The following is a 57,671-nucleotide window of genomic DNA, read 5'->3' on the forward strand; positions in this document are numbered from 1 at the left end:
GTGAACGGTCCGGCACGGAGGCGCGGCCCGGGATTCCCGGCCGCCGCTCCCCGGGCCTGTGCGGCCCGGGATTCCCGGCCGCCGGTCCTCGGGCCTGTGCGGCCCGGCGGTCGGGACCGGTCACCCGTCCCAGGCGGCGGCGCACAGCAGGCGGTCGACCTCGTCCGTGTAGCGCGCCGCGGTCAGCCAGGCCCGGGCGAACCGGCCGGTGTCCGCCGGAAGGAGACGTCCGAAGGCGTCACGCGACCGGTCCGCCGCCGCGGCGAGCAACTCGTCGAGGACATCGCCGGCCGTGCCCAGACCGTGCCGGCGCAGACGGCGGGCGTCGGCCGCGGAGTCCCCCGGGAAGGCCAGCACCCGCCGCCCGCCCGACGCCGCCTGCCCGACCCGGCGGCGCAGCAGGTGCAGGGTTGCCTCCTCGGGTGCGAGCACGTCGTCGACGGGCCCGGACACGGGGGCCGGAGCCGGCAGGTCCGCCAGCCGGAGCCGGTCCAGGCCCAGGTCGACATGGCTCCCGGCGATCGTGGGATGCCCGGCCGCGAGGAGCTGGGCACGGGCGTGCGGGGCCGCGGTGAGCCGCGCGATCACCCGTAGCCGGCTGCCTCGGGCGGCGGCCAGCAGCCGCAGGTTGTCGCGGTACGGGAAGGCCGGATGGTCGTGCGCCGCCGTCAGCCGCAACGGCACCCCGCCGCAGTCGGCCAGCAGACAGTCACCGGCCGCCTCGCGTACCGCGCCGACCGGGGTCACCTCAAGGAAGAGGAGGTCCCGGCCGCCGGCCAGCGCGCGCCCGACCTGCTCGGCCGCCGGCACCGCCCACAGCCGGTCCAGCGGTTCGTCCCGCCAGTCCACGCCCGAGGCGCGCACCGCCCGCACCCCCGCGCCCGCGCCGAGCCGCCCGGCCGGCGACACCGTCGCACCCGACACGGCGAGGCCCGCCCGCGCCAACTCGCGGTGCGTCAGCGCCGTGTCCCCGACGCGTACGGCACGGTCGGCGGCGCCCACCGCACGGCCCGCGCCGCCCGGCGCCACGTCCGAGACCGAGTACAGCCGGCCCTCGGCGTCCGCGGTCCAGGTGACCGCACCGGCATAGCCGCTCGCGGTGAGCACCGGCTCCGAGAACAGGCCGTACAGCCGCAGCGAACCGTCCGGTGTGTAGGGCTGCCGCGCGGTGCCGCGCAGCCCCACCAGCTCGGCACCCGTGGCGAACGGGACGCGGTACGCCACGAACAGGGCCTCCGAGACGGCGCCGACGAGCTCGGTGAGCCGGAACGCCGGGTCGGCCGCACGGGCCGCGCGCAACGCGGTGACCACGGAGACCGCCGCCCCGGCCGCTCGGGGCAGGCCCGCGAGGCGTGCGGTGTGCGCGGCACGCAGCAGCTCCGCCTGCAGCACGGCTCCGGAACCGTCCGTCCCGGCGTCCAGCACGGCGGCCACGGCGCCGAAGACGGCCTGGGCCGCGCTTGCTTGGGGCGGCGTCGCGGACTCGCCGGGGGCGGGTACCGTCCGGCCGACCGGGACCGGCGACGGCTGTGCAGAGAGCTGCTGCGAGGGATGATCCGAGGACCGGGAGAGCTGGGAGGGTCCGGCCTCCGTGGGCGCGGTGGGTGCGGGAGTCGCGGAGGGGGCGACGGGCGGGGTGCTCTCGGCGGGTTCGGCGGCTGTGGGGGTGACGGCCGTGGTGGGTTCGGCGGCCGTGCTGGTGGTGACCGCCGTGGTGGGTTCGACGGTCGGCGAGGGCGCGGTCGTGTGGGCCGGCGCGGTGTGCCCGGCGCCCTCCGTCGTACCTGCCCCTGCGGTGGTCACCGCGGCTTCGGCGCCCTCCGGGCCCACCGTCACGTCGGCCACCGGGGCCGCCGAGGCAGCCGCCGCGCGGTGCAGGCAGTCCGGGGCCAGCAGGCAGCCGCAGCGGATGGCCGCCGCGTCCGCCACCACGCCCCCGCGGGCGTCGAGTTCGAGCACGGAGCCCTCGTCGTCGACGGTGATCCGCACGGCGTTGCCGTCCCGGACGACCGGCCGGTCCGCCAGCTTGGCGATGCCCGCGTCCAGCCGCTTGCGCAACCGGGGCGAGAGGGCCGCGACCAGTTCGGCGGTCACGGCCGGAGCGACCGCGGGCAGTTCCCGTTCCGTGCTCATGCGATCTTCTCCCCTACCCAGCGGGCGAGTTCGAGCGGGCTGAGGGCGGCGACCGGCATGCCGGCGGCGACCAGCTGCCCCGCGACACCGGTGGAGTAGCGGGGGCGCCCCGCGTCGTCGAGACTCGCGCACCCCAGGACCTGACAGCCCGCCCCGACCAGCGCCCGGACCTCGGCGAGCAGACCGCCGACCGGACGGCCCTCCTCGAAGTCGCTGACCACGACCACGAGCGTCCGGGACGGCACGGTCACCAGCTCGCGCGCGTGCCGCAGCCCCGCCGCGATATGGGTGCCACCGCCGACGCTCACCTCCAGCAGCAGCGACAGCGGGTCGTCGACGTGCCCGGTGAGGTCGATCACCTCCGTCGAGAACGCGAGGAAATGCGTGGCGAGTGTCGGCACCCCGGCCAGCACCGAGGCGGTGAGCGCCGCCCAGATCGTCGAGGCCTCCATGGACCCGGACACGTCCGTGACCAGGATCAGCCGCCAGTCGGCGGCGCGCCGGGCCCGGCTCCGGAAGACCGGGCGCTCCGGGATCACCCGGACCGTGCCGTCGGCCGCCCGGCGGGCGGTGGCCAGGTTGGCCCGCAGCGTACGCGGCAGGTCCAGACCGCCGCCCGGGCGCCGGCTGGGCCGTGGCAGGGCGGTGCCGTGCAGCGCGGGGCGCAGCCGGGTCGCCAGCTCCCGGGTCAGCGCGTCCACCAGGCGCCGCACCAGGGGCCGCAGCGCGGCCAGCCGGGCCTCGGGCAGGCCGCCCGCATGCCGCAGCACCGACCGCAGCAAGTCCACGGAGGGCCGCACGCTGTCCGGATCCAGCTCGGCCAGCACGTCCGCACGTCCCGTCGCGGCGGCCGCGGCCAGCACCTCCTCCCGGATGCCCGGCCCGAACAGCGCCGCAAGCTCCTGTGACCACTCCCGCACCCCCGGATACGACGCCTCGCGCCCACCGCCGCGGTCGCCGCCGAGGTCGCCCCGGCTGCCCTCGCCGCGCCCGCGCCCGTACAGCTCGTCCAGCGCGGTGGCCAACGAGCGTGCCGAGGAGGGAAGTCGATCGGAGCGGCGGCCGAGCAGCAGGCGCCAGCGGTCGGCGGCGGCCAGCCGGTGACCCGGCACGCTCACGGCGGTGCCGACCGGCTCGTCCTCCTGGCGGGCCCGCGGCGGGGGCAGCAGGCCGAGGGTGCGCAGGTTCTCGCGGGCGGCGAGGTCCGCGCTCGTCCAGGTGGCCAGCGCGGCCGGGTCCACCGTCCCGGTGTCGGCCACGCGGTCGACGCCGAGTCGTTCCTCGACGCCGGTCAGCAGCCGCTCGCGGTCGGCCGGGCTCAGCGTGTCGAAACCTCCGCGCAGCGACGGCAGCCGGTCCAGGAAGTCCCGGTCGGACAGGCCCGACACCCGGTCGACCAGGGGCTCCAACGCCGGTGCGGCGGCCTCCAGCAGCCGTCCGGCGGCCGTCAGCAGCCCCGTCAGCCGGGCGGTGAGCGCGGCCCGGGAGCCGGCGTCGACCGCCCCGTCCACCCAGGAGGCGACCCGGCCGCCGAACGCCGCCGGCTCCTCCTGGCCCAGCAGCACGCGCACCGCTCCGGCGGCGCCCCGCATCAACGGGGAGCCGTCCGCGGCCAGCCGGGCCAGCGCGTCGGCGAGCCGGATCCCGCCCGCCAGGTCGGCCCGGTGGGCGAGTTCGAGCAGGGCACGGGCGTCGGCCGGGTCCTCGGCACCGGTCAGGCCGTCCACCTGGCGTACCGCGGCCGCGGTCAGCAGCTCGGCCACGGCGACGGCGGTGGCCGTACGGTCGCCGGACGGAGCGGCACCGGCGATGTGACCGGTCCGCAGCCGGTCCAACAGGGCCAGCCCGGCGAGGAGTTCCGGAAGGGTTCCGGTGTGCGGGAGCACCTCGGCGGTGTCGTCCAGCCGCTCCGCCACGAGGGCGTCCAGGCCGCACTGCGCCGCCTGCTCCAGGCCGTCGAGCACCTGCGCCGCCGTCGGGCCGCCGGCGTCCCGCTCCGCCCGGCTCCGCTCGCGCAGCAGGCCCTCGGCCGCCTGCACGAGGGTGACCCCACGGATCCCGGCCGCCGTCAGCATCGCGGCGGTGGCCGGGGTCCAGCGGACCTCCCAGCGTGAGGTGAGGGCGTCGGCACCGCCCGTCCCGGTCACCGGCCGGGGCTCGGCGTACGGCACGGAGCACAGCGTCAGGCGGCGCAGCAGCAGTTCGCGGCGCCGGTCGAGGTCCGAGCGGAGGGGATCGAGCCGTAGGTCGCGGGCGGTGCCGGGGCCGCTCTGTACGGGGCCGGGCAGTCCGAGCGCCGCGAGCTCTGCCTCGACGGCGGGGGCGAGGCCGCTGCGGGGCGCCTTCGGCGCGGGACGGCCGACGCGGGTGCCGACCAGGACGTTCTCCATCGCCCTGGCGACGGCCCTGCCGCGGCCGTACGGCTCGCCCTGTGCCAGCACGGTCTGCGTCGCCTCGACCAGTTCGCCGCGGCCCGCGGCGGGGAGGCCGCGGAGGCGGGCGAGGTCACCGGCCAGGCGGGTGATCTCGCGGGCGTCCGCGGGGCCGGAGGGGTGGCCGAGACCGCGGAGTTCGGCGCAGATGCGGACGGCCGCGCTGGTCAGCGCATGCTCCAGAGCGTGGGGGTCTCCCGCTGCCGCCAGGACCATGTGCTGCCACTCGGGGTCGCGGATGCCGGCCGGGTAGCCGGAGCGTTCGTCCAGGAGGGCGTATGTGTAGGGGATGAGGGAGGTTGTCCATGCGGGTGCGGGTACGGGCGCCGGTTCGGATGCGGGCGCCGGTGCCGGTTCGGATGCGGGCGGGTGGGCGCTGGACGCGCCCACGGGACGGTGGCCGCACTGCTCGTGCGGTGCCGCGCCCCTCAGACCGGCCGTCAGAGCCGGTGTGTGAAAGGCGCCCACCACCATGGCTGCCCGCTCACCGTTCCTCGTGGCCTCGGCCAGCCGGGACCGCATCCACTCCTCCCGCCGCAGGTCCGGCTCCGGCACGGCCGACTCCTGCCGCAGCGCCCATCCCGTCAGCAGGGCGGCCCGCCGCAGCGCCTCCGGTGCCGAACCGGGCGCGGCGGCCTCGACCAGCCGGTCCCAGAGGTCGTCGCCCGGCCGGCCGGTGAGCCGGGACCGCAGGGCGTCCGACAGTCGGCCCGGCCCCTGCGCGGCACGCTCCCCTTCCCGCCACCCCCGGTCCGCCAGCGGCAGGTCGCAGGCGACCACCGGCACCCCGCCGCGCGCGGCCCACCGCACCGCCGCCAGTTCCGGGGAGAAGTCGGCGAACGGGTAGAAGGCCGGGCCTGCGCTGCCGTCGGCCGGTGCCGCCGCCAGGGCCACGGGAGCCAGGGTCTCCTCGTGGGCCAGCCACGGCAGCCACTCCTGCAGCTCCGCCGGCAGCTCGACCAGCAGCACGTCCGGCTCCGCCGCGTCCAGCAGCGCCGGCACCGCGGCGGCGAGCGAGGGCGCGTGGTGTCGTACGCCGATCAGGTAGGGCCCCGCCGGGTCGGTGAGCGCGGCGAGGGCCGCCTCGGGGGAGTCGGACACGACCTCACGCCTCCAGGACCGTGCGCAGGTCCCACAGCGTGCGCCAGGTCGCCGACCCCTGTTCCGCGCGCCGCCGCACCGGACCGTCCCAGTAGCCGCGCAGCCGGGCCGCGTCGGCGGGATCGTCCTTGCGCACGACGCCGAGCAGATGGCCCGGGAGCAGGCCGAGGACGTCGCGGTCCCCGGGGAAGTAGGCCGCCGCCAGGGCCAGCGCGCCCGCCACCGACACCGCCTCCGCCGTGCTCATCACCGTGGACGGACGCTCCACCTCCCAGCCCTCCGCCGACCGTCCCTCGCGCAGATCCCGGAACGCGGTGACCAGGGCCTCCAGGACCGCGTCGTCGACCTGGAAGGGCGCCCCGGCCCGCTCCACCGACGCGCGGGCCTGGTCGCGCACCAGCGCGGTCTCGGCGTCGAGGTCCGGAATCGGGCCCACCGTCTCGAAGTTGAAGCGCCGCTTGAGCGCGGCGGACATCTCCGAGACGCCCCTGTCCCGCAGGTTGGCCGTGGCTATGAGGGTGAAGCCGGGCGCGGCGTGCGCCAACGCGTCCTCGGTGCCCGCCAGTTCGGGGATCGCGATGCGCCGCTCGGACAGGAGCGAGACCAGCGAGTCCTGCACCTCGGGGAGGCAGCGGGTGACCTCCTCCACGCGTGCCACGGCCCCCCGGGACATCGCGGTGAGGACCGGGGAGGGCACGAGCGCCTGGCGGCTCGGGCCCTGGGCGAGCAGCAGGGCGTAGTTCCAGCCGTACTTGAGCTGGTCCTCGGTGGTGCCCGCCGTGCCCTGCACGACCAGGCCGCTGGTGCCGCACACCGCGGCCGACAGCAGCTCGGACAGCATCGACTTGGCGGTGCCGGGCTCGCCGACCAGCAGCAGCCCCCGCTCACCCGCGAGGGTCACCACACAGCGCTCGACGAGCGCCCGGTCGCCGACGAACTTGCCCGTCACGGCCAGCCGCCGCGGCACTTCCCGCGGCGCCTCCGCGTCGTCGGGCAGGCGCAGCGCCCGGCCGCCGCTGCCCATGACGAAGGTGACGACGGCCCGGGGCGTGAGCCGCCAGGCGGGCGGCCGCGGACCGCGGTCGTAGGCGGCGAGGAAGGCCAGTTCGGCGGCGTACCGGTCCTCGGGCGGGACGATCTGGCGGGGCGGAGCGGCGGTCATCGGTGCGGGTCCTTCGGTGGTACGGACGGTGGTCATCGGCGGCGGCCGCCGCGGGTCGCCCGGGTGGTCAGCTGCTCGTACGCCGGGGCGTCCCCGGCGCGTACGCGGTCCCAGGCACGGGCGAACAACTCCCGTACGGGGACCAGCGGAAGGGTCCGGTCGCCGTCGGAGACCGGGTAGAGGGCCTCCTTCCACGTCTCCGACGGCAGCGCCGGTGCCCTCAGGTCGCGCCAGCCGCCGGGCAGGAAGAGGGTGCGGCCGGCGCGCGGCCGCTTCGCCTCGACGACCAGCGAGGTCGCGGCCAGTTCGGCGCGCGCCTTCTTGATCCGCGCCGGTTTCCAGCCCGTCCAGCGCGCGCAGTTGCGGTCGGTCGGATCGGGCAGCGCCAGCACCTGCAGGTAGAGCACCGCCGCGTCCGGGCCGAGCCCGTGCGTCTCGGCGGCCTCCGCGACCAGTTCGGGCACGCTGACCGACGGGTCCTGGGCGTACCCCGCGGGCCCCTCGGCCGTGAGGGCACGGGCGAGGTCGTCGCCCAGCACTGTCCGGACGGCCCGCAGCCCTGCCGTGCGTCCCGCGCCGAGCAGGCCTTCCAGGAGCCCGAAGACGGGGTCGTCGGCCCCGCTCAGCGCTCCCGGCCGCAGCAGCACATGCTCCGTGTCCTGGTACCAGGGGCGCAGCACCAGCGCGTCACCGGCCCGCGTCAGCCCGTGCGCGTCACCGCCGCCGGCCGCGGGCAGACCGAAGATCCGGCGCAGTTGCACGCTGGTCGGACCGCCCTTCTCCGTCCACTCCAGGTCCAGGTCGAGCAGCAGCTCGGGGTCGGCCAGCCGTCGGCGCAGCGCGCCGAGCCCGTCCGCCAGCCCGGTCCGCAGCGGATGCCCGTACGGCAGCACGTACGCCAGCGCCGCCAGGCTCTTCACTGCCCCGGCGAGCGTGTGCGCACTGGGCACCGCCGCCGGGTCGGCGGGTTCGACGTCGCCGTCCTTGCCGGGCCGGAAGACCGTGGTGCGTGCCAGCCAGGGCGTGCGCGCGGGGTTGAGCACGGCCTCCGCGTGGTCGACGCCCAGGCCGGCGAGGTCGGTGCTCAGCTCCTCCGGCAGCCGCACCATGGTGCCGAGCCGCTCGGCCCACAGCCGGCCCGCGGTCGCCGTGTCCGGGCCGGTCGTCCACAGCTCGGCCGGGTCCTCGGGCAGCAGCGCGCCGAGCAGCGCCCGCTGCTCGTCCTGGCCCAGGGAGTCCAGCAGCCGCGCGCCGAAGGTCTGTTGGCGGGGCTTGAGGCCGACCACCGCGAGACCTTCGGCACGGGCGGCGTGCGGGTGCCCGGCCAGCAGCACGGTGGCCTGGAGCGGGCCGAGCGCGCCGTTCGTTGCGGTCGCCAGGGCCTCGGGGGCGTCGGGCCGCCAGGGGGCGGCGCCCTTCTCCCGTAGCAGCCGGGTCAGTTCGGCCAGCCGGTCCGCCGCGATCCCGGCGGGGTACCGGGTCTCCCGGACCAGCGTGAAGTGCCCGACGGCGCCGAACGCCCCGGACGGGTCGTGGTCCAGCGCCAGCCACCTGACGGTTCCCACCGGGTCGTCGACGCTCTGGCAGCCGAGCACCACCACCGTACGGCCGCCCCGGCGCAGCACCTGACCGGCCCGCTGCTGCTTGTCGTGCGGCTCGCCGAGCACCATCACGCGCAGCGTGCCGCCGAGCCCGGGGAGCGGCCCCTCGGTGAGTGCCTCGAACAGCAGGAGCAGCGGTTCGCGCTGGACGTCGGTGAGCGCCGGTGAGCAGGCGCGGTAGGCGAGCGGCCGCAGCGCGCCCAGGACGGGCGTCCACTCCGCACCGATGCGGGGGACGGTGTACTCGTCGCTCCGCCAGCCGTCGCCGACGGGGGCGAGCCGCTCGGACTCCGGCAGCGGCTTGCCGTCGGCGGGCCTGCCGGAGAGCACGTGGTTCACCGCGCGGATCTGGCGCAGCGTGGCCCAGCCGCCGTACCAGGCGTTCTGCAGGGCCACGACCCCGGCCGCCGCGTCGTACAGCGCCCGGTCCCCGCCGTGGGGCGGGGAGTAGTCGGCGAACATGCCCTCGGTCCGCTCCCTGGGCTCGCGCGGACGCTCCTGCGCGGGGGCGGCCAGGGACCCGGCCCGCTCGGCGATCCGCAGCGCCGCCTGGACGAGCGCGGCGACACCGGCCAGCAGCCGCCGGTCGGTCACTGCGGGCAGCGCCCTCGCCACCGCTGCCGCGGCCACCGCGTCGGCGGTCGGTACCGCGGCCCTGGCCCGGTCGTCCCTCCCGGCTCGGGCCAGCGCCTCCTGCCGTTCGTCCAGGGCCGCCGCCGTCACCCGCATCAGCTCACCGGCCGACGCGTCGGTCAGGGCGCGCAGCACGGCCGAGCCGCGCTCGTCGCGGGGGCGCAGCGCGTGCCAGAACGCGAGCGGCGGGACCAGCCGGGTGCCGGCCGCGTACGTCCCGCCGGGCTGGCCGAAGGACACCCGCCCGAGTTCGGTGCCGTCGGCCGCGTGCAGGGAGACGCTCCGGTGCGTCTGCGCGGCGATCGGCTCGGCCCCGCCCGGCAGCCGCAGCGCGCCGAGCGGGACCCGGCCGTCGTGGGCTGCCCGCAGGGTCGCCGTCCGCCCGTCCGGCGTACCCGCGGTCGCCCTCGCCTGCGCGTCCTCGCCCTCCGTGCGCACCCACCGCCCCAGGACCGTGCCGTCGGTGCCGAACGGGGTGTGCTCAAGGCCGCGTTGCAGCGGCAGCACCTCGCAGGAGTCGAGCAGCAGCGAGGTGTCGTCGCGGACGGCCGACGCCAGCAGCGCGGGCAGCGAGGCCCGCCCGTGCTCGCCGGTCGCCGGGTCGTACTCCAGCCACAGCGACCGCCGGCCCTGCCTGCCCTGGCGCCAGTACGTGGTGCCGTCGCCCAGCACCGGGCGGCCCGGCGGCAGGACGGTGTCGCCGGCGTGCAGGGTGCGGCCGCCCGTGGCCCGGCCGCCGGCGGGCAGCGGGATCGAGGCGTGGGCCGCGTCCATGCCGGACCACCAGCCGGTGATCTGCTCACCGCCGACCGTGATCACCTCGGACGGGCGGTTCGACCAGTAGCCCTGCTGCTTGGTGCCGTCCCGCCACATCACCAGCAACTCGCCGTCGGCGTACCGGAACCGGGGCCGCTGCCAGCGGTCCAGGGTGATCGGCAGCCGCAGCTCGTGGGTGAGCAGGATCCCCTCGGGGCCGACGACGACCGCCTGGTGACCGCGCGCCACGATCAGCGCGGGCCACGCCTCGGTCACCGTCAGCTCCTGGTCCCGGTCCCCGCGCACCTCGGTGTCGAGCAGCTCCAGCGCCTCCTCCAGCGCGGGCCAGCCCAGTTCGTCCAGGACGCCGGCGCGCAGCGTACGGCCGAGGGCGGGTACGACGTCGTACTCGGTGAGGCGCCGGACGGCGAGGCGGCTCGTCCGCAGCACCGGTCGGAAGGGCCGCAGCCGCTCCAGCTCCGCGTCGGCACCGGGCAGCCCCGTGCCGGAGGTGAACGCCGCCGTCGCCGCTTGCAGCCACTCGGCCAGCACGTCGCCGAGGACCGGGTGCTCCGCCGCCTTGAGCAGGTCCGGCGTCCCCTGCCCCCGGCCGAGGCCGCCGACGGCCCGGAACAGCAGCGTGCGGTAACGGGATTCGGACGCGGTGGCCAGCAGGTCGCGCTGCCCCGGACGCGTGTCGCGCAGCCAGCCGCCGAGGGGCAGATGGACGTCCGCGCCGGACCCGGCCAGCGGGACCCGCTCGGCGACGCACAGGTCCAGCAGGTCGATGTCGGCCCCCGCCTGCCAGCGTCCGGTGAAGAGGTCCACGGGCCGCCCGGCCGCCCGCAGCCGGGGCGCCATCCGCTCGACCAGCGCCAGGGTCGCGGGGGAGCGGTGCGAGGACGCCCCGCCGTGCTTGCGGTGCTGGGCCCACCGGCTGAGCCAGTCCGCCGCGTCGACCTCGGTTCCGCCGTCCCCGGTGAGCAGCAGGTCCGCCCCGCACTCCGCCAGCAGCGCCAGCCAGAACTCGTCGTCCTCCACCTCCTGGCCCAGGCCGGCCGGCATGATCTCCAGCAGCCGTACCCGGATCCCGGGCCGCCGCTCGGCGAGGACCGGCAGCACGCTCCGGTAGGCGTTCCAGAAGGAGGCGGGTGCCCGGACGGCGGCCGGGGACGCGAGCAGGTCGGCGACCAGGGCGCACTCCTCGGTGACCCGGTCCAGCCCCGCCGCCCTGATCAGCCCGCGCGCGTCCTGCGGCAGCGAGGCGTACGGCGGCATGCCCGCCGCGCAGCGCTCCACCGTCAGCTGCCGGAACTGCGCCCAGGCGGTGGCCGGTTCGAGCCGCCGTGCCAGGTCCTTCACGTACTCCTTGAGCGCCTTGACGGTGAGCGCCCCGGCGAAGGCGAACTCCAGGAACACCGCCCGCTGCCGCTCCTCGTCCACGGTCAGGGCGTGCACCCGCTCGGCCTCGCGGGCCTTGCCGAAGAAGGCGGCCGCGTACGTCGTGTTCTCGTGCTGGAGGAAGACCCGCGCGGCCTGCTCGTAGAAGGTCGGCAGGAAGTGCGGTACCGCGCGGCCCAGCCGCTCGCCGAGCTGCTCGAAGCCCTCCTTCGCGTTGCCCGGCTTGGACTTGGCCTGCCGGGCCAGCCGCTCGACGTCCTTGACCAGGGCGAGGGCGTGATGGCCGTTGGCCGGGTCGTGCACCAGGGCCCAGGCCGGGAAACCGAGCGTCTCCCGCCGCACCTGACCGACCTCGGGCGCCTCCGGCTCCCGGGCGAGACCCAGGAACTCCAGCGCCAGGTCCTCGGCGTCACCGAGGGTGCCCGGCACCAGCCGCACCACCGCGCGGCCGTCCAGAGCCGGGTGCGTGTACGTGCGCGCGGTCAGGACGTCGGCGTCCTCCCGCGCGGTCGTGCCCGGCGGCAGGACCGCGCCGGCGTCGAGCAGCGCGGCCGTCGTGGTGTCGTCGTACGCGCTCATGCCGCCCGCTCCTCGTCCTCGATGTCCCGCCCCGCGTACAGCGCCGCCGCCATCCGCATCCCCTCCGACCAGGCGACCGGGCCGACCTGACCCAGCCTCAGCGTCCGGCCTGCCGGATCGGTCCACGCCAGCGGGCCGGTCTCGGTCTCGAAGTAGCTGTCGTAGTCGCCGATCCACACCCTGGCCTCGACCACCCGGCCCTCCTCCAGCACGGAGCACACCGCGTGGCCGCCGCGCACGCGGTACCCCAGCTGAGTGGCCCTGCCGTGCAGGAACCGCAGCTCCTTGAAGGCCCCGCCGGCGTACTCCTCGATCTGAGTGCCCTCGGGGTCCAGCTCGGCCGGGCGGTGCCAGACCTCGCGGAAGAGCTGCCGGGCCCGCTGCTCGACGCCGAGTTCCACGGCGAACTCCCGCAGCTCCGCCAGGTCTTCGAGGAGCACCGGGTGCGGCAGCCGGACCAGGTCGGGGGCGATGCGCACGGTGTCGCCGTCGAGGTCGACCAGGCCGAGGCCGCGTTCGGCGTCGGCGTCCCGCAGGAAACCGGCGACCTCGCCGTCGGCGCCGGTGACCACCAGGTCGCGCAGCGCCGTCTGCCAGGCGGGGTCCGGCCACACCCGTGTCAGCACGGCGCGTGGCACCGGGAGCGAACGGGTCATCCACCGCTCCACGTCGGCCTGGCACTGCCGTGCGTGCCGCTCCAGCCACTCGGCGAGCTGCCGCAGTCCCAGGACGGCGGGATCGTCCGCCAGCTTCGCGGGCACGGACTTCAGCCGCCGCCCGGCCGCGTTGCGGCAGACCACCTTCCCGTCGTCCAGGGCCACCTCGTACTCCCCGGCCGTCACCCACCCCATGCGTGCCTCCCCGCACCGCAGTGATCAAGTGATGGCGACTGTAGGGGAGACCACTGACAACACCCTCCGCGGTACGGCCGACGACCGAAGCGGGCAGGGAATGGGGGCCCGACGGCCATGGACGGTAAGGCGACGGCCCCGGACGGGGGCGGGTGCCCGGGCCGGGGCCGTGGGGAGGCCGTGCGGGGGAGGGGTCAGCCCTGCCCCGCCTCCTTCTCCCGCTTGAGGTTCTTCAGGCGCACGGTCTCCTTGCGGACCTCGGCCTGGGTGGCGCGCTCCTTCTGCAGCCACTCCGGCAGCTCGCGCTTGAGCTCCTCGATCTGCTCGGTGGTGAGCGGTTCCGTGATTCCGCCGCGCGCCAGCCCGGCGATGGACACGCCCAGCTTGGCCGCGACCACCGGACGCGGGTGCGGCCCGTCGGCCCGCAGGTCGCGCAGCCACTCGGGCGGATTCGCCTGGAGTTCGGCCAGCTCGGCGCGCGAGACGACGCCCTCCTGGAATGCGGCGGGCGTGGCGGGCAGGTACACGCCCAGCTTCTTCGCCGCGGTCGCGGGCTTCATCGTCTGGCCGGTCTGGTGCGAACTCATGAGGTCAAGGGTATCGGCCAGGTCCGGGAGCCCCGACCGCGCCCGACGCCGGCCGCGGGCCGTGGCCGATGCCGGCCGGCTCTCCGCGGCCGGTTAACCTGGGCTGGTGACAGGCTCGGAGGAAACACCGTCGTTCCGGCTCGCGTACGTCCCCGGCGTGACGCCCGCCAAATGGGTTCGGATCTGGCACGAGCGCCTGCCCGACATTCCGCTCACCCTGCACCAGGTGCCCGCCGCCGAGGCGGCCGCCCTGCTGCGCGCGGGGGACGCGGACGCCGGTCTGGTACGGCTCCCGGTGGACCGTGCGTTCTTCAGCGCGATCCCCCTCTACACCGAGGCCACGGTGGTCGTCGTCCCCAAGGACCACGTGATCACGGCGGCCGAGGAGGTCACCGTCGCCGACCTGGGCGACGAGGTCCTCTTCCACCCCCTCGACGACGTCTTCGACTGGGACGCCCCGCCCGGCGAGCCCGCCTTCGAGCGCCCCGCGACCACCGAGGACGCCGTCGAACTGGTCGCCGCCGGGGTGGGCCTCCTGGTCGTCCCGCAGTCGCTGGCCCGCCTGTACCACCGCCGGGACCTCACCTACCGGCCGCTCACCGACGGACCCGAGTCGACCGTCGCCCTGTCCTGGCCCGAGGACGCCACCACGGACATGGTCGACGACTTCATCGGCATCGTCCGCGGCCGCACGGTCAACAGCACCCGCGGCCGTCAGGCCGCACAGACCGCGAAGCCGGCCAGGACCGCACCGGCGGCCACGGCGAAGGCGCACCAGGCGCAGAAGCCGGCCGCCCGTAGCGCACGCGCGCGTGCCACCGGCGCGAAGTCCGCCAAGCCCGCGAAACGCGGCAAGCCCCGCCGCCGCTCGTAGGCCGCGGCGGGACGGCCCGGCGCCTGTCGCACGCTCGTTGCTGATCCGCTTCCGCGTCGCTGATCCGCTTGCGCCGTTGCTGATCCGCTTCCGCGCGCCCCGATCGTCTTGCGCGCTCCCGGACTCGCGCGATGTCTCACGATGCCTGCGGACACACCGGACACCCCGTCCTGCAGGCCGCGCGTGAGCCCGGAAGCAGCCCCGGACGGAGCCGTCGCCCCCCGAGCAGTTCGCCGCGCTGCTGGAGTCAGCCGGTCTGAAGCTGTCCCGGGTGGTGCCGACGCCGACCGTGCCCGCGGTGGTGGAGGCGGTGGTCGCCCAGGAGGCTCGGGACGTCCGGCTCTCAGCCCTCCGGCGCCGGCGCCGCCTTCGCAGGATGCGCCGCCTCCGGTGTCCGCGCCGCCCCGGCCGGCTCCGCCGCCTTCGCCCGCTCGCCCAGATCGGCCACCGCGAGACCCAGCGCCACCAGGATGAACCCCACCGAGGTGAGCAGGCCCAGCTGGAGCGCCTCGGAGGCCCGGCCGCCGTGCGCCAGGTGGGCGAAGTACACCGAGCCCACCACCGCGATCCCGGCCGCCGATCCCACGCGCTGGCCGGTCTGGAGCACCCCGCCGGCCGCACCGGCCCGCTTCACCGGCACCAGGGTCAGCGTGAGCGTGGTGTTGGGGGAGACGGTGACACCGGAGCCGATGCCTCCGATGATCATCGGCAGCGCCGCGGCCCACCCGATGCTCCCCGACGGGACCAGGCGCACCACCGCGATGATCCCGAGCAGCCCCACCGCCACTCCGGTGAGACCGATGACGACCAGCTTGCGTCCGTGGCGCACCACCATGCGGCCGCCCAGGGCGGCACCGACGGCCGAGGCGGCCGCGAAGGGCAGCACCGTGACTCCGGCGGCCAGCGCGCTGTACCCCGCCGCGTTCTGCAGGAACAGGGCGAGGACGAAGAAGACCGTGGTGAAGCCCGCGAAGTAGGTCAGGCTGATCAGCGCGCCGAGCGTGTAGGACCGCAGCGAGAACAGGCTCAGATCGACCAGCGGCGCCCGTCCGAGCCGGCCCTGCCGCCGCTCCCACCGCCAGAACAGGCCCAGCAGCACCGCGCCCACCGGCAGCAGCGCCCACTTGAGCCGTCCGGTCCACTGCTGTTCCTGCACCAGCGGCAGCATCAGGGCGAGCACACCGGAGCCGAGCAGCAGTACCCCGAGCGGGTCGAACCGCTCCCGCCGGTCCGCCGACGCGGGGAACCGGGGCAGCAGCCGCAGGCCCGCGGCGAACGCCGCGACCCCGATGGGCAGATTGACGAAGAACACCCACCGCCAGCCGTCGTCGGTGCCGACGGCGTCGATGATCAGACCGCCCGCCAGCGGGCCGACCGCCGTCGAGACGCCGATGACGCTGCCGAGCAGCCCGAAGGCCTTGGCGCGTTCGGAGCCCTGGAACATCTGCTGGATCAGTCCTGAGGTCTGCGGTGCGACCATGCCTGCCGCCGCGCCCTGGATCAGCCGGAACACCACCAGCCGGTCGGGGCTCGCGGCGAGCCCGCAGGCCGCCGAGGCCACCGTGAACACGGCGAGCCCGATCAGGAAGGCCTGGCGCCGTCCGCGCAGGTCGCCGAGCCGGCCCGCCGGGACGAGCGCCAGCCCGAAGGTCAGGGCGTACCCGGAGACCACCCAGGACTGGGCGGCCTCCGTGGCACCCAGTCCGCGCTCCATGGAGGGCAGCGCCACGTTGACGATCGAGGTGTCGAGCAGCGAGATGAAGCCCGCCGCGAGACAGACCCCGAGCGCCCGCCACCGCCGGTCGTCGGTGGCCGGCGGCTGCGGTTTCGCCGAGGTCGTGATCATGCGGTCACGCTATGCCGCCGTGCCGGGCATCGCACGACCGGCGGAGCGAACGGATGGCCGGCCCCGCCGTCCGGGTGACGCCCGTCCCCGCGTACCGGTCCGCGCGGGGCAGAGCCGTGCACGGTCTTCGAGACGCGCTCCGCGCTGCGCGGAGCGCTCAGCCCGACCGGGCCGGCCGGACCAGCCAGTCGTACGCCGCGCGGGCCGTGAACTCCGCCTGGCCGCCCCGCAGCAGCAGTCCGGCCGTGCCGAACTCGGGGGCGTCGGCCTGGGCGGCGACGTACGGGATCGCGAGGCAGCGCATCCCGGCGGCGTGTGCCGCGGCCGCGCCCGGAGCGGCGTCCTCCAGTACCACGCAGTCGGCCGGGGCGGCCCCGAGGCGGCGGGCCGCCTCCAGGAAGACGTCCGGGGCCGGTTTGCCGCGCGGGACCTCGTCGGCCGAGACCGCCGTGCGCAGATACGCGCCCAGGCCCGTGCCGGCCAGGATCGCCGCGATCGCCTCGGGAGAGGAGCCGGAGGCCACCGCCAGCGGAACGCCCTCGGCCGCCAGCAGCTCCACCAGCGTCCGCATCTCCGGGTACGCGCGCGTGCCGGTCCGGGCCAGGGTCAGGTACCGCCGGTTGGTGTCCGCGAGCAACTCGGCCACCGAGGGCCGGAGTCCATGGCGGTCGCGCAGCAGGGTCACCGTCTCCAGTGTGCTGATGCCGACGTAGCGCTCGTGCTCCGCCCAGGTGAAGTCCGGGACGCCGTGTCCGGCCAGCATCTGCCGGGTCGCCTCGTAGTAGTTCGGTTCGCTGTCCACGAGTGTTCCGTCGAGATCGAAGATGACCGAGAGGCCGCCGAGATCGCTCATGGAACCAGGATGCCGTTACGTGCGGGCCGCCCGGCCGACGGCCTCCACCAGCGGCAGCAGCCGGTGCGCAACGCGTTCGCGCAGCGCCACCTCGGTGCGCGTGCGCACCACGCCAGGGAGGCTGATCAGCTTCTGGATCACGTCCTCCAGGTGCGCGTTGTCCCGCGCCACCACCCGGGTCAGCAGGTCCCCGCCGCCCGTGATCGAGAACGCCTCCACGATCTCCGGCACCGCGGCCAGCGCGTCCCCGACGTCGTCCAGATGCCCCTGCGTGACCTCGATGTGCACGAAGGCCAGCACGGGGTGGCCGAGCGCGGCGGGGGAGAGCACGGGACCGGTGCCCGTGATCACACCGTCCCGCTCCAGCCGGTCCAGCCGGGCCTGCAGCGTGCCCCGGGCGACCCCGAGGATGCGGGCGTACTCGCGCACGCTGGTGCGCGGCCGCTCCAGCAGCAGCCGCAGGATGCGGGTGTCGAGCTCGTCCACGGTCATGATCTACGACTGTACCCATGGCTCACCGGCCTCGGCCGACCTGGTCCATCGGCCCGGTGAAGACGCCGTCGCCTGAGCCAGTCGCGGCATGGACAGCAGCGGTCAGGTGTCCGAGAAGAGATGTGCCGGCTCGGTGTCCCACAAGGTAGACGGCGTCAGCCGGCCGCCGCGGCCTCGGGCTCAGTGGCCGGCGCTCCGGCCCTCCCGCGCGGTGGCGAGGCGGTTCTCCAGGCCGGCGATGAGTGTGTCCATCGCCAGCCGGAACATGCGGTCCTGGTCGGGGCTCGCGCGGTCGGTGAAGTCGGCCTCGTCCTCGTCCGGACCGGGCGGGGAGGGCTTGAGGTTCGCCCACTGCGCCAGCGCGCCGTTGAGTTCGGCGCTCAGGACGCCGATGACGAAGGCGACCAGGAGGGCGGCGATCTCGGGCGCCTGGGACTCCGGCACCCCCGCGGCCGCCACGATCGCGGTGAGCGCCGTCCAGAACGGGTCGTCGGGCTGGATGAAGTCCGGCTGGTGGCTGAACGAGTAGGCCATCAGGTTGGGATGGCGGTGTGCCAGCGTCCGGAAGTCCGTGGCGAGCAGGCGGATGCGCTCCTGCCAGGGGGTGCCGCCCTCCAGGGGTACGGTGCGGAACTGGGCGCCGACCGTCCGCGCCACGCCGCGCAGCACCGCTTCCTTGTTCGGCACGTGGTGGTACAGGGACATGGGGTTCGCGTCGAGCTCGGTGGCGAGCTTGCGCATGGTGAGCGCCTCGACCCCGTCCGCGTCGATGAGCCGCAGGGCGGCGGCATAGATCCCGGCCTCGGTGAGAGGTACGTCCCTCTTCCTGGTGCCCCGCGGGGGGCGCTTCGCCTGCTTTTCCATATCCTGTACGGTATCAGTTCCGTACATCGTACGGGATCTGCGCCGGGCGCCGTTCGGGTCCGGTCGCCGTCTCCGTCGAGCGGCGGGGGACCGATCGGGTGACGATGGACGTGTAGTGAGGTCACCACGCTGCTCTTCTGAGGAGGCAGGTGCCATGACATCTCCTTCCGCATCCCCGACCCCGCCATCCGCGCCCGGCGCCGAGTCGCGTGAGGCTCCCCTGGCCGGAGGGATGGCAGCCCTGGCGAACATGGGCTGGCAGATCCTGCTCACCATGGGCGTCGCGACCATCGCCCTGGGCGTCGTCGCCCTGGTGTGGCCGGGCGCGACGCTGCGGGTCGTCGGCGTGCTCTTCGGCGTCTATCTGCTGGTCACCGGCGTCTTCGAGCTGGCCGCCGCCTTCGGGGCGCACGTCCCGGGGCACCTGCGGGTCCTGCACTTCGTCACGGGTGCGCTCTCGGTCCTGCTGGGGCTGCTCTGCTTCCGCGGCACCCTGGAGTCGATTCTGCTGCTGGCCCTGTGGATCGGGTTCAGCTGGCTGCTCCGGGGCACCTTGGAGACGGCCGCGGCAGCCTCCGCGCCCGACATGCCGGCGCGCGGCTGGCACGTGGCCTTCGGTGTCATCGGTGCTCTGGCGGGCATCGTGATGATCGTCATGCCGTTCGCCTCGATCGCGACACTCACCCTGGTCGTAGGCGTCATGGCCATCGTCGTGGGGCTGACGGAGGTGGTGCGCGCCGTCAGGACGCGGGTCGAGATCGGCCGTTCGGCTCCGGCCTCGGTCGCCCAGCGCCGCTCGGCGTTCCACACCCGCCCGCACCCGCAGCACTGAACCGCGGACGAGTGGCTTGCGCGCCACCCGGCCGGCCTGAACAGTGTCCGTGGCCCCCCGCGCGGGGCGGCCCCCGCGCCGGACCGCGAGGCGATGACCGAACGTGCGGACGCGGTGCACGACGACGCGCGTTGGAGGAGTCGTGGAGCACTCGGCGGCGGCCCCGGCGCCCGCGGTGCGGCAGCCGTATCTGATCGTGAACCCGCGGTCCGGGGGAGGAAAGGCGGAGCGGTTCGGGATCGCGGAGAAGGCCGCCGCCTCGGGGGCCCAGGTCCTCGTGGTCGATCCGGCCCGGCCCCAGGATCTGGCGGCCGTCGCACGACGCGCGGTCGAGGACGGCGCCGACCTGCTGGGTGTGGCCGCAGGAGACGGCACCCAGGCGCTGGTCGCCGGCGTGGCCGCGGAGAGCGGTGTTCCGTTCCTGGTCGTTCCCGCCGGTACCCGCAACCACTTCGCGATGGACCTCGGCCTTGACCGTGCGGATCCCTCGGCCGCCCTGGAGGCGCTCACCGACGGTGTCGAGCTGCGCGTGGATCTCGGCCATGCGGGCGAGCGGGTGTTCGTCAACAACGTGTCGTTCGGTGCGTATGCGGCCCTGGTGCAGGATCCGGCCTATCGGGAGGACAAGCTCGGGACGGCGGCTCGGATCCTCCCGGACTTCCTGGCCCGCCACCAGGGTCCGGAACTCGTGGTCCGGGCCGGGCTGATCACGGTGGAGGGGCCGGACGCGGTGCTGGTGAGCAACAACCCCTACCAGACGGACGATCCCGCCGGACTGGGCAGACGGCCGCGGTTGGACTCCGGTCTCCTGGGCGTACTGGCCGCCAGGGCGGAGACCCCGGCGGAAACGGCCGCTCGGCTGCTCAGCGGGGTGTCGCGCGGCCTGACCCACCTCGCCACGCCGGACGAGGTCGTCGTCCACGCCGACGTCCCGTTCGTCCCCGTCGGGTTGGACGGCGAGGCCCTCACCCTGCCGACTCCCGTTCGCTGCCGGATCAGCGCCGGTGCGCTGGTGGTCCGGGTCCCCCGCCATCGGCCGGGGGGCCCGCCCGCTCGGTCGCCGGGCCGGTCCGCCATCGGGCGTCTGGCCGAGGCGGCGAGCCGGGTCGTCCACCGCCCTCCCGCATCCTGATCACGGCGTCTCTCCCCCAGCCCTCAGCCGCCCCCGGCGTCCGCCCCACGTCGGCGCCCGTCCCACGTCGGCGCACGCCCCGCCTCGGAGCGCCTCACCTCGACGCACGCCCCGCCTCGACGCACGCCCCTCCTCGGCGTCCGCCTCAGCATGCCCTCAGCAGCAGCAGAGCGGTGTCGTCGGCGCGATCGCCCGACGGCTGGGCGTGGGCGAGAAGCGTCTCGGCGATGTCGTCCAGCGGGCCGGTGGCCTTGGCGAGCACCTCCGCGAGCTCGGTGAGGGCGGCCTCGAAGTCGGTGCCGGGGGTTTCGACGAGTCCGTCGGTGTAGAGGGCCAGGAGTGTGCCGGGGAGCAGCGGGACGTCGACGGTCGGGTACTCCGCCGTGGGGTCGACGCCCAGCAGCGGCCCTGGCGGTGCCGCCACGATGGCGGTGTGCAGGTCGGGGTGGCGCAGCAGGGGCGGGCAGTGGCCCGCGGTGGCCACCTGGGCGACGTGGTGGACCGGATCGATGTGCGCGTACAGGCAGCTGGCGAGCAGGCCCGGGTCGAGGGCGTCGAACAAGTGGTTGGTACGGGCCAGGACCTCGCCCGAGCTCGCGCCCGCCACGGCGTAGGCGTGGACCGCGGTGCGCACCTCGCCCATCAGGCCGGCCGCGCCGACCCCGTGGCCCTGGACATCCCCGATGACGGCGGCGGCCTCGGTGTCCGACAGGCGGATGAGGTCGTAGAAGTCGCCGCCCACCTCCATGCCGTGGCCGGCGGGCAGATAACGGGCGGCCACGTCCAGGCCGTGCATCGTCGGCAGGGTGCGGGGCAGCAGGCCGGCCTGCAGCCCCTCCGCCAGCTGGTGCGTGGCGTCGTACTGCCGTGCGCGGTCCAGGGCCTGGGAGATCAGGGCGCCGATGGCCGTGAGGGTGGCGCGTTCCTGCAGCGTGAAGGAGCGGGCCTGCCGGTAGCCGACCACGCAGACCCCGAAGTACTGTCCGGAGGCCATGAGCGGCAGCCAGGCCCAGGCGCCCAGACCGTCGTCGAGGGAGGCGCTCTCGGGGTATATCGCACGCAGCTCGTCCCGGTCGGCGATGAAGGACGGCACCCCCTGGGCCAGTCCCCAGGGCGGTGCCCCCGTGGTCAGCCCGGGAAGCGGGAGGTCGGAGGCGAGGGGGGCGTGGTCGACGAGGCTGACCAGTTCCTGACTGAAGCCGTGCTGGCCGACCACCCGTACCCGGCCCGCCTCCGCCACCAGGAAGGCGAAGGCCTGCGCGTCCAACGCGACCAGCAGGTGGTCGGCCACCAGCTCCACGACCTCGTCGGCGGAAGCGGCCGCGGCCAGGCCGCCGGAGAGCTGCATCATGTGGTAGTGGGCGTCCAGGCCGACGGGGCCGGGCACCTGCCCGGAACCGACGGCCAGTTCGTCGGGGCTGCGCGCGGTGCCGGCCGGGGCGGAGATGCGCAGGCTCACACCGGTGCGGTCCGGGTACAGCTGGAGCAGCAGTTCTCTGCCGTCACGGGGCCGCTTCACCGTGTAGGAGGTCGGGAGCTGGCTCGCGAGTGCGGCCTGGTAGCGCAGCCGGTACGGCGCGGGAGCCAGCCACGGCACCGCTTCCCAGAGGCGGGCGCCCAGCAGGTGGGGGATGCTCTCGCACAGCAGGTCGGCCCCGGTCCGGTCGACGAACCTGATCCGCCCCCGCACGTCGGCGCGGCACGCGCCCTCGGGAAGAGCGGCTACGAAGTCCGCCGCCCCCTGCGGGGAAGCCGGTACCGAGGGATGCGCGGGCGCGGGCGGCAGGAGACGCGCGGCCAGTCCCGGCTGCACGCGGTGCCCGGCCTCGGTGGCGTCCTGCAGCAGCAGGGCCATGCAGCGGGCCGCGGTGGTCAGACGTTCCCGCGCGCCCGCGTCCGCCGCCGGTGATCTCTGGGAGAACAGCACCAGCAGGACTCCCCACACACGCGGGCCGGCCAGGAGCGGGGCCGCCGCGACGGCCCCCACGAACGGGAAGGTCAGCGCCAGCCGGGGATAGCGGCGGGCGAACTCCTCACCGGAACCGATCCACACCAGACGCCGCTGACGTATCGCTTCGGGAACGGGGCCTTCGGCCACGGTGGTCACCCGGATGCGTCGCAGCAGGCTGACGAACCCCGTGGGCATCGCGAGGCTCGCGTCCAGCACCAGGACCTCGCCGCCGGCTTCGAGCAGAAAGAGCGCCCCCGCGTGCGCACCCGTCCCGACCACCGTCCGGGCCAGAACCTGATCCAGCAGCTCCTGGACGGCAGCGGTTCGCAGGTCCTTGCCATGAGCCATCCGCTGCGCTCGCTTCGCGGGTCGTGCGCCTCCGTTCAGGATAGGCCCGCGGCGGTGAGCCGCTCACCGCGGGACGCCGCAGGTCTGACGACTTCGTCGCGCCGACGACCGCGACCGGCCGTCCCGCATGCCTGATCGTTAGATCCATTTTGCCATTCCCTTGACGATGAAGCGGTCATCAATGATGCTTTCATCAGACAAAGCCCAACATGTCCGCTATGTCGCATCAGAACGGATGGCAATGAGGGAAACCCATCAGTCCGGAATCGCTCAGCCGGTGAACCCGAGCGAGGCACCCGACGCGGCGATAGCCATGCTCGACGCGGAAGGGACGGTGGTCGGGTGGACGCAGGCCGCCCAGCAGTTGGTCGGGTACTCGGCCGGAGAGATGGTGGGCCGGTCGGCGGCACAGGTAATGCCGTCCTCCGGCGGCGCTCTCCGGGCCACGGCGCTGGCCGAACAGTGCCGTGCCCAGGGCGGCTGGTCCGGCACCATGACGGTCCGCCACCGGGACGGTCACGTGCTCACCCTGGCCCTGCGGGTCTCGTTGCTGCGGGGAGAGAGCGAAAGCCTGCGCTGGCTCGTGTCCGTGACCGGCATAGGCGCGCTCTCCTCGGCAGCGACGGACGGATCGCTGCGCGAGTCCCTGCTCGCCCACGCACCGATCGGCATCGTCGTCCGCGACCCGCAGCTGCGCTGCACATGGGTGAACGACGCGATGGAACTCCAGGACGGCATTCCCCGTGACCGACGGCTCGGCAGCCGTCTGAAGAACACGCTGCCCGGGTTCGAGGCCGAAGCGCTCGAGGTGGTGATGCGGCACGTGCTGGAGAGCGGCATCACCATGGTCCACGAGTACCGGGCGTGGCCGCCGACCGACCGGCGCCGGGAGCACGTCTACTCGGCCTCGTTCTTCTGTCTCCAGGACGCGGACGGCAGGCCGTCGGCGGTGTGCAGCATGAGCGTCGACGTCACCGGCAACCGGCGGGCGCGCGAGCGTCTCGCCATCCTCAGCGAAGCCAGCACCCGCATCGGCAGCACCCTCGACGTCATGCAGACCAGCCAGGAGCTGGCCGAGCTCACCGTGCCCCTGCTGGCCGACCACGCCCTCGTCGACCTGGTGGAGTCGGTTCCGTTCGCCCTGCAGCCCGGACGGATCGGGGCGGCGAACGGCCGCCCTCCCGTGCTGCGCCGGGCCGGTCTGGCCTCCGTCGACCTCGGTGTCCTCGAACTGCCCTGGGTCCGCGAAGAGGTGATCGACGTCCACCCGGCCTCGCCGTTCGCCGCCGCGCTGCGCACCGGCAGGTCGCACCTCGTACCGTCGCTGGACGCGGACACCCAGCTCAGCCCCTGGGTCCATCACGACCCGGCGCGGGGGCAGATGGTCCGGGACAGCGGGATCCACTCCCTGATGGTCGTCCCCATCCGTGCGCGGCGCTGCGTGCTGGGACTGGCGCTGTTCGGCCGCTCCGAGGAGCCGACGCCGTTCCAGGAGGACGACCTGCTGCTCGCCGAGGAGCTCGTGACCCGGGCCGCGCTCTGCCTGGACAACGCGCTCCAGTACGCGCGCGAACGCGCCGCCGCCCTCACGCTCCAGCGCGACCTGCTTCCCCACCGGGTCCGGGGCGGCGCCGCCGTCGAGGTGGCCTCGCGCTACGTACCGGCCGACATGGACCACGGCGTAGGGGGTGACTGGTTCGATGTGATCGAGCTGTCCGGCGCCCGCGTGGCCCTCGTCGTCGGCGATGTGGTCGGACACGGGATCCACGCCGCGGCGACCATGGGCAGGCTGCGCACCGCCCTGCGCACGCTCGCCCACCTGGACCTGCCCCCGGAACAACTCCTGGCACACCTCGACGACACGGTCCGGCGGCTGAACGAGGAGAGCGAGGACGACGCCGACGACCCGGAACCGGTCCCCTCGGTCGTGGGCGCCACCTGCCTGTACGCCGTCTACGACCCGGTCACCCGGCGGTGCACGATGGCTCGGGCCGGTCACCCGCCGCCCGCGGTCATCGACCCCCGGGGCGGGGTCACCTTCCCGGACATGCCCGCCGGTGCCCCGCTCGGACTCGGCCTCGGGGCGCTCGCCTTCGAGTCGGTGGAACACGAACTGCCCGAGGGGAGTGTGCTCGCCTTCTACACCGACGGCCTGGTCGAGTCCCGCGACGACGACCTCGACGCAGGCATGCGGCGCCTGAGCGCATGCCTGGCCCGGTCCGACCGGTCCCTGGAGGACCTGTGCTCGGAGGTGGTCGAGACCTTGCCGGCCCGGACCCACTTTGACGACGTCACCCTGCTCCTCGCCCGGACCCGTGGACTCCAGCCCGCGTGGGTCGCGTCGTGGGACCTGCCGAACGAACTGACCTCCGTCCGCACCGCCCGGCACCTGACCCGACGTCAGCTCAGGGCGTGGGGGATGGACCAACTCGTCGGCACCGTGGAGCTGATCGTCAGCGAACTGGTCACCAACGCCGTCCGGTACGGCGGTGGGCCGATCCGCCTGCGGCTCCTCCAGCACTCCATCCTGACCTGTGAGGTCACCGACACCAGCACCAGCCAGCCACACCCGCGCCACCCTCGCACCCTCGACGAGGGCGGCCGGGGTCTCATGCTCGTCGCTCAGCTCTCCCGCAGGTGGGGCTCCCGCACCGTATCGGGCGGCAAGGTCGTCTGGTCCGAACAGGACCTGCCCGCAGGCGCGATCGCCTGAGCCGCCGAAGGAGGTACGACATGACGGACGACAACGCTGTGAGCGATTTCGACTCCGCGAGCGACATCCCGGGAAGGACAGGCCTGGCCGATGCCGGGCCCGGCGGCGGCCCGCAGGCGTTCGAGTGCGCGCCGGCCGCCGTGCTGGACGACCGGGGCACGGTGCTCCGGTGGACCCGGGCGGCGCAGGAGCTGACGGGGTTCACCGCCGACGAGGTCTGCGGGCGCCCCGTACGGGAACTGGTGGCCGGACTCCCCGACGAGCCGTACCGGGCCGCGGAGATACCGGCGTCCGGGCGGGTAAGCCTGTGGCACCGGTCCGGCGAGACGGTCGAAGTCACGTTCCGGACCTCCGCCGTGGCGGGCCCCGCGGAGTACCTGGTGCTGGTGGCGCCGGCACACCACGCCGTCCACCACGAGCAGGGCGCCGCGCTCCTGCGCGCGCTCTCCGCGCACGACCGGGTCACGATCGCTCTGCACGACACGGACCTGACCACGGTGCAGACGAACGCCGCACCGGGCGCTCCCGACGGCCGTCTCCGGCCCGGCACCCGGCTGCACGACGTGCTCTGCGCCGAGGACGCCGACACCCTGGAGGCGGTACTGCGCCAGGTGATCGAGACGGGCACCCCGGTGATCCGCCGGACCCAGCACGTGCGCCGCCGGCAGGATCCGGCGCTTCGGCGGCCCCTGTCGCTGTCCGCCTTCCGCCTGGAGGACCCGCGAGGACGCCCCACCGGAGTCGCGGCCCTCTACATCGAGATCCTCGACCAGCTGGAGGAACGACGTCATCTGCTTCTCTCCCGCGAGGTCGCCGAGCGGGTCGGGGGATCCCTGGACGTCGTGCGGACCGCGCGAGACCTGGCCGATCTCCTCGTCCCCGGCTTCGGGGACCTGGCCGCGGTCGACCTCGCGCACTCGGTGTTCGGCGGGGAGGAACCCGCCAGGCAACCGGGCGGCGGAGACATGCGCAACGCGGCCCTCGCCCCGGCCACCTTGGCCTGGCCGGCCGGCATCAAGCCGGGCGGCCTCGTCCCGCCCCTGCCCGACCACCCCTTCCTGCACCGCGTCCGGCAGGGCGAGACGGTCGTCCTCGGCCTCGACGAGTTCGCCGCCGTGACCGGCGATCCGCGACTGCTGGAGTACCTCGTCCCGCGCGACGCGCATTCGGTGATGGTGGCACCGTTGCACGCCCGCGGCCTCACGCTCGGCGTCATATCGCTCTGGCGCTGCGGCCGGTCCGCACCGTTCACCGAGGACGAGGCGCAGCTCCTGACGCTCCTCGCCTCCAGGGGCGCGCTCGCCGTCGACAACGCCCGCCGTCACGTGCGCGAGCACCGGGCGGCAGTGGCGCTGCAGCAGCGCCTTCTCCCCCCGGCCACGACCGACACGTCGGCGGCCGAGACCGCCGGGGTCTACCTGCCCGCGGGCGGCGGAGCACAGATCCGCGGCGACTGGTACGACGCCATCGCTCTGCCCTCCCTGCGACTGGCCCTCGTCGCCGGGGACGTGATCGGTCACGGCATGCCCGCGATCGCCACCATGGGCCGGCTGCGCACCGCCATCCAGACCCTCGCCGACCTCGAACTCGAACCGGACGAGATGCTCACCCGGCTCGCGGACCTGGTCCAGCGCCTCGTGGCCGAGGCCCCGCCCGACGACCACGACGTCGTCGGCGCCACCTGCCTGTACGCGGTGTACGACCCGGTCACCCGACGCTGCGCCGTCGCCAGCGCCGGGCACCCTCCGCCCGTCCTGCTCCGGCCCGACGGGACCGCGGAGGCCGTCCGGATCTCTCCCGGGCCGCCCCTCGCTCTCAGCGGCATGCCGTACGAGACCACCACGATCGAGCTGGAGCCGGGCAGCGTCCTCGCGCTGTGCACCGACGGCCTGATCGAGCGGGGCGACCGCGACCTCGACCAGGGGCTCCGGTACCTGGTGGACGCGCTCTCCGCCTCCTGCCGTCCGGACCGCGCGCTGCACGAGACCGGCCGAGCCCTCCTCGCCAGTCTCCGGAACCAGCCGCGGCGCGACGACGCGGCCCTGCTGCTGGCCCGTACCCGCGCGGTACCGGCGACGAACGTCGCCCGCTGGCAGATCCCGGCCGACCCGGCCGCCGTCTCACAGGCCCGGGAGTGGACCGCTCGCCGACTCACCGCGTGGGGACTGGACGACCTCGTCTTCACCACCGAGGTCATCGTCAGCGAACTGGTGACCAACGCCATGCGCTACGGCCGTCCGCCGGCGGAGCTGCGACTGATCCGCCACGACGTCCTGGTCTGCGAGGTCACCGACTCCAGCAGCACCCAGCCCCGACTACGGCGTGCCCGCATGAGCGACGAGGGCGGACGCGGCCTCTTCCTGGTCGCTCAACTCGGCGCGCGCTGGGGCTGCCGCCATGGCCAGAACGGCAAGACGATCTGGTCCGAGCAGCTCATCCGGTGACCCCTGGTCACCCGTGCGGGGTGATGACAGCGCGTCCCTGGATCTTGCCCGTGCGCAGGAGCTGGTAGGCCTCAGGGGCGCGCTCCAGGGGGAAGTGCTCGACCAGCAGCCTGACCTTCTGCTGCTGGGCGAGGGTGACGACGTCCATCAGCTCGGGGATCGAACCCCAGTACGGGGCGGCCACCGCGCACTCGTGCGGCGGACTGGCGAAGTCGACGGGCAGGGCGCCGCCGCCGAGCCCGACGACGGTCAGGTGGCCGAGCACTCTCGCCACCTGGGCGGCCATCCGCAGCGTCGGGTCCAGGCCGACCATGTCCAGCACGAGTTCGGCGCCGTGCTGCCCGGTCATGTCCCGGATGCGGGTGACCGCCTGGTCGCCCGAGAGCAGCGTCTCGTCCGCGCCCATGCGCCGGGCGGTGTCGAGCTTGCCGGCGTCGGTGTCCACGGCGACGATCGTGGTCGCCGAGCTGAGCGCTCGAAGGAGTTGGACGGCCATCTGCCCGAGACCGCCCGCCCCGATGACCACCGCGGTCGAGCCGGGCCCCAGCAGATGCAGCGACCGTCTGACGGCGTGGTAGCTGGTCAGCCCGGCGTCGCTGAGCGGGGCCGCCTGGCGGGGATCGAGGGTGCCGAGCGGTATCAGGAAGCGTGACGACGGCACCAGCAGGTACTCGGCCATGCCGCCGTCGTACCCGCCTCCCAGGCCGCCGCCCTGACCGCCGCTCGTCCGGCAGTAGTTCTCGCGCCCCTCCCGGCAGTCGGCGCACAGTCCGCAGCCCCAGGGACCGTAGACGATCACGGCGTCTCCGGGCGCGAATCCGGTGACGCCCGGCCCCGCTCTCTCCACCCATCCCGCGTTCTCGTGGCCGAGAGTGAACGGCAGTGGGGTGGTGAAGGCGGGCGGGGGACCGGGTGCGTCCATGATGTGCAGATCGGAGTGGCACGCACCGGCACCGCCGACCTTCACCAGGACCTGTCCGGGCCCGGGCTCGGGTACCGGGACGTCGCGCAGCTCCGGCGGTTCACCCCATTCGACGAGTTGCACGGCCCGCATGGCGATCCTTCGCATACGTCGGGGTCAGTCGCGGACGCCGTCGATGTCGACCAGGAGGTGACGCGGTCCGCGGAAGATCTGGTTGTGGCGGTACGGGGGCGGGTCCTCGACGAGCCGAGGGTTCTCCACACGGCGGACGAACTCGCTGACCGCGACCTGGACCTCGAGCCGCGCGAGCGGCGCGCCGAAGCAGAAGTGGATGCCCTGGCTGAACCCCACGTGCTGGTTGTCGGGACGCTCGAGGTCGAGCCGGTCGGGGTCGGGGAAGCGTTCCGGGTCGCGGTTGGCCGAGCCGTACACCAGGAAGATCGGCGCGCCCTTCGGGATGGTGGTACCGGCGATGTCGATGTCCTCCCGGGCGGAGCGGGTGTGCCAGAACTGGACCGACGACTCGAAACGCAGCAGTTCCTCGACCCCGGGCACGATCAGCTCGGGCCGGCGGCGCAGCTTCTCCAGCGTCTCCGGGTGCCGCAGCAGGGTCAGCACGCTGTGGGCGATGAGGTTGACCGTGGTCTCGTGCCCGGCGAAGATCAACAGCAGGGCGTTGCTCGCCAGTACGCCCTTGGACATGTGCCCTTCCGCGCCGTCCTCGTTCATCAGCGCCGAGAGCATGCCGGGGCCGGGCTGCTGCGCGTACCGGTCGAGCAACTCCTCGGCGAACCGCTCGAAGTCCTGCACGGCCTGGCGACCGCCCGCCAGCCGGCTCCGGATCTCCTCGGAGGCGGCTTCCGGCCCGAAGTCCAGGGCGTCCAGGGCCGTTTCGATCCACTGGTGGAAGCGCGCCTCGTCCTCCACCGGCACACCCAGGACCTTGCAGATCACGGTCACCGGCAGGGGGTAGGCGAACTCGTCGACGGCGTCGATGCGGGTCTTGCCCCGCATGGCGTCCAGCAGGCCGCCGGTGAGACGGCGGATCTCGGGCTCCAGGCCGGAGATCCGGTCGGGGGAGTGGGGCGGGCCGACGAAGTGAGGCATCATCATGTGGCGGTCCCGGTCGTGCTCGGGCGGATCGCACGTGATGATGTTCGGCTCCAGGGAGATGACGGCCTCCTTGATCGGCTCGGCCCCCGGGTGCCCGGAGCCCTCGGCCGGCTCCGGTGCGGGATGCTTCCTGGGATCCGAACTCACCCTCGGGTCGTGCAGGAGAGAGACGATCTCCCGGTAGGTGCTGACGACGTAGGTGCCGTCCGGCTGCCGTGACACGGGTGTCTTGCGCAGTTCCTCGTAGAACGGGTACGGGTTTGCGCGGTTGGCGTAGCGGAGGGCCTGCTGCCAGGGGGTTTCCTCGGTCATGAGGCTTCCCTCTCTCTTCCGGTCGGTCTGTCCGCCTGCACGCTCGGCCCGGCGGTCGCGTCAGCGGCGCCGAGGACGGAACTCGGCCCTCCGCTCGCTCGGGTCGTGGCCGGTCAGGACGACGTCGGGGACCGCCCCGGGGGCGCCGCGTTCGGGGAACTCGGCCGGCATCGGCTTCATGTCGGTCGGCCGGTCCCAGCCCGGGGGCGGAGGCGGGAACGGGGCCGACCGCTGGATCAGGTCTCCGTAGTACTCCAGCCACTTGCCCTGGTCGAAGGCGACGGCGGCGACGGTGCGGCCCCGGTGACCGTAGGCGGCCGCGAAGCAACGCTTCTCGACGGATCCCTGGGTGAAGACGATCTCCTCGCCGAAGGGGGGCACGCCGACGGACTTGATGTTGACGCCGAACTGACCGGACCAGAAGCCGGGCAGCAGCAGATGCGGGTAGTAGTGCGGCTCCAGGTTCACCATGTTGTGGGCCGCGACCTCGGCGCCCAGGACGGCGTTGTCCCAGTGCTCCATCGCGAGGAACTGGTACTCGTAGAGCACGTGCGGCGCCCGCGCGACGTCACCCGCCACGTAGACGCTGTCGGTGACCACGCCGTTGATGTCGAAGGCACGCCCGCCGGCGTCGCACCCGACTCCCCAGACGCCGGCCGCCAGCCCGGAGCCCTCCAGCCATTCCACGTTGCGGATCGACCCCAGGGAGGCCACCACCACGTCGGCGTCGACGGTGGCTCCGTCCGACAGCCGCGCGCTCCGCACGTGTCCTGCCGAATCGCCCTCCAGCGCCGACACACCCAGCCCGCAGCGCAGGTCCACGCCGTGATCGCGCTGCATCTGCGCGGCGATCTCCCCGATCACCCCGCCGAGCGCGCCGACCAGCGGCGCCGCACCGCGCTCGACGACGGTCACCGGGATGTCCAGCTCGCGGCAGACCGAGGCCACCTCGGAGCCGATGAACCCGGCGCCGATGACAAGGACCCGTGACGGTGACTCGGCCAGCTCCTTCTGCAACTGTGCGGCGTCGTCGCGCGTGCGAATCGTGTGGACCCCGTGCAGGGCGGCCTCGGCCGGGTTCGGCCACTGTCGCGCGCGGGTGCCCGTGGCGATCAGCAGCCGGTCGTAGGGGATCCGCTCGCCGTCGGCCAGGAGCACCTGCCTGGTGGTCCGGTCCAGCCCGGTGGCCGCGACCCCGAGCCGCCAGTCGGCCTCCACTTCTCGCATGCGGGGCAGCGTCGTGTGGTCGGCAGGCACCCAGCCCTTGAGCACCTGCTTGGAGAGCGGGGGACGGTCGTAGGGCTCGTACGGCTCGTCACCGATGACGGTCAGAGGCCCCGTGAAGCCCTCTTCGCGCAGGGTTTCGGCGGCCCGCAGGCCCGCCAGGGAGGCGCCGACGATGACGATCCGGCCGTTCGCTCGGAAATCGCGCACCAGCTCCGCGACCGCTTCCCGCACGGTCATGACTCCGCGCTCCGCTCCGCACCGTGGAGACGGTCGAGCTTGATCGCCTGCACCGGGCACGCCGCCGCGGCCCGCTGCACCTCCAGGCGCCGCTCGTCATCAGGGTTCGGGTCGTAGGTGAGTGCCTCCTGCCCGCTCATCCTGAAGACGTCGTGCGCCAAGTACACGCACTGCGCGTAGCCTTGACATCGGTTCAGGTCCACGACGATCCGCATGGGCAGACTCCTTCCGGCGGTTGCCGGACCTTCCGCCGGGCAACCAGCTGGACAACTCGTCCGTCCCCCGCCCGGGGCACCGGCTCAGGCCGCGCAGATCCGATCGTGCTTGCCGCAAGGACGGTGCCGGCACGCGCAATGCGCCGGACTTTGCCCCATAAAAGGGATTATTCTTTCGGCTTCCCCTGATCGCAAACCCGGTCAGCCGAGGTCGGGCAGCGGGCGCCGGGTGACCTCGTGCGCCTCGTCGGCCGGGATGCCGATCATGCGCAGGACCATGGCGGCCAGGTCCGACGCGGCCTCGTCCCCGTCGAGGTCGGGGCGGGCGAGCCGGAGCGCCACGAGGGACATGAGGGTGCCGCCCACGGCGGACAGCGCGGTGGTCGCGTCGACGGAGTCGAAGCGCCCCGAGGCGATGCCGATCTCCAGGTCCCGCAGCGCTCGCGGGCCCAGGCCGCGGTCGGAGTGGATATAGGCCAGACCGCGGTCACGCAGGATGCGGGTGAGTTCGGGGTGGGAGTCGGCCATCCTGGCGGTGAGCCGGAATCCGACCGCGATGAGCTCGGCCGGATCGTCGATCCCCGTCACGCGCTCGTCGATGAGCTGGCCGAACTCCTCCAGGGCGTCCGTCACCGCGGCGTCGAACAGCTCCGTCTTGGACTCGAAGTGGTTGTAGAAGGAGCCGAAACCGACATCGGCGCGCTCGGCGATGGCCTGGATGCTGGCGCTGGTGTCCCCGGTCTCCGCCAGGATCTGCCGGGCCGCCCGGACCAGCGCCTGGCGGGTTTCGGCGCGGCGCCGTTCGAAGCGGTTCCTGGGCGGGGCTGACGTCGGCATGCCGCGAGTGTAACAACCGTGGCGACGAGTGTGCCATTACTGATGAGATCCTCAATTCTTGAGGTGCAACCTATTGACGATGAGGTTCGGCAATGCTGATGATTTCCTCATTACAGCAGTGTTGCTTGGAGGACACCATGTCCCACACCTCCGTTAACGAGGCCGATACGCCGACGCCCCACCAGGACCTCCACAGCGAGCAGGGGGCCCTGCGCGGCGAACATCCCGGCCGGTCCCGGAACCCCGTGATCAAGGTGGCGGACCTGGCCTGGCTGGAGTTCGAGAAGCCGGACCTGGCGCGGGCCGAGACGTTCGCGCGCGACTTCGGCTTCGCCGTCGCCGCCCGCACCGAGCAGGCACTGTGGCTGCGCGGCACCTTCGCGGGCCCGCCCTGCATGGTCATCCGGCGCGGGCGCGCGTCCCGGTTCGTCGGGCCGGTCTTCCGCGCGGCCGACCGGACCGATCTCGACCGGCTGGCCGCCGCCACCGGGAGCACCGTCCGGGACAGCGACGTGCCGGGGGGCGGGAGGTCGGTCTCCCTGCTCGACCCCGCCGGCCTCCCGGTCCGCGTCGTGCACTGCGGCGAGCCGCTGGCCGCGCTGCCCGAACAGACGCCGCTGGTGCTGAACTTCGGTACGGAGCACCGTCGTACCAACTCCACCCAGCGCCCCCCGCGCGAGCCGTCGCGCATTCAGCGCCTCGGTCACGTGGTGCTGGAGACCCGGTCGTTCGTCCGCACCCTGGACTGGTACCTGGACACCCTCGGCATGATCGTGTCCGACTTCCTGTTCCTCGACGGGCAGCGCGAGCGCGGCCCGACCATGGCCTTCATCCGCTGCGACCAGGGCAGTGCGGCGGTCGACCACCACACGCTCGCCCTGCACCTGGGGCCCGGCACCGGATACGTCCACTCCGCCTACCAGGTCACCGACCTCGACTCGATCGCGGCCGGCGGCGAGTACCTGGCCGAGCGCGGATACCGGCGCAGCTGGGGGATCGGCCGGCACATCCAGGGCAGCCAGCTCTTCGACTACTGGCGCGACCCCGACCGCTTCATGCTGGAGCACTTCGCCGACGGCGACCTGTTCTCCTGCGACCTCGAACCCGGGTGGGCGCCGATGTCGGCGAGCGGACTGGCCCAGTGGGGGCCGCCCGTCACCCGCGACTTCCTGGGCGCGAGCCCGTCCCCCGCCAAGCTCCGCGAGGTCATGACCGCGCTGCGCGGTGACAACGAACTCGACCCCGCCCGCCTGCTGGGCCTGATGAAAGCGATGAGCTCATGAGCACCAACGTCCTGCGCACCACCGACGGCTGGTGGGCCGTCCGAGACGAGCGGGCCGTCCGCGTCGAGACCGAGGCCGTGACCACCGCGGAACTGCTCGCCGACCGCGACGCGGTCCGCGCGGCGGCCGCCGCCACCGACAGCGGCACACCCGTCGTCGACCTCGTCCCGCTGCCCCCGGTCACCACCCCCTGCCGGGTGGTGGCCCAGATGGTCAACTACCGCAGCCACGCCAAGGACTCGGGCTTCACCGGCGACATCCCGCCCACCTTCTTCCGCAAGGCGTCCGGCTCGGTCAGCGGCCCGCACGACACGATCGTCCGCCCCGCGCACGTGAACTTCCTCGACTACGAGGTGGAACTCGGCCTCGTCATGGGTGCGCCCCTGCCGGTGGGCACCGTCGTCGAGGAGGAGGACCTGCCCCGTTACGTCGCCGGGCTCGTCCTGACCAACGACGTCAGCGCCCGTGACGTCCAGCTGACCAAGACCCAGTTCTACGAGAGCAAGTCCTACCCGACCTTCACCCCGACGGGCCCCTACCTGGCCCTGCTGGAGCCCGAGGACTTCGCCCACCTGTTGAACCTGCGGCTGCGGCTCGACGTCAACGGCGTACCGCGTCAGGACCGCACGCTCGCCGACATGATCGTACGGCCCGCGCAGGCGCTCACCCTGCTCGCCCGCTTCCAGGCCCTCGATCCCGGCGACCTGCTGCTCACCGGCACTCCCGGCGGCACCGCCCTGAAGGCTCCGCCCGCGCCGGTCGCGAAGATCAGCGCGCTGCTGCCGCCCGCGGTGCGGTGGAAGGCGTTCTTCAAGGGCCAGGCCAAGAACCCCAGGTACCTGCGCGACGGCGACCTCGTCACCGCCACCATCGCGACCCCGGACGGGCGGCTCGACCTCGGTGAGCAGCGCACGGCCGTGGCGGACGCGAAGTGAGCGCCGAGGCCCGGAGGCCGGTGGTGATCATCGGCGCGGGACCGGTCGGGGTCACGGCCGCGCTCCTGCTCGCCCGGCACGGGGTGCCCAGCCTGCTCCTCGAACGCCACCGGGACGTCTACCCCCTGCCGCGCGCCGTCGTCGCGGACGACGAGATCTGCCGGATCCTGCAGAGCGTCGGCATCCACGAGGAGTTCGCGGCCGTCTCGCGCCCGGCGCCGGGACTGCGGCTGCTGGATCCCCGGCGCCGCCTGATCACGGAGTTCCCGCGGTCGCTGACGGGCCACCACGGTTTCGCGCAGACCAACATGTTCGACCAGCCCGAGCTGGAACGCCTGCTGCGGGGCGCCCTGGCGCGCCGGCCCGAGTGCGAGCTGTGGGGCGGCGTCGAGGCGGTGTCCGTCACGCAGGACACCGACGGGACCGCCCCGGTCCGGGTGACCTTCCGCCGCGAAGGAAGCGACGAGGAGGAACACCTCTGGGCCGACGCCGTCCTCGGCTGCGACGGCGCCGGCAGCATCACCCGGGAGGCCGTCGGCGCCGTCTGGGAGGACCTGCACTTCGAGGAGAGCTGGCGGGTCATCGACGTGCGCACCGGCCGCCGGGTGCACAGCTGGGACGGCGCCGAGCAGATCTGCTGCGCCACCCGCCCGGCCACCTACATGCGGGTCGGCGAGGACCGCTACCGCTGGGAGTTCCGGCTGGACGACGACGAGCGCCTGGACGGCGCGCAGGGGCGCGAGCGGCTGCGCGAGCTGGTCGCCCCCTGGGTGGATCTTCCGTCCGGCGCCGCGGGATACGACGACTTCGAGGTGATCCGGCAGGCGCAGTACACCTTCCGGGCCCGCCTCGCCGACCGGTGGCGCCGGGGACGGGTCTTCCTGCTGGGCGACGCCGCGCACCTGACCCCGCCCTTCGTCGGGCAGGGACTGTGCGCGGGCCTGCGCGACGCCTACAACCTCACCTGGAAACTCGCCCGTGTCCTCCGGCAGGGCTCGGACGAACGGCTGCTGGACACCTACGAGCAGGAGCGCAAGCCGCACGCACGCCACCTGATCCGCGTCGCGGTCGCCGTCGGCTGGGCCATGACCGGCGGCCAGGACCGCGGTGCGGCCATCCGCCGGGCCGTCGTGGGCACGGCCTGCCGCATCCCCGGCGCGACCGCAGCGGTGAGCCGCGACCTCAGCCCCGCGCTGACCGCAGGCCCCCTCGTCCGGCGGCGCCCCCGGCTCGCCGGCCGCGCGCTGGCCGGAACCTTCTGCCCGCAGCCCTGGGTACGCCACGACGGCGGGACGGTCCGCCTCGACGACGTCCTCGGGAACTCCTTCGCCGTCCTGACGGCCGTACCGCCGACACCCCGGATGACGGCCCTGGCCACCGCACTGGGCGCACCCCCGATCCACGTCGACGACCTCGGCGACGACGGCACACTGGCCGCCTGGCTGGCGCGCGGCCGGGCGGACGCCGCCCTGCTCCGTCCCGACCGCGTCGTGATGGACACCGTCCCCGCCGGCACCGGCGACTTCACCGGCACCGCCGCCTGGGCGCCCCTGCTGCACACGGGCCGCCGCACGCCTGATGCCTGGACCGTTCCCCCGCCGAGGAGCTCCACCCCATGACCATCCCGCACCCCACGCCGTACCCGTCCCCCTTCTTCACCCCCGACCCCCAGACGGCCGCCCACAGCCGCATCGCGGACTTCGCCCGGTGGGCCGCACGCCGCCGGGGCGCCGAAGGAGGCCACGAGCCCACCGACTACGCGGCCCTGCACCGCTGGTCCGTCACCGACCTGGAAGGATTCTGGGCCGCGGTGTGGGAGTACTTCGACGTCGACGCCACCACTGGTTACGAGCGGGTGCTGGCCGAGGAGACCATGCCCGGCGCCCGCTGGTTCCCCGGCGCCACCCTCAACTACGCCCACCACGCACTGCGCAACCTGCACCCGGACGCGCCCGCGATCACCGCGCTGGACGAGACCGGCGCCGGCTACGAGATCACGGGCCGGGAGCTGCGCGCCCGGGTCGCCTCCGTGGCAGCCACTCTGCGCGACCTGGGCGTCGGCCAGGGCGACCGGGTGGTCGGCTACCTGCCCAACACCCCCCACGCCGTCATCGCCTTCCTCGCCACGGCCAGCCTGGGCGCGATCTGGTCGGTGTGCGGCCAGGACTACGCGCCCAAGGCCGCCGCCGACCGCTTCGCCCAGCTCGAACCGGCCGTGCTCGTCACCGCGGACGGCTACCTCTTCAACGGGACCGCGCACGACCGCCGTTCCGCCTCGCTCGAACTGGCCGCCGCCCTGCCGACGCTGCGGGGCACGGTGCTCGTGGACCACGTGGGCCTTGCCCGGCCCGAGGACGGACTCCCGGGGGTGGTGGTGCCCTGGGAGGAAGCGGCCGGCCGCACCGAGTACCTCGCCATCACCCCGGTGCCCTTCGACCACCCGCTGTGGATCGTCTTCTCCTCCGGGACCACCGGCCTGCCCAAGGGCATCGTCCACGGGCACGGCGGCGTCCTGCTCGAACACCTCAAGATCCTCGGCCTGCACTGCGACCTGGGCGTCGGGGACCGCCTGCTGTGGTACACCACCACCCACTGGATGATGTGGAACCTGGTCGTCTCCACCCTGCTGACCGGCGCCACCACCTGCACCTACGACGGCAGCCCGGCGCCGGTGGCGCGCCCGGACGTCCTGTGGGAGCTGGCGGCCCGCCACCGGGTCACCGTCTTCGGCACCAGCCCCCAGTACCTGCTGGCCATGGCCAAGCTCGGCGTCGAACCCGCCGCGCACGACCTGTCCGCCGTCCGCGTCATCGGCTGCACCGGCTCCGCCCTGCCCGCCTCCGCCTATTCCTGGGTCCGCGACCACGTCGGCGCCGGCAGCCAGCTGGCCTCCACCAGCGGCGGCACCGACGTCGTCTCGGGCTTCGCCGGCAGCGCGCCCACGACCCCCGTGTGGGCCGGGGAGCTGTCCGCCCCCAACCTGGGCGTGGCACTGGCCGCCTACGACACCGAGGGCACGCCGGTGCGCGACCAGGTCGGAGAACTCGTCGTCACCCGGCCCATGCCGTCCATGCCGCTGTACTTCTGGAACGACCCCGACGGCAGCCGCTACCGCGACGCCTACTTCACCGCCTACCCGGGCGTGTGGCGGCACGGCGACTGGATCACCCACACCTCCCACGGCTCGGTCGTCGTCCACGGCCGCTCCGACGCCACCCTCAACCGCAACGGCGTCCGCCTCGGCAGTGCCGACATCCACGACATCGTCGAACGCCTCCCCGAGGTCACCGAGGCCCTCGTCGTCGGCGCGGAGGAACCCGACGGCGGCTACTGGATGCCGCTCTTCGTGGTCCTCGCCGACGGGACCGTCCTGGACGACGCCCTGCGCGAGCGGATCCGCGGCGCGATCCGCACCGGCGCCTCACCCCGCCACGTCCCCGACGAGATCCTCGCCGTACCGGCCCTCCCGCACACGAAGACCGGCAAGAAACTCGAGGTGCCCGTCAAGCGCCTCCTCCAGGGCACCGCCGTCGAGCAGGTCATCCACCCCGGAGCCGTCGACAACCCCGAACTGATCGGCTATTTCGCCCGGTTGGGCGCGGAGCGCAGCAGGAGGTTCACCGACCGCACCTGACCGCCCCGAGGCTGCCCCGCGTGCCCGTCGAGCCCGCCGTCGCCTGGGGCTGACGGGGACGGCCTCCGCGTGGTCCGCTTCTCTGTGAGACGATTTGACTCATAGTTTGGTTGTGGGGCGGCCCGTCTCATAGAGGGTTCGCGGGAGTGCGGATCCGCTTCCTGGTCGACGCGCCTGCCGCGGTACGCGTGTGCAGGCCTTTTCCTGGAGGACGCGGGGCGGTCAGCGGTGGATCGCGGGCCCTCCCTCGGGAGAGGGTCGGCCGACGGGTGGGCGGCCGCGACCGACGAGCGGGCCCCATCGCCGGCGTGGCAGCCGTGCCGCGCGCCGAGGTGCCCGCCACCGGCCCCACCGTGCCCACAACCTGCCTGCCGACCGCCGTGTCGAGATCACGTCGCCGGTGGCGTCGGGCCCGGTCCGGCCGACCCGGGGAGCCGGGTCCCCGGACTAGGACCAGCCCCGCAGGGCCGCATCCACGACGGCCTCCACGGTGTCACGGCCGAGGCGGTTACCGGCGAGAAAGCGCTCGAAGAACAGCGGGCCCGCGGTTGCCATGGCAAACGTCTGCGGCGTGACGTCGGGCCGGAGCCGGCCGCGCCGGACGGCCTCGGCGACGGCCGGAGCGAGCGCGTCGGCGATCTGCCTCAGCAGCGACTCGCGCAGCCGCCGCATACCCTCGTCATGCCGTGAGCCGCCGAGAACCGCGGCAAGGACGGCGCCCGCCTGCTCGTCGTCCCACCGCTCGGCGAGCACACCCAGACGGTGCACGAACTCCGCACGCGGCTCGTCGCCCGACACGGCCCGCAGTTCCTCGGGCATCGGAGGCAGGGGCGGCATGCCGGCTTCCAGCGCGCCCAGGCGGAGGTCGAGGAGGGTGCGCCAGTGCCGGTAGACGGTGGCCCTGCCCACGCCGGCACGCGCGGCGACCGCTTGGTGCGTCACGGCCTCCAGCCCGCCTTCCGCGAGCAACGCGGTGGCCGCCGCGACCATGGCTTCTCGACTGCGCAGCAGGCGCGGATCGGTTCTGTCGGCCACCCTTCTGTTCCCTCCTCTTGGATAGAGCAGCCTCCAGCGTACTATGGGACATTACGTCTCAAAGGAGTGGTGGGTGACCGCGGCACGGCCCCGCGTTCAGGAGAAGCGGGCCGGGCGCCGCCCAGCCGCCTGGGCGCCAGATGGACCGGTTGACCGCCGTCAGTCGGCATCGAGGCCGCTCGACTGGGCCATTGGCACAGTCGCGGGCTCGACAGTTGAGCCAATGGGCCCAGGGGTGCTTATCTGTGTCCCATCCACTGATGCGCGGCGCCGCGGAGCGCCGGACGGCGACGAGGCCGGATCCGGACCGCGGTGCCTTCGTCGTGTCCGCTCGCCGTCCACCACCCCGGACCGCCGCGGGTGCGGCGCGTACCCATGCGAGGGGGCGGCCGACCGCCGTGAAGAGAATGTTCGTGGCCCCGGACCCGGGGCTCCTGCGACTGCGGAACTCGATCCGCGCCGTCATCGGTGTCGCCCTGGCCGTCACCGTGTCCGAGCTGTGCGGGCTCCCGCTCACCGCCTCCGTCACCGGCGGCCTCGCGGCCCTGCTCGCGCTCTTCACCGTCACCGACGCGACCGTCCGTGACCAGCGGATCACCACCGTCCTGCTGCCCGCCGCCGGATTCCCGGTGCTGGCGCTCGCCACCGCCCTGCACGGCAGCACCCCGGCCCGCGATGCCGCGTTCCTGGCCGTCACCTTCTGCGGGGTCTACGCCCGCCGTTGGGGCCCGCGCGGCCACGCGCTCGGGATCTTCGCGTTCATGAGTTTCTTCAGCACGCAGTTCCTGCACGCCGTCCCCGCCCAACTGCCCGACCTGTACGCCGCCGTGGGCCTGGCCCTCCTCGCGGCCGGCACCGTGCGGTTCGTGCTCTGGCCCATCGAGCGCCGCATCCCGCCCGCCGCGGCCGCGCCGGCCCCGTCGCCCCTGCCCGGCACCGGCCTGGCGCGGCCCACCACCCGGCAGGCCGTCCAGGCGACAGCCGCCTGCACGCTCGCGCTGTTCGTCGGACAGGTGCTCTCCGCGGACCGCTGGTACTGGGCCGTCGGCACCGTGTGGTGGATCTTCGTCAACACGGCCTCCCGCGGCGAGACCCTGGTGCGCGGTTTCCGCCGCCTCCTCGGCACCTTGATCGGTGCGGCCGTCGGCGTGCTGGTCGCCATCCCGCTGAACGGCGCGCCCGCGCCGACGGCCGGACTGGTCGCCGTCTGCGTCTTCGGGATCTTCTACACCGCCGCCGTCTCGTACTCCTGGATGACGCTGGCGGTGACGGTCATGGCCGGACTGCTCTACGGTCTGCTGGGCGTGCTGGACCCCGGTCTGCTCGTGCTCCGGCTCGCGGAGACGGGTGTGGGCGCGGGGTGTGCCGCGCTGGCCGTGGTTCTCGTGCTGCCGGTCACCACGCACGCCACGAACGATGCCTGGATCCAGCGCGCCCTGCGCTGCGTGCACGCCTGCACCGCCGAGGCCGCCGCCCGGCTGGCCGGCTCCGCCACCGCCGACCCGGCACTCCGGGCGGCCGAACTGGAACAGCTCCTCGGCCGGGTGCGGCTCTCGGTCGCCCCCCTCGTGCACCCGCTCAACCCGATGCGGACCCGCAAGCGCCGCGCCCGCCGGGTCCTCGCCCTGCTGGACGACTGTGCCCGGGACATCCGCGGCCTGGTGGCCGTGGCGGCCGACCCCGAGGCCTCGCACGACGCCCGGCTGGCCGCCGCCTGCTGGCGCGTCGAGGCGGCCGTCGAGGCGCTCACCAGGGGTTCGGAACACATCACCGCTCCCGCCGAGCCGCCCGCCGAACCCGCCCTCGCCCACCTGCACGGCCTGGAGCGCGCGCTGTCCGAACTCGCCGAGCCGCTGCGCACCCCCTCGGGCTCGCCCCTGGTCGGCACCTGAGACGCGCCGCCCCGCACGCCCTGGTCTAGACCGCCAGCTGCTACCGTCGGCCCCGAGCGACCCGGAACCGGGCCGCTCCGGCTCGTACCGGCTCGTGGTGGCTCGCAGCGATAGGGGACAGCGGTGACAGACGGCGGCAGGCGGCGGAGGGCGTTCATCGGGTCGTTCACGGCCGCGGGCGGCCCGGGGGTCGTCACGGCGGCGGTCCGTCCGGACAGCGGCGCCCTCGCCCTCCTGGAGAGCGTCGACGGCGTCCCCGACCCGTCCTACCTCGCGCTCGCACCCGGCGGGCGCACCCTGTACACGGTCAGCGAGACCGCCGACGGCGCGGTGGCCGCGTACCACGTCCACGACGACAAACCCCGGCTCGCCGGGCCGCCGGTCCCGGTCGGCGCCAGCGGCCCCACCCACCTCAGCGTCTTCGACGGGCACGTCCTGACCGCCAACTACGGTTCCGGCAGCGTCACCGCCGTCCCCGTCCGCCCCGACGGCACCCTCGCCCCCGCCCCCTCAGGCCAGCTGCGGCACACCGGTTCCGGTCCGCACGAGCGGCGCCAGCGCGGGCCGCACGCCCACCAGGTGCAGCCCGACCCCAGCGGCCGCTGGGCGGTCAGCGTCGACCTGGGCACCGACTCGGTCCGCGTCTGCACCCTGGACGAGGGCGCCCCCGCCCTCCACCGGGAGTTCGCCCTGCGCCCCGGCTCCGGCCCCCGGCACCTGGCCTTCCACCCCGGCGGCCGGTACGCCTACGTCGTCAACGAACTCACCCCGACCGTGACCGTCTGCCGCTGGGACGCCCTCACCGGCACCCTCAAGCCGCTCACGGAGACCCCGGTCCTGCCCGGTGCCCCGGCCGGCGACGCCTACCCGTCCGGCATCGCCGTCTCGCCCGACGGCCGCTTCGTGTGGACGGCCACCCGCGGCGAGGACGTCCTGACCACGTTCGCGGTCGACGGGGACCAGCTGCACCTGACGGCGACGGTCCCGTGCGGTGGCCACTGGCCCCGCGCCCTCACCGAGTCGGGCGGCTTCCTCTACGCCGCCAACGAGCGCTCGGGCAACATCACCTGGTTCACCGTCGACCAGCAGACGGGGCAGCCCCGCTACGACGGCTCGGTGGAGGTCCCTGCAGCCTCCTGCGTCGTCTTCGACTGACACGCCCCGTCAGGGGCGCGGGGAACTGCGCGCTCGACCCCCACCGGTCGGCAGCCGAGAAGGCTCCGTACCCCGCCAGAAAAGGCCGACGGCCCCCCTCCGAGAAAGGGAGCCGTCGGCCGACGCGCGAAACGCATCACCGCACCGGCGCCCCCTGCGGCTGCTGCGGAGCGATCCCCAGCGCCGTCGTGTACTTGGCCAGCGCCAGCTTGCCGATCGCCGGGTACGGCCCCAGCGGCTCGGCGGTGGCGCAGCCGGCCTCCTCCGCGGCCGCGGCCACCAGCGCCGCGTCGATCTCCGGCCCTATCAGGTACGGCGCCAGGGCCAGCTGCTGCGACCCCGAACCCCGCAGCTGCTCCGCGACGGAGGCGATCGAACCCTCATGGTCCAGCGCCGCGGCCATCACCGGCACGGCCAGGCGCGCGGCGAGCAGCATGCCGGTGATCCCGGCGGCCTGCACGGCCTCGTCGCCGCCCACGGACGCGAGGATGATGCCGTCCGCGGCCGTGGCCACGGTGAACAGCCTGGCGCGGTCCGCACGGGCCAGCCCCGCCTCGGAGAGGCGCACGTGCAGTGCCTCGGCGAGCAGCGGGTGCGGGCCGAGGACGTCGGTCAGGTCGGCGGCGACGCGGCTCTCCATGACCGCGTGGCGGAGCTGGCGCAGCAGCGCGCTGTCCGGGCCGGCCAGCAGCGGCACCACGACGGCCACCGGGCCGTCGGGAGCCTTGATCCCCTCGACGCCCGCGGCGACGGCCTGCTCGTAACGGGCGGTGCGCTCCTCGGCGGCACCGGCGAGCACGGACTGGAGGGTGGGGAACTCCGCGTCGTCCCCGTCCAGGTAGCCGATACGGGCGTCCAGTCCGGGCAGCTCGGAGCGGGCGATGCTCACGACCTCCTCGGCGAGGCCACGCGTGGCCGCGGTGGGCGTACCCGGCACCGCGAGGACGAGAGCGGGTGCGTCCTCGGGAGCCACCAGCGGCTCGGGGCGGCGGTGCCGTCCGGGCTGGCGGGGGCGCGGCATTCGTACTGGCAGGCCGGCGGGCCCAGTGGGGGAGCTCATGGCGCCGCATGTTACTGGCTATCTGGGCTCCCTTGTTCGGGGAGGGTGCAGGTGAGCGGTATCCGTCCGGTTTTGTCTGATGAGTTACGCATGATTCAGCGGTGATTCCGTCGCCTGTCGGACACTTCGCGTCCCAACGGGATCAATCCGCTTTTGTGTGTACACGTCTTATGTGTACGACGCAGTGCGGTTTCTCCTCACCCGGCAGGGTGAGCCGCCCGGTGACCAGGTCACTCGCGACGGGTACCGCCGTGCGGCGGGCCGCCCTGCCGGGGCGACCCGCGGTTCACGGCAGACGCCAGTCCACCGGCTGTCCCCCCTGCTGGATCAACAGGTCGTTGGCCCGGCTGAACGGGCGGGACCCGAAGAAACCGCGGTCCGCCGACATGGGCGAGGGGTGCGCGGACTCCACCGCGGGCAACTGCCCCAGCAGCGGACGGAGATTGCGGGCGTCACGGCCCCACAGGATGGACACCAGCGGCTTGCCGCGGCCGGCCAGCGCCCGGATCGCCTGCTCGGTGACCTCCTCCCAGCCCTTGCCGCGGTGCGCGGCCGGGCTGCGCGGGGCCGTGGTGAGCGCCCTGTTGAGCAGCAGGACGCCCTGCCGGGTCCATGGGGTGAGGTCGCCGTTGGACGGCTGGGGCAGGCCCAGGTCGGCGCTGAGCTCCCGGTAGATGTTGATCAGGCTGCCCGGCAGCGGGCGCACCTCGGGCGCGACCGAGAACGACAGCCCCACCGCGTGCCCCGGGGTCGGGTACGGGTCCTGGCCGACGATCAGGACGCGGACGTCGTCGAAGGGCTGCTGGAAGGCCCGGAGCACGTTCGGGCCGGCCGGGAGGTAGGTGCGTCCCGCGGCGATCTCCGCGCGCAGGAAGTCGCCCATCGCGGCGATCCTCCCGGCCACTGGTTCCAGGGCCTTCGCCCAGCCCGGTTCGACGATCTCATGCAAGGGTCGTGGTGCCACGGCGTCACCCTACTGCCGTACACGGGGCGGCGATCACACAGTGGTCACCGCGCTCGCGCCACGACCGGCGACGACCGGATCGCCGCCGCGGATGACAGAATTCCCCTCCTTCCGGGAGCCCCGCCCTCAGGCGACGACCGCGGCCCGCACGCACAGCACGTCCGGCAGGTGGGAGGCCAGCTGGCGCCAGCTGTCGCCGTCGTCGGCCGAGGCGAACACCTCGCCGTTGCGGTTGCCGAAGTACACGCCCGCCGGCTCCGCGTCGTCCGTGCAGAGCGCGTCGCGCAGCACCGTGCCGTAGTGGTCCTCCGCCGGCAGGCCCGCCGACAGCGGATCCCAGGTCCGGCCCGCGTCGGCCGTGCGGAAGACCCGGCAGCGGCGCTGGGCGGGTACCCGGTCGGCGTCCGCGTTGATCGGGAAGACGTACGCCGTCTCCGCGCGGTGCGGATGGGCGGTGGCCGCGAAACCGAACGTGGACGGCAGCCCCGCGCCGATGTCGGTCCAGTGCGCCCCCGCGTCGTCGCTGCGGTACACGCCCCAGTGGTTCTGCAGATACAGCCGGTCCGGACTGCCCGCGTCCTGGGCGATCTTGTGCACGCACTGGCCGAACTCCGGGTGCGGCTCGGGCAGGAACACCGCGGAGACTCCGGAGTTGGACGGTGTCCAGCTCGCGCCGCCGTCGGTGGTGCGGAACACGCCGGCCGTCGAGACGGCGACCGTCACGGCCCTCGGGTCGCGCGGGTCGGTGACGACGGTGTGCAGGCCCTCACCGCCGCCGCCCGGCACCCACTTGTCGCGCGTCGGGTGCTCCCACAGCGGCCGGACCAGATCGAAGCTCTCCCCGCGGTCCTCGGACCGGTACAGCGCCGCCGGTTCGGTGCCCGCGTACACCACGTCCGGCTCGGCGGCGGCCGGATGGAGCTGCCAGACCCGCTCCAGCGAGGCACCGGTGTCCTTGGGGAACCGCACGGCGGGCCGGGCCGGTTCGGTCCAGGTGCGGCCGAGGTCGTCGGAGTGGAAGACCGAAGGCCCCCAGTGCGCGCTGTCGCCGCCTGCCAGCAGCCGGGGCCGCTCGCCCCGGGTGTCGATGGCGACCGAGTAGATCGCCTGTGCGTTGAAGTAGGGGCTCTCGTCGAACTCCCAGGCGCCACCGCGCCGCCTCCCGAGGAACAGACCCTTGCGGGTCCCCACGGCGAGCAGTACCTCGGTCATGCCGACCACCTCCATGACGCCGTTGTCACAGCCCTTTTTCGGACACGGGCCAGTCTGCACCCCGCCACTGACAGTCCCCCTCGGGATCGTGTCGGCGCAGGTCACGGCCGTCGTGTCGGCCGGTCGAACAGGGTGCGGACCAGGCGGCGGAGCGGGTTCCGGAAGACGGCTGCGCGGGCGGGGCCGGTCGTGCGACCGTCGACACGGAGTTCGCCGTGAGCAACGGGGCGGCCGCTCCCGTATGGGAGGGCGGTCCGGGCTGTCCGTGCGCGCGTGAGGAGGATGCCTTTGAAGGCGTTCCGTGGTCCGAAGGTCTGGCTGTGGCGCTGGCGACGCAACCCGCTGAAGCGTCGGGCCGACACGATGGAGGCGTGGGTACTGCTCGGCGCCTGGCTGTTCACCCTGCTGGCCGGGGTGTTCGCCGGGCTGGCGGCGGCCCGGTCGGTCGAGGGCGGCCTGGCCCGCGAGCGTGTCGAGTGGCACCCGGTCGTGGCCCGGGTCATGGACGAGGCTCCCGGGTCGGCGGGGCCGAATTCCGACTCCGCCGACGGTGAACGGGTCTGGACGAGAGTGCGCTGGACCGTCGCCGACGGCTCCGCGTACACCGCCCAGGCGCGGGTCGCGCCCGGCAGCAAGGTCGGCACCCCCGTCACCGTCTGGACCGACCCTCGCGGGAACCTCGTCACCCGGCCCGCCACGGCCGCCGAGGCCCACCTCCGGGCCGCGCTGGTCGGCGGCCTGGTCGGGCTGAGCGCGGCCGCCGTGCCGTTCGTCGCCGGACTCGTCGCGCGCGGGCGGCTGGAGCGGCGGCGGATGGACCGCTGGGACGCGGAATGGGCACGGCTGGGCCCCCAGTGGGGCCGGACGACCGGCTGAACACCCGCGCCACCGCTTCCCGCGACCGAGTCGTCGGCGTCCGGTGTCAGCGACTCGCCAGCGCCCGGCGGCAGTCGGAGAGCAGCCGCTCGTCCTGGGCGATGTCGTGGCTGCCGAACCCGCCAGGGCGTGCCGTGTGCCGCCGGGGGCCGGCGAGTTCTGCCGTCACCAGGTCGTGCAGCGGGGCGCCCGCCGGGCCCATCGCGGCCAGACACCCGGCGATCGCGCCCCGTGCGTAGGGGTTCTCCGACCAGGCCGTCCGGAACACCGGCAGCACGGGCTCCGGATCCCCGCCGATCCGCCACAACGCCTCGGCCGCCGCCGTCCGTTCCCCCACGCTGCCCGCCCCGGCCAGCCGCCGCAGCGCGGGCAGTGCGTCGCGGGCGGCCGGGCCCAGCCGCCCCAGCTGCTCGGCCGCCGTCCGCGCGCTGCGGCTGCGACCGTGCGTCAGCTCGCGCAGCAGCACGGGCAGCACGGCGTCCGGGTCTCCCTCCGCCGACCACAGCGCCCCCGCCGCGACCGCGGCGTGCCGGGTGTCCAGGAGGCCGCGCAGGACCGGCGACGCCGCCCGCGCCGCCGTCCCCAGGGCGTCCAGGCACCGCACCGCCTGGCCGGCGAGGGCCTCCCGGGCCCCCAGCCCGTCCGGCGCGCCGCGCAGCAGCCGGAGCACCTCCGGCACCGCCGCCGGGTCCCGGAGCGCGGTCAGCGCGGCCAGCAGCGGAGCGGCCGACTCGGCGGCCTGCGGCGAGTCCGGGTCGACCTGGCCGAGCCGGCGCCGCAGCGCGGGCGCGAGCGGAGCCGCCGCCGGGCCCAGATGCACGATCTCGAAGCCCAGCGCCCCGGGCACCACAGGTCTCGCCAGCAACCGCGACAGGGCCGGCACCGCACGCGGATCGCCGCTTCTGGCCAGGGCCTTCAGCGGACCGCCCAGCGAGGGTCTGCTGCGCTCCCAGGTGCGGACCCACAGGTCGGGCCGACCGGTCACCAGCGCGTGCAACGCGTCGGCGGCAGGCGCGGCCAGCCCGAACAGCTCCGCCAGCACCGAGACGGCCGCGTCTCGCAACTGGTCCTGTTCGCTGCCCAGTTGGGCACCGATCAGCTCGACGGGTGCCGTGAAGTCCGCCCGCCAGCCACGGAACAGCCCGGCCGACATCCGCACCGCGTTGCACCGGTCCATCGGGTCCGGGCTGCGCAACTGACCGACGAGCAGGGCGATCCGGTCCGCCACCCGGTCGTCGAGCGCCCGGTGCAGGGTGCGCAGCAGGGACGACCCCTCCTCGTCCGACGGCCGCAGCCGCCGTATCCGGCCGACCAGGGTGTCCGTGCCCGCCCCGTCCGGGCCGGCCGCCCGCCGTGCGGACCGCTCCCTGAGCAGCCGGACCGCGGTCGGCACCAGGTCCTCGGGCAGTCGCTCCGGCGCGCCGAGCGCCAACTGTCCGAGGGCCGCCAGCCGTGCGGCCGGGGGGTACGGCGGCCCGCTCTGCGCGGTCAGCAGGTCCACCGCCCCGGCCGCCTCGGCGGGACGGCAGCGGACGAACAGCCCCAGGGCCTCGGTCAGGGCGGGCAGCACCCGCTCGTCGCGCTCGACGGCGAGCCGCCGCCGTAACAGCGCCAGCACCCGCGCCGGTTCGTCGAGGAACCGGACCAGCGCCACGGCCGCCGCCCGGCGTACCCCGGGGCACGGGTCGTCGGCCAGCGGCACGAACGCCGCGGCGCCGGCGCGGACGGCGGCCTGAGCCCGGGGGCCCGCGCTCTCCGCGCCGATGCTGACCAGCAGTTCGACTATGGCGCCCCGGTCCCGCACCTCCGAGCGGGAGGCGAGCGCGAAGAGGAACGGGACGCAGGCGAGCGTCGAGTCGTACACGTGCCCCCGGTGGTGCACCGAGCCGTACAACCCGTCGAGCGCGGCCTCCCGTTCGGCCGCGTCCGCCGAGGCCAGTCCGCGCAGCAGAGCGGGCACGTCCGCCGCGCTGCCGTACGCGTGTCGCAGCGAGGCCCAGTCGACCTCGTCGATCCCCGTGAACACGTTGTCCTCCCCGGGCGAGTACCACCTGTTCCGGAGTCTGCACCACGGCACTGACAACAATGCGGAATCGGACGACGACGGTGTGCGATCCGCCGGCGGTCACCGGTCACGGGCGGCGGGCACGGGGATCAGTTCCGGCCGGGCAGCGCCCGCTCCAGGATCGCGTCGAACCCGGTGCCGGCGGGCAGCGTGCCGAACGCGTGCCCCCAGTCGCCGCCGAGCCGGGTCGCGCAGAAGGCGTCAGCGACGGCAGCCGGGGCGTACCGGACCAGCAGCGAGGCCTGGAGGGCCAGCGCCGTCCGCTCGACCACCCGGCGCGCCCCCACCTGATCGGTCTCGGCCAGTTCGCTCTTCAGCCGCGTCACGGCCGAGTCCAGCCGGGTGTCCGCCCCGCGCGCGTGCGCGAGTTCGCCGAACAGGGCGTCGGCTGCGCCGGGTTCGCGGGACAGCGCCCGCAGCACGTCGAGCGCGTTGACGTTCCCGGAGCCCTCCCAGATCGACAGCAGCGGGGCCTCGCGGTAGTGCCGGGGCATGCCCGAGTCCTCCACGTAACCGTTGCCGCCCAGGCACTCCAGCGCCTCCGCGGTGAAGGCCGGTCCGCGCTTGGTGACCCAGTACTTGCCGACGGCGGTCGCGATCCGCCGGAAGGCCCGCTCCTGCGCGTCCCCGCGCACCGCGCGGTCCGCCGCCCCCGCCAGCCGCAGCGTCAGGGTGGTCGCGGCCTCCGACTCCAGGGCCAGGTCGGCCAGGACGTTGCGCATCAGCGGCTGGTCGACCAGCCGGGCACCGAACGCGCTGCGGTGGCGCACATGATGACCGGCTTCGACGAGCGTCTTGCGCATCAGGGTCGCCGAGTTCATCACGCAGTCCAGCCGGGTGCAGTTGACCATCTCGATGATGGTCTTCACCCCTCGCCCCTCGGGACCGACCAGCCAGGCCACGGTCCCGTCGAACTCGGGCTCCGAGGACGCGTTGGAGCGGTTGCCGAGCTTGTCCTTCAGCCGCTGGATGCGGAACGGGTTGCGGCTGCCGTCCGGCAGCACGCGCGGGACCAGGAAGCACGACAGGCCGCCCGGGGCCTGGGCCAGCACGAGGAAGACGTCGCACATCGGCGCCGAGGTGAACCACTTGTGCCCGCGCAGGGTGTACACGCCCGGCTCGGCGGTGGGCGTGGCGGCGGTCGTGTTCGTCCGTACGTCCGAACCGCCCTGCTTCTCGGTCATGCCCATCCCGGCGAGCAGCCCCGGTTTGCCGGTCGGCACCCGCAGCCCCGGCTCGTACTCCCGGCTGGTCAGCAGCGGTTCGTACAGCTTGGCGAGGTCGGGCTGGGCGCGCAGCGCCGGTACGGCGGCGTACGTCATCGAGGTGGGACAGCCATGGCCGGATTCGGTGTGCCCCCAGACCAGCCCGCCCGCGGTCCGCGCGACATGGGCGCCCACCCGGTCGTCGGCCCAGGCGGCCCCCGCCAGCCCCTCCGCCACCGCCACCCGCATCAGGTGGTGCCAGCTGGGGTGGAAGTCGACCTCGTCGATCCGGTTGCCGTACCGGTCGTGGCTGCGCAGCTCCGGCTCGTGCCGGTTGGCCAGCTCGCCCCACTCCTGCGCCTGCGCGCTCCCGGCCCGCACACCGAGCCGCCGGATCCCCTCCTCGGCCCACTCGGCCCCCTCCCGGCGCAGCCCCTCGATCAGCACCGCATCGTCGGAGGCGTCGTACGGGGCGAGCGGCGGCGCCTGGTTGGTGACGTCGTGGGTGGCGTACTGCGGCTGCGGAAGCGCGACGGTCGAGTCCATGAGCTCATGTTGCGTCACTCCTGCGATCGCAGCAATAGTGCAACACCCTCGCGCCCGTACAGTACGTGACCATGGCAATGAACGACGTGTCCGCCGAGCCCGCCGACGTCCGCCTGCGGCCGCTGTCCGCGCGGTCGGTCGTGCTGAGCCTGCTGCTGGGCGCGCACCCGCCGGAGCTTCCGGTGAAGGACCTCATCCGGTTCGTCGAGCCCTTCGGTGTCGGCGGCTCCACGCTCCGGGCCGCGCTCAGCCGCATGACGGCGGCCGGCGACCTGCGCCGCACCGACGACGCCGTCTACGGCCTCAGCGACCGGCTGCTGGCCCGCCAGCGCCGCCAGGACGAGGCGGTACGGCCCCGCACGCGCGCGTGGCGCGGCGACTGGGAGATGCTGGTCGTCACTGCCACCGGCCGCGGTCCCGCCGCACGGGCCGACCTGCGCACGCGCCTGACCTCGCTCCGTCTGGCGGAACTCCGGGAGGGTGTCTGGCTGCGCCCGGCGAACCTGGCGAGGGACCTGCCCGCCGACCTGGCGGACACCACCCAGTCCTATACGGCCCGCCCCGACCGGCCGGCCCGCGAACTGGCCGCCGATCTCTGGCCGTTGACCACCTGGGCCGGCACCGCCCGCGCCCTGCTCACCCGAGCCTCCGCGTCCCGCCTCCCGGCCGACCGCTTCACGGTCTTCGCGGCAGCGGTACGTCACCTGTTGACCGACCCGGTCCTGCCGCCGGAACTCCTGCCCCCCGACTGGCCCGGCGACGAACTCCGCGCCGCGTACGCGACCTACCGGGCGGAACTGGGCGAGCCACCGCGGGACACGTCCGACTGACGGTTCTCCGGCCACGGCGGGCGACGGACGGGCCCCGTGCCGGCACGGCAGCGTTGCCGCCGCTCGTACGGGACGTCCGTCAGCCAGTGAGTGCGCGCTGCCGCCGGGGGCAGCCCACCCGGGCAGCCCCGGCCGCGGGCACAAACCCGTTCGCGCCCCGCCGCCCGGCACGCATAGGGTCCCGGTCATGTCACCGCGATGGTTCGAACTCGAGGAGCCGGACGACCACCTCGACCTGGACATCACCGGGCCCGAGCGCGCCTTCGTGGAGGCGCTGCGCTCACACACCGCGCAGTGGCCCTCCGAGGGCGGCGGCGGTGAGATCAGCCGACCGGATGCCGAGGACGCGCTGCTGGCGTACATCACCCTGAGCGACCCCGAGAGCCGGCTGAGCCTGATCGACGTCGGCGTCCACCTCTCCGGCGACCGGATACGCGGCGACCGCCTGCACAACCAGTTGTTCACCCTGCCGGACCGCCCGTCTGCCTGGGCGCTGAACGCCGAGGGCAGCCCGCAGGAACTCGCCCGGCGGACCGCCGAGTGGATGCGCACGGCCCTGCTCCGGCCGGTCGTGCTCTACGTCTGGCTCCATGACGGCTACGCCTACGCCGCCCGCTACGCCTTCGCCGACCGGGACGAGACCCTCAACCAGCTCTACAACCGCCGGTACGCGCCCGACGGGCAGGCGGAAGCGCTCACGGCGGCGGGCCATGTCCACGGCCGGGGCTGGATCCAGACCACCGGCCTGCCGACGCCCGACCTCTACCTTCACATCCGCGGCGACCTCGACCAGGCCGCACTGCCGTCCGGCACCCGGGCCACCACCCACCGCGGCACCATCGCCGGCGTCTGGTACGAGTAGACCGCCCCGACTGCCCGAGCAGGGCGGCGAGTCAGCCTTCGGAGCCCCTGGCCCTGGGCACCGAGCAGGCCGTGACGGTCACCGCCACGGCCGTCATGACGTGGGCGGAGTCCTCGACGCCGGCGCGGCGCACAGCCGCCCGGCCCACCCCAGGTCCGGCACCGCGTCACTGCGCGGAACGCCGGTCTTCCCCCGAAGCCGCGAACTCCCCTCCGATGTCCTGACGGTCGGGGGGCCGGGTGGTCCGCCCCCCGGCGGGAGGCGGACCGGTGCCCCGGATCACTTGTACGTGATGTCCGAACTCGTGTACTTGCAGTACGTCCCGTCCGGCCCGCTCCCGTTCGTCGGCGGTTCGGCGCCCGTGTTGTTGCCGATGTACTTCTGGCAGGGCACGATCTTCCTGCCGCTGTCGCCGACGATCGTGATGTGCTTCAGGGTCGCGCTGTCACCGTAGTTGGTGTTGATGCCGACCAGCGCGGTGCCCCTGTACGTCGCCTCGACGGTGTCGAGGTTGATCGTGCGCTTGTACTGCTTGGAGCAGTTGCCGCACGAGCGGACCAGCTTGCCGAAGTTCTGCACCGCGAACTTGGACACGTTCAGCGTTCCGGCGCCGTTGAACTGGAACACCTTGTCGCTGGCCTCCTTCGCGCCGCCGCCCGACACGGTGTACACGTTGGACGACGAGGAGCCGCGGAAGGTCGCCGCGTCCTCGCCGACGTCCTCCCACCACACGTTCTGCAGCGTGCAGCTGCCCTCGCAGTGGATGCCGTCCGCGGCGGGCGCGCCGATGATGACGTTCTTCAGGACGGTGCCGGCCGCCAGATCGAGGATCGGGTCCTGGTTCTCGCTCTGTCCGCCGGTGCCCAGGTCGCCGCTGCCGTACAGGCGCAGCATCCCGTAGTCCTTCGTGCCGGACAGCTTGATGGTCGCGGTGACGGCCTGACTGCCGTTCGCGGTCGGCCAGGTGGCCGCGTCCGCCGACGTCCCGGTAGTCATGACCATGCCAATAGAGAGCCCCAGGGCGGCCAGTCCGCCCAGTGGTGCGCGTGCACTGCTCCGCGCTCGTGAAGTCATGTCCCGTATGCCTTCTTTCGAGTGGAGTGGGGGTTCTGCCTGCGATCCACGGAGTTGATCAGGTAGATGATCGCAATTCAGTCCGCGGAACACTTAGTTCCGGCACCTGCGGAAACGGCGACCACTTGGGCTCGCCGGTCAGGGTGCTGAACGGAACGTAGGATGCAAGCGCTTTCTAGTCAACGCCTCGCGCAGCATGAGTTCCGAGCCCGCCGCGTCGGTCGAAGTGGTGTGGGAGCGCTTCCATAGAGGGGCATGCTCATGCCACCATGCAGAAGCTCCCGTCGGCGGCCAGTCGACGACGGCTCCGCCACCCCCCGTCCGGAAGGGTCCCCGTGAAGCCGCAGCCCAGCAGGACACCGCAGCCCGGCCGCACGCCCCTCGCCGCGCTGCTCAGCACCTGTGTCCTCGCCCTCGCCCTGCTGGTGACCGTCACCGCCGTCACCGCCCTGGCCCGCGGGCCCCTGCGAGTGGCCACGCACCCCGTCCGGGCCGACCACTGGGTGAACACCTGGACCGGGATGCCCCAGCTCACCGAGGCCGCCAACCTGCCGCCCGCGCCGTTCACCGGGGAGAAGTCGGTCCTGGTCGACACCACCCTGCGGCAGACCGTCCGCGTGACCGTCGGCGCCCACCGGCTCCGGCTGCGCTTCTCCAACGCCTACGGGGACACCGCGCTGCCGCTGACCGCGGTGACCGTGGCGCTGCCGGCCGGTGGACGGGCCGGGGTGTCGGGGATCGTCCCCGGCAGCCTGCAGCGGGTGACGTTCGCCGGGCGCGCCGCGACCGTCGTGCCCGTCGGAGCCCAGGTCGTCTCCGATCCCGTGGACTTCGAGCTGGCCCCGGGGTCCGAGCTCACCGTCACGGCGTACACCGCGCAGGGCCAGCCCGACCTCGCGCTCACCTCCCACCCGGGGTCGCGCACCACGTCGTACCTCGTCGCCGGCGACCACACCCAGGACCTCGACCTGACCGGGGCGACCGCCGTCGACCACTGGTACCTGCTGAGCGACGTCGAGGTCCTGGCGCCCGCCGCGACGCGGGCCGTGGCCGTCCTCGGCGACTCCCTCACCGACGGCCGGGGATCCACCACCAACGGCAACGACCGGTGGCCGGACCAGTTCTTCGACCGTCTGCGGTCCGGGTCCGGCACCCCGGACCTCGCCGTGCTCAACCAGGCGGCCGGCGGCAACCGGGTCCTCAACGACGGCCTCGGACCCAACGTCCTGGCCCGGCTCGACCGGGACGTCCTCGCCCGCAGCGGGGTCTCCTGGCTGATCGTCTTCGAGGGCGTCAACGACATCGGCACCGCCGCCGCCACCCCGCAGGCCCAGCAGCAGGTCGCCGACGACCTGGTGGCCGCCTACCGGCAGATCGTCGTGCGCGCCCACGCCCAGGGCATCCGCGTCTACGGCGCCACCCTGCTTCCCTTCGGCGGCAACGCCTACGACGACGGCGCGGGTGTGCGCGAGGCGGGCCGGCAGCGCGTCAACACGTGGATCCGGGGGCGGGGACACTTCGACGCCGTGATCGACTTCGACCGGGCGGTACGGGACCCCGCCGACCCGACCCGGCTGCGGGCCGGCCTTCAGGTGGGGGACTGGCTGCACCTGAACCCGACGGGATACGGGGCGCTGGCGGCGGCGGTGCCCGCGGGGCTGTTCCGCACGCCCCGGTGACCCCGGACCCGGTCCTGGCGCCGGGGCGGGTGCCGCCGGGCGCGGCCGGGAGCAGGCGGGGCTACGGACCCCCGACCGCCACGCCGAGTTCGGTCGCCGCGCGCACGGCGAACCAGACCTCGGTGAAGGCGGCGGTCGTCGACAGATCCCGGCCGGTCACCTCGCCGAACCGGCGCAGCCGGTAGCCGAGGGTGTTCGGGTGGATGTGCAGGGCGGCGGCGGCGTCCTCGGTGCGGCGGTCGCGCTCCATCCAGGTGCGGACCGAGACCAGCAGCTGTGACCCGTGCGCCGCGTCGTAGCGCAGGGCCTCGCCGAGCACCTGCTCGACCAGCGCCGCCAGCAGCCGGCGGTCCTCGGGCAGCCAGCGTCCGGTGGCGTCCTCGCCGTAGTGGATGAGCGGCTTGCCCGCCTCCCCGGCGCGTCCGGCCGCCCATTCCGCCTCCCGCCGGGCGACCCGCAGCGGCTCGCCGACGGTGAAGGGGCGGCTCACCCCGCACACCGCGCCGGGCAGGTCGGCCAGGGCCTCGGTGAAGCCGGGTTCGGCCAGGACCAGCCGGTCGTCACCGCGGCGCAGGGCCAGGTGCGGATGGTCGGACAGGGCGCCGTCCAGCTGCTCGTCCTGGGTGTGCCGGAGCACCGCGAGGACGACGGGCCGCCGGGTGTCCAGGCCGTGGTGGGCCAGCCGGCGCTGGGCGCCGGCCGCGTCGAGGGTCTCCTGGAGCATCTCGGCGAGGGTCTCCGCGCCCTCCCGCCGCAGCACCTCGCGCTCCTGGCGGACCATCGCGAGCCGCAGGGCGGCGACGGTCGCCAGGTGCTGCACGACGGCCAGCCCGGCCGGACGGGCGCCCGCCCGTTCCAGCGCCACCAGGTAGCCTGCCGCGCCACCCGGACCGAGGACCGGCAGCACGAAGCCGCCCGGCACGGTCGGCGGGGCGTCCGGGTTCGCCGGCAGCACCGAGAGGTCCTCGGGAGCGGCGACGCCGGGCAGCAGCGGGCGCCCCTGGGGAGCGCACAGGAAGAGGCGGTAGCCGCTGAGCTGCTCCAGGCGGGCGAAGAGCGCGGGGATGTCGAGGTTCTCCTCGGCCATCCAGCGCAGCGCGCCGAAGACCTGGAGCTGGGCGCCGAGCCGTTCGGCGGAGTTCTCGCTGACCGCGGCGGCGACCTCCTGCGCGATGGTGACGAAGGGGACGGCGAGCGGCACCTCCAGCACCGGGAAGCCGCGCTCCTCGGCCGCGGCGAGGAAGGCCGGCCGCAGCGGCGGGGTCCGCAACCGGGTGCTGAGCACCAGCGCCGCCACGCCCGCGTCGTCGAGCCGCTCCAGGTAGCGTCGCTGCGCCTCGCCGCCGCGGGGCACGGCGAGACCCACGGTCATCAGGACCTCCGAGCCCTGCAGCCAGGGCGTGGGGTCCTCCAGCTCGCTGACGTGCGCCCAGGAGACCGTGCGGCCCAGGCCGCCGCCGCCCGCGAGCAGGCGGATCTGCAGCGCCGGGAACGACAGCAGGTCACCGACGGTGAGGACGGAACGAGACGCGGCTTTGTGGTCGGACACAGGGCAACTGTAGTTCTTTGTGCTGTCGACAATTGACCCTGGTCGGCGGCCGTCCGCAGACTGAGGCATCCCCCGGCCGGCGGAATCACTCGCTCCGCCCAGGGGTCCGCCCACCCGGCGGTGCACGCCCCCCTCACGACAGGAAGGTGCCCGATGACGACCCAGCCCCGTGGACCCGTGGACTCCTCCCGCGTTCCCCGCTACGCGGGACCGGCGACCTTCGCCCGCCTGCCGCGGCTGGACGAGGTGCCGCGCGCGGACATCGCCGTCGTCGGAGTTCCCTTCGACACCGGTGTCTCCTACCGGCCCGGCGCCCGGTTCGCCCCGGCCGCGGTGCGCGAGGCCTCCCGGCTGCTGCGCCCCTACCACCCGGGGCTCGACGTGTCGCCGTTCGCGACCGCGCAGGTCGCCGACGCCGGTGACATCCCGGTGAACCCGTTCGACATCGACGAGGCGATCGCGACCGTCCAGCAGGAGGCCTCCCGCCTGCAGTCCGACGGCACGAAGCTGGTGACCATCGGCGGCGACCACACCATCGCGCTGCCGCTGCTGCGCGCGGTCGCCGAGCGGCACGGACCGGTCGCCGTCCTCCACTTCGACGCCCACCTCGACACCTGGGACACCTACTTCGGTGCCGAGTACACCCACGGCACCCCGTTCCGCCGCGCCGTCGAGGAGGGCATCGTCGACACCGAGGCGCTCAGCCACGTCGGCACCCGCGGCCCGCTGTACGGCAAGCGGGACCTGGAGGAGGACCGCCGGCTCGGGTTCGGCATCGTCACCTCCTCCGACGTGCTGCGCCGCGGCGTCGACGAGACGGTGGACGCGCTGCGGCAGCGCATCGGCGACCGGCCGCTGTACGTGTCCGTCGACATCGACGTCCTCGACCCCGCGCACGCCCCCGGCACCGGCACCCCGGAAGCGGGCGGCATGACCTCGCGCGAGCTGCTGGAGATCCTGCGCGGCCTCGCCGGACTCCACCTCGTCGGCGGCGACGTCGTCGAGGTCGCCCCCGCCTACGACCACGCCGACATCACCTCCGTCGCAGCGTCCCACGTCGCCTACGACCTGATCAGCCTGTTCACCCTGGACTCCGCCGGCCCTCGCGAGGAGCAGACATGACCCCCAGCCACCAGACGGAGCAGCACGACGCCCCGGCGCTGACCGAGATCGAGACGTACGGGGTGGAGCGCATCCCGGACGCCGACCGCACCGCGCGGCCGCTCGACCTGTTCCGGGTCGCCTTCGGCGGCGCGAACACCTTCGCCACCTGCGTCCTCGGCGCCTTCCCGATCCTGTTCGGGCTCTCCTTCTGGCAGGGCCTCGCGGCCACCGGCCTCGGACTCGCCGTCGGCGCGCTGATCCTC

General features: G+C 74.2%; 40 protein-coding genes and 1 pseudogene (1 of these 41 running past the window's edge). 17 read left to right on the forward strand and 24 right to left on the reverse strand.

Annotated elements, in window-relative coordinates:
- Nucleotides 1-120: 120 nt before the first annotated feature.
- From AB0M11_RS20230 to AB0M11_RS20255, 6 genes are all read right to left on the reverse strand, one after another.
- Nucleotides 121-2,133: a hypothetical protein gene (locus tag AB0M11_RS20230; protein ID WP_365707276.1), complete on the reverse strand. Its 2,013-nt coding sequence runs from the start codon at nucleotides 2,131-2,133 to the stop codon at nucleotides 121-123.
- Entirely contained in the window at nucleotides 2,130-5,666 is a 3,537-nt protein-coding gene (locus AB0M11_RS20235) for a DUF5682 family protein (protein ID WP_365707278.1), read from the reverse strand. Before AB0M11_RS20235 ends, AB0M11_RS20230 begins: the two co-directional genes overlap by 4 nt.
- 4 nt (nucleotides 5,667-5,670) lie before the next feature.
- Nucleotides 5,671-6,828 carry an AAA family ATPase gene (locus tag AB0M11_RS20240; protein ID WP_365707280.1) on the reverse strand — a complete coding sequence of 386 codons (1,158 nt, stop codon included), beginning with the start codon at nucleotides 6,826-6,828 and terminating at the stop codon, nucleotides 5,671-5,673.
- A 32-nt stretch (nucleotides 6,829-6,860) separates the two neighbouring features.
- Nucleotides 6,861-11,798, reverse strand: a complete 4,938-nt coding sequence (locus tag AB0M11_RS20245) for a hypothetical protein (RefSeq protein WP_365707282.1) — start codon at nucleotides 11,796-11,798, stop codon at nucleotides 6,861-6,863.
- Nucleotides 11,795-12,649, reverse strand: coding sequence for a DUF4132 domain-containing protein (locus AB0M11_RS20250; RefSeq protein ID WP_365707284.1), 855 nt, complete (start codon nucleotides 12,647-12,649; stop codon nucleotides 11,795-11,797). Before AB0M11_RS20250 ends, AB0M11_RS20245 begins: the two co-directional genes overlap by 4 nt.
- A gap of 194 nt (nucleotides 12,650-12,843) precedes the next feature.
- Complete coding sequence (locus tag AB0M11_RS20255; RefSeq protein WP_365707286.1) at nucleotides 12,844-13,236, reverse strand: DUF5997 family protein; 393 nt, start codon at nucleotides 13,234-13,236, stop codon at nucleotides 12,844-12,846.
- Between the two features lie 106 nt (nucleotides 13,237-13,342).
- Here AB0M11_RS20255 and AB0M11_RS20260 point away from each other — a divergent pair, with 106 nt between their 5' ends.
- Nucleotides 13,343-14,110 (forward strand): LysR family substrate-binding domain-containing protein, encoded by a 768-nt coding sequence (locus AB0M11_RS20260; protein ID WP_365707288.1) that lies wholly within the window; start codon nucleotides 13,343-13,345, stop codon nucleotides 14,108-14,110.
- Between the two features lie 343 nt (nucleotides 14,111-14,453).
- Here the strand turns inward: AB0M11_RS20260 and AB0M11_RS20265 are convergent, their stop codons facing one another.
- From AB0M11_RS20265 to AB0M11_RS20280, 4 genes are all read right to left on the reverse strand, one after another.
- Entirely contained in the window at nucleotides 14,454-15,956 is a 1,503-nt protein-coding gene (locus AB0M11_RS20265) for an MFS transporter (RefSeq protein ID WP_365707290.1), read from the reverse strand.
- Nucleotides 15,957-16,113: 157 nt separating this feature from the next.
- On the reverse strand, nucleotides 16,114-16,809 hold the full coding sequence (locus AB0M11_RS20270; protein WP_365707292.1) for an HAD family phosphatase: 696 nt from the start codon (nucleotides 16,807-16,809) through the stop codon (nucleotides 16,114-16,116).
- A 15-nt stretch (nucleotides 16,810-16,824) separates the two neighbouring features.
- A complete protein-coding gene (locus tag AB0M11_RS20275) occupies nucleotides 16,825-17,301 on the reverse strand; it encodes an Lrp/AsnC family transcriptional regulator (RefSeq protein WP_365707294.1) in 477 nt (158 codons plus the stop codon).
- A 180-nt stretch (nucleotides 17,302-17,481) separates the two neighbouring features.
- Nucleotides 17,482-18,165 (reverse strand): TetR family transcriptional regulator, encoded by a 684-nt coding sequence (locus tag AB0M11_RS20280; RefSeq protein ID WP_365707296.1) that lies wholly within the window; start codon nucleotides 18,163-18,165, stop codon nucleotides 17,482-17,484.
- Between the two features lie 154 nt (nucleotides 18,166-18,319).
- On the opposite strand from AB0M11_RS20280, the gene AB0M11_RS20285 reads away from it, so the two are divergent.
- On the forward strand, nucleotides 18,320-18,997 hold the full coding sequence (locus AB0M11_RS20285) for an HdeD family acid-resistance protein (RefSeq protein ID WP_365707298.1): 678 nt from the start codon (nucleotides 18,320-18,322) through the stop codon (nucleotides 18,995-18,997).
- Between the two features lie 178 nt (nucleotides 18,998-19,175).
- Nucleotides 19,176-20,129: pseudogene (locus AB0M11_RS20290) on the forward strand (diacylglycerol kinase family protein); the annotation flags it as partial.
- Between the two features lie 145 nt (nucleotides 20,130-20,274).
- Here the strand turns inward: AB0M11_RS20290 and AB0M11_RS20295 are convergent.
- The gene (locus AB0M11_RS20295) at nucleotides 20,275-22,428 is read right to left on the reverse strand and encodes a GAF domain-containing SpoIIE family protein phosphatase (protein WP_365707300.1); all 2,154 of its coding nucleotides are present in this window, start codon (nucleotides 22,426-22,428) and stop codon (nucleotides 20,275-20,277) included.
- A 277-nt stretch (nucleotides 22,429-22,705) separates the two neighbouring features.
- Between AB0M11_RS20295 and AB0M11_RS20300 the strand changes: the two genes are divergently transcribed.
- Together AB0M11_RS20300 and AB0M11_RS20305 are read left to right on the forward strand one after the other, a co-directional pair.
- Nucleotides 22,706-25,141, forward strand: coding sequence for a SpoIIE family protein phosphatase (locus tag AB0M11_RS20300; protein ID WP_365707302.1), 2,436 nt, complete (start codon nucleotides 22,706-22,708; stop codon nucleotides 25,139-25,141).
- 20 nt (nucleotides 25,142-25,161) lie between these two features.
- Entirely contained in the window at nucleotides 25,162-27,585 is a 2,424-nt protein-coding gene (locus tag AB0M11_RS20305; RefSeq protein WP_365707304.1) for a SpoIIE family protein phosphatase, read from the forward strand.
- A gap of 7 nt (nucleotides 27,586-27,592) precedes the next feature.
- Here the strand turns inward: AB0M11_RS20305 and AB0M11_RS20310 are convergent, their stop codons facing one another.
- From AB0M11_RS20310 to AB0M11_RS20330, 5 genes are all read right to left on the reverse strand, one after another.
- Complete coding sequence (locus tag AB0M11_RS20310; protein WP_365707306.1) at nucleotides 27,593-28,639, reverse strand: NAD(P)-dependent alcohol dehydrogenase; 1,047 nt, start codon at nucleotides 28,637-28,639, stop codon at nucleotides 27,593-27,595.
- Between the two features lie 24 nt (nucleotides 28,640-28,663).
- Nucleotides 28,664-29,932: a cytochrome P450 gene (locus tag AB0M11_RS20315; protein ID WP_365707308.1), complete on the reverse strand. Its 1,269-nt coding sequence runs from the start codon at nucleotides 29,930-29,932 to the stop codon at nucleotides 28,664-28,666.
- Nucleotides 29,933-29,992: 60 nt separating this feature from the next.
- The gene (locus AB0M11_RS20320) at nucleotides 29,993-31,396 is read right to left on the reverse strand and encodes an FAD-dependent oxidoreductase (protein ID WP_365707310.1); all 1,404 of its coding nucleotides are present in this window, start codon (nucleotides 31,394-31,396) and stop codon (nucleotides 29,993-29,995) included.
- On the reverse strand, nucleotides 31,393-31,611 hold the full coding sequence (locus AB0M11_RS20325; RefSeq protein ID WP_365707312.1) for a ferredoxin: 219 nt from the start codon (nucleotides 31,609-31,611) through the stop codon (nucleotides 31,393-31,395). The genes AB0M11_RS20320 and AB0M11_RS20325 overlap by 4 nt, the downstream gene beginning before the upstream one ends.
- A gap of 201 nt (nucleotides 31,612-31,812) precedes the next feature.
- The gene (locus AB0M11_RS20330) at nucleotides 31,813-32,448 is read right to left on the reverse strand and encodes a TetR/AcrR family transcriptional regulator (protein WP_365707314.1); all 636 of its coding nucleotides are present in this window, start codon (nucleotides 32,446-32,448) and stop codon (nucleotides 31,813-31,815) included.
- A gap of 137 nt (nucleotides 32,449-32,585) precedes the next feature.
- On the opposite strand from AB0M11_RS20330, the gene AB0M11_RS20335 reads away from it, so the two are divergent.
- Genes AB0M11_RS20335 through AB0M11_RS20350 form a run of 4 tightly spaced genes read left to right on the forward strand, consistent with a single transcriptional unit; the run spans nucleotide 32,586 to nucleotide 38,300 of the window.
- Nucleotides 32,586-33,731, forward strand: a complete 1,146-nt coding sequence (locus tag AB0M11_RS20335) for a VOC family protein (protein ID WP_365707316.1) — start codon at nucleotides 32,586-32,588, stop codon at nucleotides 33,729-33,731.
- A complete protein-coding gene (locus AB0M11_RS20340) occupies nucleotides 33,728-34,666 on the forward strand; it encodes a fumarylacetoacetate hydrolase family protein (protein ID WP_365707318.1) in 939 nt (312 codons plus the stop codon). The genes AB0M11_RS20335 and AB0M11_RS20340 overlap by 4 nt, the downstream gene beginning before the upstream one ends.
- On the forward strand, nucleotides 34,663-36,285 hold the full coding sequence (locus AB0M11_RS20345) for a bifunctional 3-(3-hydroxy-phenyl)propionate/3-hydroxycinnamic acid hydroxylase (protein WP_365707320.1): 1,623 nt from the start codon (nucleotides 34,663-34,665) through the stop codon (nucleotides 36,283-36,285). Before AB0M11_RS20340 ends, AB0M11_RS20345 begins: the two co-directional genes overlap by 4 nt.
- Nucleotides 36,282-38,300 (forward strand): acetoacetate--CoA ligase, encoded by a 2,019-nt coding sequence (locus AB0M11_RS20350; RefSeq protein WP_365707322.1) that lies wholly within the window; start codon nucleotides 36,282-36,284, stop codon nucleotides 38,298-38,300. The genes AB0M11_RS20345 and AB0M11_RS20350 overlap by 4 nt, the downstream gene beginning before the upstream one ends.
- Nucleotides 38,301-38,747: 447 nt before the next feature.
- On the opposite strand, the gene AB0M11_RS20355 is transcribed toward AB0M11_RS20350, so the two are convergent.
- Nucleotides 38,748-39,335 carry a TetR/AcrR family transcriptional regulator gene (locus AB0M11_RS20355; RefSeq protein WP_365707324.1) on the reverse strand — a complete coding sequence of 196 codons (588 nt, stop codon included), beginning with the start codon at nucleotides 39,333-39,335 and terminating at the stop codon, nucleotides 38,748-38,750.
- Nucleotides 39,336-39,742: 407 nt separating this feature from the next.
- Here AB0M11_RS20355 and AB0M11_RS20360 point away from each other — a divergent pair, with 407 nt between their 5' ends.
- Together AB0M11_RS20360 and AB0M11_RS20365 are read left to right on the forward strand one after the other, a co-directional pair.
- Nucleotides 39,743-41,227, forward strand: coding sequence for an FUSC family protein (locus AB0M11_RS20360; RefSeq protein WP_365707411.1), 1,485 nt, complete (start codon nucleotides 39,743-39,745; stop codon nucleotides 41,225-41,227).
- A gap of 123 nt (nucleotides 41,228-41,350) precedes the next feature.
- The gene (locus tag AB0M11_RS20365) at nucleotides 41,351-42,382 is read left to right on the forward strand and encodes a lactonase family protein (protein ID WP_365707326.1); all 1,032 of its coding nucleotides are present in this window, start codon (nucleotides 41,351-41,353) and stop codon (nucleotides 42,380-42,382) included.
- Nucleotides 42,383-42,518: 136 nt separating this feature from the next.
- On the opposite strand, the gene AB0M11_RS20370 is transcribed toward AB0M11_RS20365, so the two are convergent.
- The 3 genes from AB0M11_RS20370 to AB0M11_RS20380 form a co-directional block, all read right to left on the reverse strand.
- Nucleotides 42,519-43,442, reverse strand: coding sequence for a hypothetical protein (locus tag AB0M11_RS20370; RefSeq protein ID WP_365707328.1), 924 nt, complete (start codon nucleotides 43,440-43,442; stop codon nucleotides 42,519-42,521).
- A gap of 286 nt (nucleotides 43,443-43,728) precedes the next feature.
- Nucleotides 43,729-44,406, reverse strand: coding sequence for a uracil-DNA glycosylase (locus tag AB0M11_RS20375; RefSeq protein ID WP_365707330.1), 678 nt, complete (start codon nucleotides 44,404-44,406; stop codon nucleotides 43,729-43,731).
- 126 nt (nucleotides 44,407-44,532) lie between these two features.
- Nucleotides 44,533-45,618 carry a sialidase family protein gene (locus AB0M11_RS20380; protein ID WP_365707332.1) on the reverse strand — a complete coding sequence of 362 codons (1,086 nt, stop codon included), beginning with the start codon at nucleotides 45,616-45,618 and terminating at the stop codon, nucleotides 44,533-44,535.
- A 282-nt stretch (nucleotides 45,619-45,900) separates the two neighbouring features.
- On the opposite strand from AB0M11_RS20380, the gene AB0M11_RS20385 reads away from it, so the two are divergent.
- Nucleotides 45,901-46,494, forward strand: coding sequence for a hypothetical protein (locus tag AB0M11_RS20385; protein WP_365707334.1), 594 nt, complete (start codon nucleotides 45,901-45,903; stop codon nucleotides 46,492-46,494).
- Nucleotides 46,495-46,540: 46 nt separating this feature from the next.
- Here AB0M11_RS20385 and AB0M11_RS20390 read toward each other — a convergent pair whose 3' ends face one another.
- Entirely contained in the window at nucleotides 46,541-48,520 is a 1,980-nt protein-coding gene (locus AB0M11_RS20390) for a HEAT repeat domain-containing protein (protein ID WP_365707336.1), read from the reverse strand.
- Nucleotides 48,521-48,648: 128 nt separating this feature from the next.
- Nucleotides 48,649-50,310: an acyl-CoA dehydrogenase family protein gene (locus AB0M11_RS20395; RefSeq protein ID WP_365707337.1), complete on the reverse strand. Its 1,662-nt coding sequence runs from the start codon at nucleotides 50,308-50,310 to the stop codon at nucleotides 48,649-48,651.
- A 71-nt stretch (nucleotides 50,311-50,381) separates the two neighbouring features.
- Between AB0M11_RS20395 and AB0M11_RS20400 the strand changes: the two genes are divergently transcribed.
- Nucleotides 50,382-51,140 carry a PaaX family transcriptional regulator C-terminal domain-containing protein gene (locus AB0M11_RS20400; protein ID WP_365707339.1) on the forward strand — a complete coding sequence of 253 codons (759 nt, stop codon included), beginning with the start codon at nucleotides 50,382-50,384 and terminating at the stop codon, nucleotides 51,138-51,140.
- A gap of 187 nt (nucleotides 51,141-51,327) precedes the next feature.
- Nucleotides 51,328-52,002 carry a hypothetical protein gene (locus AB0M11_RS20405; RefSeq protein WP_365707341.1) on the forward strand — a complete coding sequence of 225 codons (675 nt, stop codon included), beginning with the start codon at nucleotides 51,328-51,330 and terminating at the stop codon, nucleotides 52,000-52,002.
- A gap of 279 nt (nucleotides 52,003-52,281) precedes the next feature.
- Here AB0M11_RS20405 and AB0M11_RS20410 read toward each other — a convergent pair whose 3' ends face one another.
- Nucleotides 52,282-53,076, reverse strand: a complete 795-nt coding sequence (locus AB0M11_RS20410; protein WP_365707343.1) for a pectate lyase — start codon at nucleotides 53,074-53,076, stop codon at nucleotides 52,282-52,284.
- Between the two features lie 389 nt (nucleotides 53,077-53,465).
- Here AB0M11_RS20410 and AB0M11_RS20415 point away from each other — a divergent pair, with 389 nt between their 5' ends.
- Nucleotides 53,466-54,755 (forward strand): SGNH/GDSL hydrolase family protein, encoded by a 1,290-nt coding sequence (locus AB0M11_RS20415; RefSeq protein ID WP_365707413.1) that lies wholly within the window; start codon nucleotides 53,466-53,468, stop codon nucleotides 54,753-54,755.
- Nucleotides 54,756-54,816: 61 nt separating this feature from the next.
- On the opposite strand, the gene AB0M11_RS20420 is transcribed toward AB0M11_RS20415, so the two are convergent.
- The gene (locus AB0M11_RS20420; protein ID WP_365707345.1) at nucleotides 54,817-56,304 is read right to left on the reverse strand and encodes a PucR family transcriptional regulator; all 1,488 of its coding nucleotides are present in this window, start codon (nucleotides 56,302-56,304) and stop codon (nucleotides 54,817-54,819) included.
- A gap of 153 nt (nucleotides 56,305-56,457) precedes the next feature.
- On the opposite strand from AB0M11_RS20420, the gene speB reads away from it, so the two are divergent.
- Both speB and AB0M11_RS20430 read left to right on the forward strand, forming a co-directional pair.
- A complete protein-coding gene (gene speB / locus AB0M11_RS20425) occupies nucleotides 56,458-57,426 on the forward strand; it encodes an agmatinase (RefSeq protein ID WP_365707347.1) in 969 nt (322 codons plus the stop codon).
- Nucleotides 57,423-57,671 carry the 5' end (the start) of a cytosine permease gene (locus AB0M11_RS20430; RefSeq protein WP_365707349.1) on the forward strand. Its footprint extends 1,320 nt past the window's final position, so the window shows 249 of its 1,569 coding nt (coding positions 1-249); its start codon is at nucleotides 57,423-57,425; the stop codon falls past the right edge of the window. Before speB ends, AB0M11_RS20430 begins: the two co-directional genes overlap by 4 nt.

The sequence above is a fragment of the Streptomyces sp. NPDC051987 genome (assembly GCF_040680735.1).
Lineage (GTDB): Bacteria > Actinomycetota > Actinomycetes > Streptomycetales > Streptomycetaceae > Streptomyces.

Excerpts from the sequence above, each read along its gene's own strand:
- AB0M11_RS20255 (WP_365707286.1), bottom strand. The coding sequence starts at position 13,236 with ATGAGTTCGCACCAGACCGGCCAGACGATGAAGCCCGCGACCGCGGCG.
- AB0M11_RS20310 (WP_365707306.1), bottom strand. The coding sequence starts at position 28,639 with ATGCGGGCCGTGCAACTCGTCGAATGGGGTGAACCGCCGGAGCTGCGC.
- AB0M11_RS20230 (WP_365707276.1), bottom strand. The coding sequence starts at position 2,133 with ATGAGCACGGAACGGGAACTGCCCGCGGTCGCTCCGGCCGTGACCGCC.
- AB0M11_RS20410 (WP_365707343.1), bottom strand. The coding sequence starts at position 53,076 with ATGACTTCACGAGCGCGGAGCAGTGCACGCGCACCACTGGGCGGACTG.
- AB0M11_RS20340 (WP_365707318.1), top strand. The coding sequence starts at position 33,728 with ATGAGCACCAACGTCCTGCGCACCACCGACGGCTGGTGGGCCGTCCGA.
- AB0M11_RS20265 (WP_365707290.1), bottom strand. The coding sequence starts at position 15,956 with ATGATCACGACCTCGGCGAAACCGCAGCCGCCGGCCACCGACGACCGG.
- AB0M11_RS20380 (WP_365707332.1), bottom strand. The coding sequence starts at position 45,618 with ATGACCGAGGTACTGCTCGCCGTGGGGACCCGCAAGGGTCTGTTCCTC.
- AB0M11_RS20270 (WP_365707292.1), bottom strand. The coding sequence starts at position 16,809 with ATGAGCGATCTCGGCGGCCTCTCGGTCATCTTCGATCTCGACGGAACA.
- AB0M11_RS20405 (WP_365707341.1), top strand. The coding sequence starts at position 51,328 with ATGTCACCGCGATGGTTCGAACTCGAGGAGCCGGACGACCACCTCGAC.
- AB0M11_RS20395 (WP_365707337.1), bottom strand. The coding sequence starts at position 50,310 with ATGGACTCGACCGTCGCGCTTCCGCAGCCGCAGTACGCCACCCACGAC.
- AB0M11_RS20360 (WP_365707411.1), top strand. The coding sequence starts at position 39,743 with ATGTTCGTGGCCCCGGACCCGGGGCTCCTGCGACTGCGGAACTCGATC.
- AB0M11_RS20320 (WP_365707310.1), bottom strand. The coding sequence starts at position 31,396 with ATGACCGTGCGGGAAGCGGTCGCGGAGCTGGTGCGCGATTTCCGAGCG.
- AB0M11_RS20350 (WP_365707322.1), top strand. The coding sequence starts at position 36,282 with ATGACCATCCCGCACCCCACGCCGTACCCGTCCCCCTTCTTCACCCCC.
- AB0M11_RS20315 (WP_365707308.1), bottom strand. The coding sequence starts at position 29,932 with ATGACCGAGGAAACCCCCTGGCAGCAGGCCCTCCGCTACGCCAACCGC.
- AB0M11_RS20250 (WP_365707284.1), bottom strand. The coding sequence starts at position 12,649 with ATGGGGTGGGTGACGGCCGGGGAGTACGAGGTGGCCCTGGACGACGGG.
- AB0M11_RS20245 (WP_365707282.1), bottom strand. The coding sequence starts at position 11,798 with ATGAGCGCGTACGACGACACCACGACGGCCGCGCTGCTCGACGCCGGC.
- AB0M11_RS20305 (WP_365707304.1), top strand. The coding sequence starts at position 25,162 with ATGACGGACGACAACGCTGTGAGCGATTTCGACTCCGCGAGCGACATC.
- AB0M11_RS20275 (WP_365707294.1), bottom strand. The coding sequence starts at position 17,301 with ATGACCGTGGACGAGCTCGACACCCGCATCCTGCGGCTGCTGCTGGAG.
- AB0M11_RS20330 (WP_365707314.1), bottom strand. The coding sequence starts at position 32,448 with ATGCCGACGTCAGCCCCGCCCAGGAACCGCTTCGAACGGCGCCGCGCC.
- speB (WP_365707347.1), top strand. The coding sequence starts at position 56,458 with ATGACGACCCAGCCCCGTGGACCCGTGGACTCCTCCCGCGTTCCCCGC.
- AB0M11_RS20240 (WP_365707280.1), bottom strand. The coding sequence starts at position 6,828 with ATGACCGCCGCTCCGCCCCGCCAGATCGTCCCGCCCGAGGACCGGTAC.
- AB0M11_RS20335 (WP_365707316.1), top strand. The coding sequence starts at position 32,586 with ATGTCCCACACCTCCGTTAACGAGGCCGATACGCCGACGCCCCACCAG.
- AB0M11_RS20280 (WP_365707296.1), bottom strand. The coding sequence starts at position 18,165 with ATGGAAAAGCAGGCGAAGCGCCCCCCGCGGGGCACCAGGAAGAGGGAC.
- AB0M11_RS20285 (WP_365707298.1), top strand. The coding sequence starts at position 18,320 with ATGACATCTCCTTCCGCATCCCCGACCCCGCCATCCGCGCCCGGCGCC.
- AB0M11_RS20325 (WP_365707312.1), bottom strand. The coding sequence starts at position 31,611 with ATGCGGATCGTCGTGGACCTGAACCGATGTCAAGGCTACGCGCAGTGC.
- AB0M11_RS20370 (WP_365707328.1), bottom strand. The coding sequence starts at position 43,442 with ATGAGCTCCCCCACTGGGCCCGCCGGCCTGCCAGTACGAATGCCGCGC.
- AB0M11_RS20295 (WP_365707300.1), bottom strand. The coding sequence starts at position 22,428 with ATGGCTCATGGCAAGGACCTGCGAACCGCTGCCGTCCAGGAGCTGCTG.
- AB0M11_RS20385 (WP_365707334.1), top strand. The coding sequence starts at position 45,901 with ATGCCTTTGAAGGCGTTCCGTGGTCCGAAGGTCTGGCTGTGGCGCTGG.
- AB0M11_RS20400 (WP_365707339.1), top strand. The coding sequence starts at position 50,382 with ATGGCAATGAACGACGTGTCCGCCGAGCCCGCCGACGTCCGCCTGCGG.